The 57,671-nt window shown below is 58.7% G+C and carries 52 protein-coding genes (1 of these 52 only partly in view); 32 read left to right on the top strand and 20 right to left on the bottom strand.

Going from position 1 to position 57,671, the window contains the following annotated elements; all coding sequences use genetic code 11:
- Positions 1-8 precede the first annotated feature (8 nt).
- Both AWB64_RS06835 and AWB64_RS06830 read right to left on the bottom strand, forming a co-directional pair.
- A complete protein-coding gene (locus AWB64_RS06835; RefSeq protein ID WP_082850407.1) occupies positions 9-2,024 on the bottom strand; it encodes an AI-2E family transporter in 2,016 nt (671 codons plus the stop codon).
- A gap of 217 nt (positions 2,025-2,241) precedes the next feature.
- Complete coding sequence (locus AWB64_RS06830) at positions 2,242-4,740, bottom strand: PAS domain S-box protein (protein ID WP_060817886.1); 2,499 nt, start codon at positions 4,738-4,740, stop codon at positions 2,242-2,244.
- A gap of 254 nt (positions 4,741-4,994) precedes the next feature.
- Here AWB64_RS06830 and AWB64_RS06825 point away from each other — a divergent pair, with 254 nt between their 5' ends.
- Both AWB64_RS06825 and AWB64_RS06820 read left to right on the top strand, forming a co-directional pair.
- Positions 4,995-5,177, top strand: a complete 183-nt coding sequence (locus tag AWB64_RS06825) for a DUF1289 domain-containing protein (RefSeq protein WP_060818386.1) — start codon at positions 4,995-4,997, stop codon at positions 5,175-5,177.
- A 105-nt stretch (positions 5,178-5,282) separates the two neighbouring features.
- Positions 5,283-5,624: a hypothetical protein gene (locus AWB64_RS06820; RefSeq protein ID WP_374728604.1), complete on the top strand. Its 342-nt coding sequence runs from the start codon at positions 5,283-5,285 to the stop codon at positions 5,622-5,624.
- 43 nt (positions 5,625-5,667) lie between these two features.
- Here AWB64_RS06820 and AWB64_RS06815 read toward each other — a convergent pair whose 3' ends face one another.
- From AWB64_RS06815 to AWB64_RS06790, 6 genes are all read right to left on the bottom strand, one after another.
- Positions 5,668-6,027: a VOC family protein gene (locus tag AWB64_RS06815; protein ID WP_060817885.1), complete on the bottom strand. Its 360-nt coding sequence runs from the start codon at positions 6,025-6,027 to the stop codon at positions 5,668-5,670.
- A 20-nt stretch (positions 6,028-6,047) separates the two neighbouring features.
- A complete protein-coding gene (locus AWB64_RS06810; protein WP_060817884.1) occupies positions 6,048-6,542 on the bottom strand; it encodes a hypothetical protein in 495 nt (164 codons plus the stop codon).
- A gap of 73 nt (positions 6,543-6,615) precedes the next feature.
- Complete coding sequence (locus AWB64_RS06805) at positions 6,616-7,218, bottom strand: chorismate mutase (protein WP_075643253.1); 603 nt, start codon at positions 7,216-7,218, stop codon at positions 6,616-6,618.
- Positions 7,219-7,360: 142 nt separating this feature from the next.
- Positions 7,361-8,605 carry a phosphoglycerate dehydrogenase gene (gene serA, locus AWB64_RS06800; protein ID WP_060817883.1) on the bottom strand — a complete coding sequence of 415 codons (1,245 nt, stop codon included), beginning with the start codon at positions 8,603-8,605 and terminating at the stop codon, positions 7,361-7,363.
- A gap of 503 nt (positions 8,606-9,108) precedes the next feature.
- Entirely contained in the window at positions 9,109-9,588 is a 480-nt protein-coding gene (locus tag AWB64_RS06795) for a hypothetical protein (RefSeq protein ID WP_374728608.1), read from the bottom strand.
- A gap of 458 nt (positions 9,589-10,046) precedes the next feature.
- The gene (locus AWB64_RS06790; protein WP_056363795.1) at positions 10,047-10,232 is read right to left on the bottom strand and encodes a CsbD family protein; all 186 of its coding nucleotides are present in this window, start codon (positions 10,230-10,232) and stop codon (positions 10,047-10,049) included.
- Between the two features lie 256 nt (positions 10,233-10,488).
- On the opposite strand from AWB64_RS06790, the gene AWB64_RS06785 reads away from it, so the two are divergent.
- A complete protein-coding gene (locus tag AWB64_RS06785) occupies positions 10,489-10,848 on the top strand; it encodes a DUF2471 family protein (RefSeq protein WP_060817881.1) in 360 nt (119 codons plus the stop codon).
- Between the two features lie 61 nt (positions 10,849-10,909).
- Entirely contained in the window at positions 10,910-11,929 is a 1,020-nt protein-coding gene (locus AWB64_RS06780; protein WP_060817880.1) for a tyrosine-type recombinase/integrase, read from the top strand.
- Positions 11,930-11,948: 19 nt separating this feature from the next.
- On the opposite strand, the gene AWB64_RS06775 is transcribed toward AWB64_RS06780, so the two are convergent.
- Positions 11,949-13,163 carry a DNA-binding protein gene (locus AWB64_RS06775; RefSeq protein ID WP_060817879.1) on the bottom strand — a complete coding sequence of 405 codons (1,215 nt, stop codon included), beginning with the start codon at positions 13,161-13,163 and terminating at the stop codon, positions 11,949-11,951.
- 1,745 nt (positions 13,164-14,908) lie between these two features.
- On the opposite strand from AWB64_RS06775, the gene AWB64_RS06770 reads away from it, so the two are divergent.
- A complete protein-coding gene (locus AWB64_RS06770) occupies positions 14,909-16,258 on the top strand; it encodes a replication initiation protein (protein ID WP_060817878.1) in 1,350 nt (449 codons plus the stop codon).
- 64 nt (positions 16,259-16,322) lie between these two features.
- On the opposite strand, the gene AWB64_RS06765 is transcribed toward AWB64_RS06770, so the two are convergent.
- Positions 16,323-17,387, bottom strand: coding sequence for a ParB/RepB/Spo0J family partition protein (locus AWB64_RS06765; protein ID WP_060817877.1), 1,065 nt, complete (start codon positions 17,385-17,387; stop codon positions 16,323-16,325).
- A gap of 24 nt (positions 17,388-17,411) precedes the next feature.
- Positions 17,412-18,074 (bottom strand): ParA family partition ATPase, encoded by a 663-nt coding sequence (gene parA / locus AWB64_RS06760; RefSeq protein WP_060817876.1) that lies wholly within the window; start codon positions 18,072-18,074, stop codon positions 17,412-17,414.
- 663 nt (positions 18,075-18,737) lie between these two features.
- On the opposite strand from parA, the gene AWB64_RS06755 reads away from it, so the two are divergent.
- The 9 genes from AWB64_RS06755 to AWB64_RS06715 all read left to right on the top strand — a co-directional run bounded on the left by AWB64_RS06755 (position 18,738) and on the right by AWB64_RS06715 (position 29,815).
- A complete protein-coding gene (locus tag AWB64_RS06755) occupies positions 18,738-20,123 on the top strand; it encodes a GntT/GntP/DsdX family permease (protein ID WP_060817875.1) in 1,386 nt (461 codons plus the stop codon).
- Positions 20,124-20,202: 79 nt separating this feature from the next.
- On the top strand, positions 20,203-20,490 hold the full coding sequence (locus AWB64_RS06750) for a DUF1272 domain-containing protein (protein WP_060817874.1): 288 nt from the start codon (positions 20,203-20,205) through the stop codon (positions 20,488-20,490).
- 132 nt (positions 20,491-20,622) lie between these two features.
- Complete coding sequence (gene fae, locus AWB64_RS06745; protein ID WP_060817873.1) at positions 20,623-21,162, top strand: formaldehyde-activating enzyme; 540 nt, start codon at positions 20,623-20,625, stop codon at positions 21,160-21,162.
- A gap of 48 nt (positions 21,163-21,210) precedes the next feature.
- Complete coding sequence (locus AWB64_RS06740) at positions 21,211-22,248, top strand: aldo/keto reductase (protein ID WP_060817872.1); 1,038 nt, start codon at positions 21,211-21,213, stop codon at positions 22,246-22,248.
- Positions 22,245-23,690, top strand: a complete 1,446-nt coding sequence (locus AWB64_RS06735) for an NAD-dependent succinate-semialdehyde dehydrogenase (RefSeq protein ID WP_060817871.1) — start codon at positions 22,245-22,247, stop codon at positions 23,688-23,690. The genes AWB64_RS06740 and AWB64_RS06735 overlap by 4 nt, the downstream gene beginning before the upstream one ends.
- 145 nt (positions 23,691-23,835) lie before the next feature.
- Positions 23,836-25,203: an MFS transporter gene (locus AWB64_RS06730; RefSeq protein WP_374728607.1), complete on the top strand. Its 1,368-nt coding sequence runs from the start codon at positions 23,836-23,838 to the stop codon at positions 25,201-25,203.
- 358 nt (positions 25,204-25,561) lie between these two features.
- Positions 25,562-26,122, top strand: a complete 561-nt coding sequence (locus AWB64_RS06725) for a fimbrial protein (protein WP_060817869.1) — start codon at positions 25,562-25,564, stop codon at positions 26,120-26,122.
- 84 nt (positions 26,123-26,206) lie between these two features.
- Positions 26,207-26,950 carry a fimbrial biogenesis chaperone gene (locus AWB64_RS06720; protein WP_060817868.1) on the top strand — a complete coding sequence of 248 codons (744 nt, stop codon included), beginning with the start codon at positions 26,207-26,209 and terminating at the stop codon, positions 26,948-26,950.
- Positions 26,951-27,127: 177 nt separating this feature from the next.
- Entirely contained in the window at positions 27,128-29,815 is a 2,688-nt protein-coding gene (locus AWB64_RS06715) for a fimbria/pilus outer membrane usher protein (RefSeq protein WP_060817867.1), read from the top strand.
- An 85-nt stretch (positions 29,816-29,900) separates the two neighbouring features.
- Here the strand turns inward: AWB64_RS06715 and AWB64_RS06710 are convergent, their stop codons facing one another.
- Positions 29,901-30,776: a LysR family transcriptional regulator gene (locus AWB64_RS06710; RefSeq protein ID WP_060817866.1), complete on the bottom strand. Its 876-nt coding sequence runs from the start codon at positions 30,774-30,776 to the stop codon at positions 29,901-29,903.
- 284 nt (positions 30,777-31,060) lie between these two features.
- On the opposite strand from AWB64_RS06710, the gene AWB64_RS06705 reads away from it, so the two are divergent.
- The gene (locus AWB64_RS06705) at positions 31,061-33,442 is read left to right on the top strand and encodes a GNAT family N-acetyltransferase (protein ID WP_060817865.1); all 2,382 of its coding nucleotides are present in this window, start codon (positions 31,061-31,063) and stop codon (positions 33,440-33,442) included.
- A 13-nt stretch (positions 33,443-33,455) separates the two neighbouring features.
- Here AWB64_RS06705 and AWB64_RS06700 read toward each other — a convergent pair whose 3' ends face one another.
- Positions 33,456-34,001, bottom strand: coding sequence for an alkaline phosphatase family protein (locus tag AWB64_RS06700; RefSeq protein ID WP_060818383.1), 546 nt, complete (start codon positions 33,999-34,001; stop codon positions 33,456-33,458).
- A 96-nt stretch (positions 34,002-34,097) separates the two neighbouring features.
- On the bottom strand, positions 34,098-34,928 hold the full coding sequence (locus tag AWB64_RS06695) for an IclR family transcriptional regulator (protein ID WP_060818382.1): 831 nt from the start codon (positions 34,926-34,928) through the stop codon (positions 34,098-34,100).
- A gap of 177 nt (positions 34,929-35,105) precedes the next feature.
- On the opposite strand from AWB64_RS06695, the gene AWB64_RS30800 reads away from it, so the two are divergent.
- The 5 genes from AWB64_RS30800 to AWB64_RS06675 all read left to right on the top strand — a co-directional run bounded on the left by AWB64_RS30800 (position 35,106) and on the right by AWB64_RS06675 (position 39,755).
- On the top strand, positions 35,106-35,468 hold the full coding sequence (locus AWB64_RS30800) for a UxaA family hydrolase (RefSeq protein ID WP_075643252.1): 363 nt from the start codon (positions 35,106-35,108) through the stop codon (positions 35,466-35,468).
- The gene (locus tag AWB64_RS06690) at positions 35,465-36,757 is read left to right on the top strand and encodes a UxaA family hydrolase (RefSeq protein ID WP_060817864.1); all 1,293 of its coding nucleotides are present in this window, start codon (positions 35,465-35,467) and stop codon (positions 36,755-36,757) included. The genes AWB64_RS30800 and AWB64_RS06690 overlap by 4 nt, the downstream gene beginning before the upstream one ends.
- 11 nt (positions 36,758-36,768) lie before the next feature.
- Positions 36,769-37,848 carry an aldo/keto reductase gene (locus AWB64_RS06685; RefSeq protein WP_060818381.1) on the top strand — a complete coding sequence of 360 codons (1,080 nt, stop codon included), beginning with the start codon at positions 36,769-36,771 and terminating at the stop codon, positions 37,846-37,848.
- Entirely contained in the window at positions 37,845-38,687 is an 843-nt protein-coding gene (locus AWB64_RS06680) for an amidohydrolase family protein (RefSeq protein WP_060817863.1), read from the top strand. The genes AWB64_RS06685 and AWB64_RS06680 overlap by 4 nt, the downstream gene beginning before the upstream one ends.
- A 219-nt stretch (positions 38,688-38,906) precedes the next feature.
- Positions 38,907-39,755, top strand: a complete 849-nt coding sequence (locus AWB64_RS06675) for an ureidoglycolate lyase (RefSeq protein ID WP_060817862.1) — start codon at positions 38,907-38,909, stop codon at positions 39,753-39,755.
- A gap of 86 nt (positions 39,756-39,841) precedes the next feature.
- Here the strand turns inward: AWB64_RS06675 and AWB64_RS06670 are convergent, their stop codons facing one another.
- Positions 39,842-40,282 carry a PaaI family thioesterase gene (locus AWB64_RS06670; RefSeq protein WP_060817861.1) on the bottom strand — a complete coding sequence of 147 codons (441 nt, stop codon included), beginning with the start codon at positions 40,280-40,282 and terminating at the stop codon, positions 39,842-39,844.
- Between the two features lie 267 nt (positions 40,283-40,549).
- A complete protein-coding gene (locus AWB64_RS06665) occupies positions 40,550-41,674 on the bottom strand; it encodes an AGE family epimerase/isomerase (RefSeq protein ID WP_060817860.1) in 1,125 nt (374 codons plus the stop codon).
- A 190-nt stretch (positions 41,675-41,864) separates the two neighbouring features.
- On the opposite strand from AWB64_RS06665, the gene AWB64_RS06660 reads away from it, so the two are divergent.
- The 6 genes from AWB64_RS06660 (at position 41,865) to AWB64_RS06640 (ending at position 46,272) form a co-directional block, all read left to right on the top strand.
- On the top strand, positions 41,865-42,548 hold the full coding sequence (locus AWB64_RS06660; RefSeq protein ID WP_060817859.1) for an MgtC/SapB family protein: 684 nt from the start codon (positions 41,865-41,867) through the stop codon (positions 42,546-42,548).
- 298 nt (positions 42,549-42,846) lie between these two features.
- Positions 42,847-43,143 carry a hypothetical protein gene (locus tag AWB64_RS06655; protein ID WP_060817858.1) on the top strand — a complete coding sequence of 99 codons (297 nt, stop codon included), beginning with the start codon at positions 42,847-42,849 and terminating at the stop codon, positions 43,141-43,143.
- A gap of 293 nt (positions 43,144-43,436) precedes the next feature.
- The gene (locus AWB64_RS31870; RefSeq protein WP_167353905.1) at positions 43,437-43,589 is read left to right on the top strand and encodes a hypothetical protein; all 153 of its coding nucleotides are present in this window, start codon (positions 43,437-43,439) and stop codon (positions 43,587-43,589) included.
- Between the two features lie 612 nt (positions 43,590-44,201).
- Positions 44,202-44,501 (top strand): hypothetical protein, encoded by a 300-nt coding sequence (locus AWB64_RS06650; RefSeq protein ID WP_060817857.1) that lies wholly within the window; start codon positions 44,202-44,204, stop codon positions 44,499-44,501.
- A 204-nt stretch (positions 44,502-44,705) separates the two neighbouring features.
- Positions 44,706-45,647 (top strand): 3-hydroxyacyl-CoA dehydrogenase family protein, encoded by a 942-nt coding sequence (locus tag AWB64_RS06645; protein WP_060817856.1) that lies wholly within the window; start codon positions 44,706-44,708, stop codon positions 45,645-45,647.
- Complete coding sequence (locus tag AWB64_RS06640) at positions 45,640-46,272, top strand: flavin reductase family protein (protein ID WP_060817855.1); 633 nt, start codon at positions 45,640-45,642, stop codon at positions 46,270-46,272. The genes AWB64_RS06645 and AWB64_RS06640 overlap by 8 nt, the downstream gene beginning before the upstream one ends.
- A gap of 5 nt (positions 46,273-46,277) precedes the next feature.
- Here AWB64_RS06640 and AWB64_RS06635 read toward each other — a convergent pair whose 3' ends face one another.
- Positions 46,278-48,254, bottom strand: a complete 1,977-nt coding sequence (locus tag AWB64_RS06635; RefSeq protein WP_060817854.1) for a methyl-accepting chemotaxis protein — start codon at positions 48,252-48,254, stop codon at positions 46,278-46,280.
- A 320-nt stretch (positions 48,255-48,574) separates the two neighbouring features.
- Between AWB64_RS06635 and AWB64_RS06630 the strand changes: the two genes are divergently transcribed.
- From AWB64_RS06630 to AWB64_RS06615, 4 genes are all read left to right on the top strand, one after another.
- Positions 48,575-49,753, top strand: a complete 1,179-nt coding sequence (locus tag AWB64_RS06630) for a quaternary amine ABC transporter ATP-binding protein (protein ID WP_060817853.1) — start codon at positions 48,575-48,577, stop codon at positions 49,751-49,753.
- The gene (choW, locus tag AWB64_RS06625) at positions 49,746-50,648 is read left to right on the top strand and encodes a choline ABC transporter permease subunit (RefSeq protein ID WP_060817852.1); all 903 of its coding nucleotides are present in this window, start codon (positions 49,746-49,748) and stop codon (positions 50,646-50,648) included. The genes AWB64_RS06630 and choW overlap by 8 nt, the downstream gene beginning before the upstream one ends.
- A 39-nt stretch (positions 50,649-50,687) precedes the next feature.
- A complete protein-coding gene (locus AWB64_RS06620) occupies positions 50,688-51,701 on the top strand; it encodes a GlxA family transcriptional regulator (RefSeq protein ID WP_060817851.1) in 1,014 nt (337 codons plus the stop codon).
- A gap of 76 nt (positions 51,702-51,777) precedes the next feature.
- Positions 51,778-52,731, top strand: coding sequence for a choline ABC transporter substrate-binding protein (locus tag AWB64_RS06615; protein WP_060817850.1), 954 nt, complete (start codon positions 51,778-51,780; stop codon positions 52,729-52,731).
- A gap of 24 nt (positions 52,732-52,755) precedes the next feature.
- On the opposite strand, the gene AWB64_RS06610 is transcribed toward AWB64_RS06615, so the two are convergent.
- The 3 genes from AWB64_RS06610 to AWB64_RS32500 form a co-directional block, all read right to left on the bottom strand.
- Positions 52,756-53,862 carry a GlxA family transcriptional regulator gene (locus AWB64_RS06610; RefSeq protein WP_060817849.1) on the bottom strand — a complete coding sequence of 369 codons (1,107 nt, stop codon included), beginning with the start codon at positions 53,860-53,862 and terminating at the stop codon, positions 52,756-52,758.
- A 216-nt stretch (positions 53,863-54,078) separates the two neighbouring features.
- Positions 54,079-54,213 (bottom strand): hypothetical protein, encoded by a 135-nt coding sequence (locus AWB64_RS32505; RefSeq protein ID WP_255580681.1) that lies wholly within the window; start codon positions 54,211-54,213, stop codon positions 54,079-54,081.
- Between the two features lie 256 nt (positions 54,214-54,469).
- Positions 54,470-54,598 (bottom strand): hypothetical protein, encoded by a 129-nt coding sequence (locus AWB64_RS32500; RefSeq protein WP_279616249.1) that lies wholly within the window; start codon positions 54,596-54,598, stop codon positions 54,470-54,472.
- A 523-nt stretch (positions 54,599-55,121) separates the two neighbouring features.
- Here AWB64_RS32500 and AWB64_RS06600 point away from each other — a divergent pair.
- A complete protein-coding gene (locus tag AWB64_RS06600) occupies positions 55,122-56,516 on the top strand; it encodes an L-serine ammonia-lyase (protein ID WP_060817847.1) in 1,395 nt (464 codons plus the stop codon).
- 39 nt (positions 56,517-56,555) lie between these two features.
- A protein-coding gene (locus tag AWB64_RS06595; RefSeq protein WP_060817846.1) for a sarcosine oxidase subunit beta family protein crosses the window boundary here: on the top strand, positions 56,556-57,671 show its 5' portion. 129 nt of this gene lie beyond the right edge of the window; only the first 1,116 of its 1,245 coding nucleotides appear in the window; its start codon is at positions 56,556-56,558; its stop codon lies off the right edge, out of view.

Here is a 57,671-nt window from a genome sequence, read left to right as displayed (position 1 = left end):
GTGTTTTTTCAAGCGCCCCGCAAGACCGGAACGACTGGTGGCGCTTTTGCGTTCGCCGCGCCGGCGGCCGGCTCGGGGTCTTCCGGATTCAAGCCTTCCCACGACACGCCATCGGTTGACTGACGCCGCGCCGCGGCCACGCACGCCTCGACCAGTTCCTTGAACGATGTCGCCGCCGATGTCTTCCTGATCACCGCCTCGCCCTCCAGCGCGCTATCCGGCACGACCAGCCCGACGATCAAATCCGCCGTTCCCGCACGCTGATGCAAACGGCGCAACAAATTCCGCAAATATGGCGGCGATTCAGCGGCATCGAAGGAAATCACGCAGATCAGCGATACACCCGTCAAGTCAACGTCATCGAAACGCGTGCGCGAGAAACGCTCGTACGGCGCGAGATCCGCGCCCAATCCGTGCTTGCGAAACAGTTGCACAGCAATGGTCGCGGCCAGATCGTCCAGCACGCCGCGCCCCGCAATGCACAGCACGGATGACGTATGGCCTTCCTTGACGGCATCGAAGTGAGCCGGCGGCGTTTCATGCACAATGCCCGCCTCGCTATCAGACATCTCGAGGCTCGCCGGCGGTTCTTCCTCGGGCCGCGCAGCCATCACCACGTCTTCGACCTCTTCGAGTCCTTCGACAATATCCATCGCGGATTCGTTGATGCGTTTGAGCTGGTCCGCCGTCACCACGCCGCGCAGCACGTCCTGATGCGCGATCCGCAAGCCTTCCAGCGCGACTTCGTCGTAGTACGCACTCAGCGAGCGTTCCTTTAAAAGCGTTTCGGCCTGCACGAGCGCTTCGTCGGGATCGTTGGCGAGCAGCCGCTGATAAAAATTTTCCGCTGGCGTCAACGCCGGACGGTCGCCGAAAAGCACATCGAGGAATTCGAGCCGGTCCACGTGGCGCCCTAGAATCACCAGGCACAGCGTCAGCGGCGTGGATAAAACCAGCCCGATCGGCCCCCAGATCCAGCTCCAGAAAATCGCCGCGACAATCACCGCAAACGGCGAAAGTCCTGTGCTATGCCCATAAAGCATTGGCTCGACGACCTGGCCGGCGACCACATCCGTGACGCCGAACAGTGCGATGGTCCAGATCATCATCGCCCAGCCGGGGCCAACGGCAGCAGCAAATACCACGGCGAGCAACGCCGCGATCCAGGTTCCGACATATGGTACGAAACGCAGCAATCCCGTCAGCACGCCGAACAGCAACGCACCCGGCACGCCAATGATCGCAAGCCCGATCGAGATCACGATACCGACGCCCATGTTGATGCCCAACTGAGCCAGAAAATAGCGCGATAGCCGGCGCGCGGCTTCGTCCATGGCGGTGGTCGCGCGGTGCAGATCGCGCGATCCGAATAGCCGGATCAGCCGGTCGCGGAGATCTTCTCGCTGCAGCAAGATAAAAATGGCTACAACGAGGACAATGCCCGTGGTTTCCAAAGGACTGATCACGGGCGACAAGAACCGCTGCGCAAGTTCCACCGGCGAGGGCGACGGCTCGTGGACCTCGACGGGCATGGGCGCATCGATGGGAGACGCCGTCTGGTTCTCCTGGCTCTTGCGGATTTCTTCCTGCCGGCTTGGCGAAATCCGCTTGAGCGCCGTCGCCGCCTTGCCAAGAAACGCGTCGGCGCGGCCAACGGTCTTTTCCTGCACAGCGCTGATTTTCCGTTCCACGGCAACCTGATAGCGCGGAAGATCGCCGGCAAGCTGCGCCACTTGTGCGCCAATCAACGCGCCGACCGCCGTCAGCACGGACAACGCGACCAGCACCGCCAGGATGACGGACGGCACCTGTCCCAGTTTCAGCCGACGCAACAAATCGACGAAAGGCGCGACCAGAAAACTGAGCAACACCGCGAGAATGATCGGAATCAGCACCGCGCGCCCGAAATACAGCGCGCAGATCACCACCACGCCTGTCACAAGCGACAGCAGCGCCCGTATGCCGGGCGCTTCGGGCGGCAAAACCTTCGACGCGGGCCGGCGCGGAACGGGATTGGGTGTCATGACGTCGTTCTCGTATGGAGCTTTAGCGGGGTTCATGATGCGGTCGCGCCGGCGATCCATCAAGGAAGGCCAGCCCTGGCGCTGCGTCGGTTTATAGAGTAATTGGCCACGAGCCGGTGTCCATCGGTCTCGGGAATATGCGCGCCCGATCTGTATGAGCAAAGGCCATGCCAATCGAAAGGATTTGTGCCGATTTATATCGATACGGCAGGCGTGGTCATCTCGCCATGGTGACCATGCGCCGGATGCGGCTTGCCATCGATTCCAGCGTGAAGGGCTTCGTAATCATCTCCATGCCCGTGTCGAGGAACCCGTTTGCGCGCGTGGCCGACTCGGCATAACCCGTCATGAACAAGACCCGGAGCGCGGGCCGGGTTGCGCGGGCTGCGTCGGCTAGCTGGCGGCCATTCAGGCCCGGCAGGCCGACATCGGTCACCAGCAGATCGATACGCGCCCGCGAATTCAGTATCGCCAGTCCGGACGGCCCGTCGATGGCTTCGAGGACCTCGTAGTCCAGGTCGCGCAGTATCTCGCACACAAGTTCGCGCACCGACGTGTCGTCTTCGACCACCAGGATCACGTGTCCGTCGGCCGCCCGATGCGCTTCCGTGAGCGCCGTCGCCGATTCCTGCTTGCCCGCGCCGCCTGTAAAGCGCGGCAGATACAGCCGGATGGTCGTGCCGGCATCGGGCGCGCTTTCAATGGTCGCAATCCCGCCCGATTGCTTGGCGAACCCGTAGGCCATCGATAAACCCAGCCCCGTGCCCTGCCCCAGCGGCTTGGTCGTATAGAACGGATCGAAGGCGCGCGCCTTGACGTCGTCCGGCATGCCGACGCCCGTATCCGACGCCGATACCACCACGTATTGTCCCGGCGTCACATCGGGATGCGACGCGGCGAATTCGCGGCCCAGTTCCACGTTGTCGGTTTCGAGCGTCAGGCGGCCGCCCTCCGGCATGGCGTCGCGCGCGTTGATCGCGAAATTCAGCAGCGCGTTTTCGAGCTGATTCGCGTCGCAACGCGTGAGCCAGAGATGCGGATTGTGGATCACGCGCGTGTCGATCGCCTCGCCCATCGTGCGCTTGAGAAGATCGTCGATGGAATGCAGCAGCTCGTCCGCGTTCACCGGCTTGGGGTCGAGCGGCTGACGCCGCGAAAACGCCAGCAGCCGGTGCGTCAGCGACGCCGCGCGATTCGCGGCGCCCGTTGCCATCGTGATGAAACGGTCGATGTCGTCCGTGCGGCCTAGCTGGGTGTATCGGCGAATCAGTTCCAGCGGACCGGTGATGCCTTGCAGCAGATTGTTGAAATCATGCGCAATGCCGCCCGTCAACTGGCCAAGCGCCTCCATTTTCTGCGCCTGGCGCAACGCTTCCTCGGTCTGCTGGAGCGCGCGCCGGGTTTCCTTTTCGCTCGTGACATCGCGTCCGTTGCCATACAGCGTGTCACCTTCGAACGCCGCGACCCACGATACCCAACGATACGACCCATCCTTATGGCGATTGCGGTTCTCGAAGCGCACGCGTCCCGTGTGCGCGACGGACTGCAGCGCGGCGTCCGTGGCTTGCACATCATCGGGATGAACGATTTCCGCAAATGATCTGCCGATCAACTCGTCCTCGCGGAACCCGAGAATATCGGTCCACGCGGGATTCACCGCGCGCAGCACGCCCGCGCTGCTCGCAACAATAAAAAGGTCGCGCGAATTGCGCCAGATGCTGTTGCGCTCGCGCGTGCGCGCATCGACTTCGGCGGCGAGCGAATCGTTCAGGCGGCGCAGTTGTGTCTCGCTTACTCGCAGGCGCTCCTCGAAGCGCTTGTGGTCTGTGATGTCGTAGGTCACACCAATAAAGCGCAGGCCGGCGTTATTGTGGGCGACTGCTTCTTCGCGACGCGCCATCCAGCGCTCTTCGCCGCTGTCCGCGCGATGAATCCGGTATTCGAGATAGTCCAGCGCGCCCGTCGGCATGGTGCGATGCGCCGCAAGCACCCGCGCGCGGTCATCGGGATGCACGAGTTCCAGCAGCACGTCGAGATGGGTTTCATGGCGAGGCGTCAAACCCCACTGCCGGCAAAGTTCCTCCGATACCGCCATACGCCCGGTATCCGGAAACAGCTCGAAGGTACCAATGCCGCCTGCACGCTGGGCAATGCGCAAACGCTCTTCGCTTTCCCGCAGCGCCCGGTCGCTCGCGTGCCGCTCGATTGCAAGCGCCGTCACGCTGGCCACTTGCGCAATATCGTCCAGTTCTTCGGCCGACGGTTTTTTGGGCACCGAATAATAGTTGGCGAAGGTGCCGAGCACGCGGCCGTCCGCGGCGCAAATGGGCATGGACCAGCACGCACGCAATTCGAACTTCCGGGCGATATCGCGAAAAGCGGCCCAGACAGGATCTGTTTCGATGTCCTCCACGATCACCGGCTCGCCCCGGAATGCCGCAGCGCCGCACGAACCCATCAAAGGGCCGGTCTCTAGGCCATCGACAATGCGGTTGTATTCCTCAGGCAGACTCGGCGCCGCGCCGTGAATCAAGCGTTTTCCCGTAGCGTCGACCAGCAGCACGGAGGCCCGCATGGGCTGCTCCGAGCGATTTTCCACCCGATGAATAACGTGCTCGAGCACTTCATGCAGCGGCATGCCTGCCACGACGCGTCCCAGGACGGCGCGCTCGAACTCAAGCTGGCTCAGCGTCGAGAACAGGGGAGGTTTTTGCATGGTCCAGAGCAAAAAGCCGGTTGGTCGCAGACGGCGTATAAACGTTTCCGCACAATGCGACGAAATGTTCCAAATCTTAGCATCTGAGTCTGATACGCCCCAGATGGCGTATGCGGATAGACAATTTGTCTACAGTCACGCTGCGCCGGCTATTGGCCTTATCGGGATTATGTTTTTGGCATTCGGGCATGCATCGTGCGAGATTGCATGCATTGATCTTCACGCATTTTCTCCACGGAATCCAATGGATTGTTATGGCAGTTGATTCTCCCTGCATCAATATTTGCAAGTTCGACAGCAAAACGGGCCTATGTACGGGCTGCTTGCGGACCAAGGACGAGTGCAAGCAGTGGAAGAAGCTGAAGAACAAGGCCCGGACAAGAATTATCGATGAACGGCCCAAGCGCGAAGCCACGCTCAAGAAGGCGCGCAAGTAACGTACAGAACTGTTCCAGGCTCGTTTGCCCACAATAACGCGTGCCGGCTTAACGCGAACCCCAATCAATCACGGACACGAAACCCAACTTCAGGGAGTTCCAGTCATGGTTATCCACGTTCAGTTGAAACGCGTCATGGCGGTGAGTACGGCGGCCTTGATTACTCTTTTTGCAGCGCAAGCGGCGGTAGCACAGACCGCGAGCATGAGCCACGGATTGAGTCCGAACGACGACATGCGCGCACCTGCAAATGACACGCGCCTGATGCCCAATGCGCCGCTTGGTAGCGAATATCCTACGCACGGTAATGCGCAGGCCGGTGAGATGAACCTGAACCCGACCGACCCGCGTGCGCAGCTTGTGAATGGCTTGCCGAACAACACACAAAGCGGCGGCTATGGTTCGCCGCTGGCGGGTAACAAGGCGAACGTGCCGCAAGGCTATTAGGAAAGGCGTGCCGGACACGTATGAGGGCGTTGCTGCCTGAAAATCAGGGCTGTACCCGATGTTCGAGCACGTTGACGAGTTTCCCGAACGGGTCTCTCACATAGAAGCGCCGAACGCCCCAAGGTTCATCGGCGGGTCCGTATTCAATCGAAAAGCCCGCCGATTTCATGCGCTCAAGCGCGGTGTCGACATCATCGACTTCTATCGATAAGTCGGGCATCGCCGTGCCCGATCCGCCCTCCTCCGCCACGCTGATCTGCACTCCCGTCGTGGCCGAGGAACCATAAGTCCGGATCCAGCCGTGATCCATCAACAGATCCAACCCGAGTGCGTCCTGATAGAACGGCTTCGCCCGCGCAACGTCCTGCGTGGAGATATTCGCAACGATTCGTCTGACCTGCATGTGTTTCCTTTGCTTATGCGTTAGTCGGCCGGTGTTTTGTACGGCAGCGGACGCTTGCCGGGCGAGGCCGTGGTGTTATCGATCACTTGTTCCACGTCCGCTGTTTCACCCAGCATGGTCAAGAACTTCGCTGTGTCGAACTCCTTCGATACACAGCCCTGCACGTATATAAACCGTCGCTGCAGCGTAAGCCATAACGTCGAGTTTTCACGCCAGTGCGTGGCGGGATTGATTGCGTTCAGGCGCCGCTGCACAGCATCAACAATTTCGGCATCGTAGCGATACGCATTGGACAAGCGGCAGCGGCCTTCCACCCAGCAGCTATTGCCGCGTTCGATGCGGTAATGCGCATCGCCGAGCCATTCCTGATCGGTTTGCACCGGGCCCAAAGGCGTCGGGCAATGCGCGACGGCCGTCGAAATCTGAAAGAACGGATCGTTGCCGTGGTTCGTGCGCGGAGCCGCCGCGAATGCAAGCGCGATGCAGCACACAGCAGATCGGGTTGGCAGGTCCATCGGTGTCGGGATCCAAGGCGCAATATTGCAAGAATACGCGCGCCCGCAAACTTCGCCACGTTGGCGCGTTCCCTCATTTCTCGCACACGCGAGCAAGCGCGCGATCCAGCGCCACGGAATACAGCGCATCGAGTTTGTGCGCTGAAGAATACGACTGTGTAGCGCGCGCCAAACGCGCATAGCAATCAGGTGCTGCACGCAATGCATCGGTTGCCGCCAGCTCCCGAATAAACTCACCTTGAAGACGATCGAGCTCGGGACGAATATCGTCGGTCAAGCTGGCGCGGTGATCCGAAGGCGCTTTTCCCGCCCGATGCCACCGTGCAAGAAGCCCATATTGCACGAGCTTGTTAGCCTCTATCTGGTCGGCGAAAAAGTGAGTGGCGAGTTGACGCGGCACGCCGGCCGGTTCGGCTTGCGTCGCGGCTGCGGAGATCACCACGCCTTCGCGCTCGCTGTCTTCAATCGGCTTGCGCGTATCCCATTTCGTTAGCGCAACTTCGCGTGCCACGTGCAAGCGGGTTGCCGTCAAATCGATCAGGCGGGAAAAATCTCCGTTCCATGAGTTCGATGCGTTCGATACAGCAGCGCTTTGCGAAGTGGATGTTACGGCCAACAATGCAGTCGCGACGAGGCCTTGGCAGAGCCGCGAAATACGGGGAATCCGATTGAACATCAATGAGCCTTCTTGACTAGTGAAAGTAGACCTTGCGCGCGACGTTAGCTGATACGCCGCTTGAAACAAGCCAAGACAAAGCCCGGTCAATCTCTTGGCCGGGCTTTTTAAAAGAATGGAACATGCAATATTAGCGTCGCGTCTATTTGACCAGCAGGCGCGTTCGAATGAAGCCGGGTTCTTTCGCGAGCGTCTCGATCAATTCATTCGATGGCGCACGGTCCAGATCAGTCACCACATATCCCGTTTCGCCCTGCGTTTGCAGATGCTGCGCAACGATATTGGCGCCCTCTGCCGCAAGTCGGGTGTTGAGCGTGGCGAGCGCTCCCGGCGCATTGCCGTGGACGTTGAGCAAACGCGCGGGTGCATCGAGCGGTCCCGGATTCACGTGCGGAAAGTTGACCGCGCCCACTGTGTCGCCCGTGGTCAGGAACGAAATCAGTTTGGTCGCGACCTCCGTGCCTATGTTCTCCTGCGCTTCCTCTGTGCTGCCGCCCACGTGCGGCGTCAGGATGACATTCGGCAAACCTTGAAGCACGCTTTTGAATTCATCGGCATTCGTCTTCGGCTCTTCCGGGAATACATCGATAGCCGCACCGCCCAGCCGTTTCGCGCTCAACGCCTGCGCGAGCGCTTCGATATCCACGACCGAACCCCGCGACGCATTGATCAGGATTGCGCCCGGCTTGAAGCAGGCGAGCATCTCTGCGTCGATCATGCAATTGGTCTGCGCGGTGGCCGGAACGTGAAGCGTCACGACATCGGCTTGCGATACAGCGTCGGCGAGCGATTGCGATGCACGGGCCGACCCCAGCGACAAACGCGCTTGCACGTCGTAATAAACCACGCGCATTCCCATGCCTTCAGCAAGCACGCCGACCTGTGAACCAATGTTCCCGTAACCCACGATCGCGATAGTCTTGCCGCGCGTCTCGAATGATCCGCTTGCGCCCTTGGCCCACTGTCCCGCATGCGCCTGCACGCTTTTCTCGGGCACGCGCCGCAACAGCAGGATCGCTTCCGCAATAACCAGTTCCGCCACGGAGCGCGTGTTGGAAAATGGCGCGTTGAACACCGGAATGCCTGCGTGAGCAGCGGCGTTCAAATCGACTTGTGATGTCCCGATGCAAAAGCACCCGATCGCGAGCAGATGGCGCGCGGCGTCGATTTCACCTTTCTTGAGATGCGTTGCCGATCGAATCCCGACAAGGTTGTGAGCCCGCAGCGCGCTCAGCAGTTCCACTCCGGCCAGCGCACCCGCGCGGCGCTCGACTTCGAGCTTGGCCTCGCTGAAGCGGGCGACGGCGGTATCGTGGATATTTTCAAGTAGAAGAACAGAGGTCATAGAACGCTTATATATCGTGACGTGGGTTGGCGTGGGTGTCATACGCCCCGCAAATGGCAAGAGTAAGTCCGTGCAACGCACGCCGGACAAGTCGACGCCACGCAGTCGGCATCGCATTGATGTTACCGCTTGCAGAGCCTAAGCATTTGCCACCCTACTCGCGATATGGCCTTTTGCTTGGATGTTTATTAATGGTTTGTTTAGAGTTGGCTTACCCGATTGTTCTTTCTAGCGAACAATCAACGCGTCGGCAAAGCTGCGGTTATGTTAATACCATTACTTCCAGATCAATCCGGGCGGCGAAATCGGCAGCGCACCGAGATCACGCTGCAGATGGGGTAACGTACGAAGCGTTGATACTCGAGGCGCATGGCCGGTTGACACAAGCGGATCCAACACCCCGAGTCCTACCAGCGCGAAGTCGTTCGAGCCTCCCGCAAAAGCTCACCTTTACGACCGGGCAGACGTCATCAAGCCTGTCGTGAATTTTTACTTCGATATACTAAATTCAAAGGCGCCGCTCGCATCACGTGTCATGCAGCGCGTCACCAAAAGCGGACACGTAGCTGAAAACCCAGTGTGAAAGGCAAGTCGCTCGACGGTATGGGTGGAATCAAAATGATGTTCGCACCAATCCGTCCGTACTCGGCCATGATCAAAGGTGCAGCAACGGGTCCTACCTTATGGTCGTGACCGAATCCCCATTTGCCATAGTCATACCCTGAGATGACGCCGCCCATGACCGCAAGCCGGACATAACCCCAATGAACAAACTCCGGCGACCAGACGCCACCGCCATAAAACGACGGGGCCGAAAGCGAATTTCGAAAATAGCCGCCGGTTACAGCCCATTGGGGCGACACCCAGCATTCCGCGCCAATACCGGGATTGAACTGATCGAAGTGTTTTTTGGGATGAACATGGTACGAGCCGATCATTGCGTCGGCCCAAAGGCCGTTGCCACAAATTTCGGCTGCGGCGCTATGAGCGGATGTGGCGAACGCGGCTAGTGCGAAGAGGGCCATTGGTGCGGAGAATATTTTTGAGACTGTCGCTGTCTTTTTCATTCGCCCTAAACCTGTACGTTTCGCCACCACTCGATTTAAGCGGCAACGCTTTTTCGATATTAAGTTCGAGCGAAACTGTACATGAACGCCATGTCTATTTGTGTGAATGCACGCGGTCCTCAAGCGGTTTGCGGCTGATCGAATCAATTATCTTGTTCACTATCGGTGACGCGTGGTCAGCCGGGGAACTTGATGCGCATAAAGTTTTCAAGGGGACGGATATCGCGCTCGTGAGCGTGAGAAGGAGCCGCAGCAAAAGCCAGATTGGTCGTCACGGAGCGCGGTGTCCAATGCCCGAAACAGAAAGGCCGCACCGACTTGTGTCGGAGGCGGCCTTGGTCTGCTTTTATCCTGCCGAATCCAGAGCGCTAGAGCCGTTCCGGACAATTCTCGTCCGGAACGGTCGATTCGCACTCTTAATGCTTCTTCAACGCATCTTTCATGTCTTCCCGAGCGTCGCCAGCACCTTTTTGCACCTTGCCTGCAGCCTGTTGCACGTCACCCTTGGCTTCCTGCGCCCTATCGCCGGTTACTTTGCCGACAACCTCATTGACCTTACCCTTGGCCTGTTTAACTACGCCGTCTTTCTGATCCTTGTTCATCTTCATCTCCTTTCGTATCAAAGCGCGAATCCGATGTAATGAATTTCGCGGCGCTATGTCAAGGAAGCTCCCTGACCGTGTAATCAGGATCGCAAATCGGCCGTGCATCCAATAGCCGACCGCGTCTGATTACCGCGTAGGCGGAATCGCACATACGCCATTTCGCCTCGGCGCGACGCTAGAAGAAAGATTGCGATAAATACTGTATGTTTGTACAGTACCAACCTGTCGTATGGTTCGAGAGATGGAGACAAAAATGGATTTTGAGGAAGATCGTATCGATACCCCTGAGTTCGCGCGCGTGGTAAGAGATCTGGAGCGCATTACTCGGGAGGTTGCGCAACGCTACATCGTGCAAGGGGTGCAGCTGACCTGGCGCCTGCTGCTTGCTATCGAGGCTGAGGCCTTAGCCGACCTGGGATTCGCTGGCCGTCACGAGTCAGCGCTTCGCGCGCTCTTTGCACGTCCCGACGACCTGATGTTTCCCGAAACGGACGATCTTGTCGATTTCGGAACGTCCAATGTGCTGCCGCCAGTGTTCGCATTTGCCGTGGATGCCTACGATCAAGCCGCGCACGCGGGACATCCGGAACTGGCAATTGCGGCTGCGCATTAAAATGAGCGCATCAATAAAGCAGGTCCGAAGCGTTAGCGTCACATAGACGGACAATTTCCCGATGCCCTCACACGCTGGCAGCAACGATATTTTCGACCGCGAACGCGCCAGTTGGCACGTGGATCCAGCAAGCGCGTTCGACGCATGGATGGCCAATCAGGCATTCAAAGCGTCTTCAGCGAATGTCTACCGCGCTCAATGGGGTTTATTTCTCGAGTGGCTCAATATCAAATGCGTCACGATACAGACCGTGGACAGGCCCGCCATCGAACAGTTTGTGACCCAACTGGACGCTCGGAAGCCGCAACGCATGCGTTATTTGCGCCTTATTGAACGGGTACTCGATCACATTCGCGAGATAGAACTCGCATCCACGAACCCCGCACGCTTTATTGCGCAGGACGGCGAAGCTCGGTGGCGGGACGCGCGCGAAAATGAGCCAACGGGTTTCCTCGCGCACGGCGAACGTGCAACGCTGATCACTTACCTTTTATCGCCGATTGGAGATTTATCGACCGGTCATCGTTGGCGTGAATGCCGGGACCGTGCGCTGGTCGGTGTATTTCTTGGCGGGGGAGTAAAAACCGGGGAAGCAGCCACGCTGAGCGTTAGTCACTTTGACTGGAACCAACCCTGGCTAACGGTCGAAGCCGCAAACCCGGCATTTAATCGACAAACCTGGCTGGCACCCTTTGCCATCGCGCTGCTCAATCGATGGATCAGCGAACGCAAAACCGCCCGGTTGCTAGGCAACCTGCTGTTTCCATCGGCACCTTCAGGGCGAATCATGCACAAGGCCACGATGTTACGCGCGGTCGATGCAATAACTCTGGCGGCTGGGATCGCGGAATCCAGGAGAGCCCGCGCGAGTCCCCAGACGTTGCGTAATACGTTCGCGGCGGACCTTTTCGAAAGCGGAACAGCACAGGAGCAGGTTGGACAATGGCTGGGGTTTCAGCAAGAAATTTCAGCACAAAGGTTGTATCGCGCCTGGGAGCGCTGGATAGGTGAGGAAATACGGGAGCACGATTTGGCGCGTGTAAAACAAGGCGTCACGCTTGCCAACGATCCACCACTCTAGTTTTCACTCCCGAATAAGCTCACCTTTCGGTTGGTTGGCTTGCCTCGAGCATATCTGCGGTCTTAAAACAGGCTACGGCCATCAGCCGCGATGAGGCGTTGCCCGATGACCGCTCGCAATCAGGACATGAAAGCTCGAATTCAGCTCCATGCTGGACAAGATCAGGTTCGCCAATTGAGCACGCCGGACAATGTGACGGCAGCATAACGAACGCATCGATTTCGGTCCCCAATGCCGCAATTTCCGCATTCGATAGCCGGCCTTCATCGACCATCGCGCAAATTAGCCGCGCTGCATTTTTGCCCATTACGCCTTGTGCGCGTAGCGCGTCGCGTTCTGAAGCTAATTCGTCTATTTCATCAGACTTTTCGCGAAGTTGCTGCTCCAAGCGATCGGAGCGTGCCTTTGCGGTACTAAGTTGTTGAATAAAATCGAATTCTTTTTGACTGGCTTGGCGTACACCGCTTTGATATGTCGCTGCCACGCCGCGAAGTGAGTCAAGTTCCACCAACATCGGCTTGACGCGTCGCTCAGCTTCACTGACCGCGTCCTTGATCTGCTGCGCATAGTGCTCGGTGTTCTGCCGCAACTCGTAGTTCAGGGAGTCAAGCCGGTCGCGAAGCGCAGCGTTCGCTGTTTGGTCAGCATCGAGACGTTTGATCAGCGCAGCATTTTCATTTTCCAAACGATGAATCAACGCATGCAGGCCACCTTGCGCATCCGAATCCTGCTCTTTCAGCGCGCGAATTTCGGTTTCCAAAGCAGAATTTCGTATGAGCGCGGCTTCAGTACGTGCTTCACTGCGCTGAAGCGCCTCTTCGACAGTAGTAAAACGCACCTCAAAATCGTGCAGACGATTCAAGGCAGCGCTCGCTTCGTCTCTTGCAGCATTCCTTTCCGTTTCAAGCGCCTGGTTGGCCAAATGCCTCGCTTCCTGAAACAATTGCCCCAGTAACTCCCCGGCACGCTCCTGCAACGTGTCGGGAATCGCGCCGCCCTCAATACGAATTTTGGATGCGGATCTGATTCGCATCCAGAACGCATCGATGTCTTTCGGTATATCGCTCGCACTGCCCGTCTGAGTCAGATCTCTGACTGTCGCCATTGAGGGGCGAATGCCAAAATCGAAGAAAAGACGCTTGCACGCGTGTTGCGAAAGCTCTTGTCGCCGGGCTCCACGTACCCGTAATTCAACAAGTTCGGTTCGCAAAGCAGCCCGTTCTTCGTCATTCATGTTTACTCCTCAGCGCATTTTTGTTCGATACATAATACATTACGTATCGAACACTACATTTTTTCTTGAAATACACTCCGGCTCCGTTTAACACCGTTGCAGTATTCAAAATCGACACGGTCAACTAGCTGCGCGGGTATTTTTCGTGAAACATGTAGAGCTTAATGTTTCAAGTCATTGATTACTAGGGGTTTGTTGCTGATTTGATAAGTTTCGAGATGTTTCACGTGGTCGGGCTGTATTTTTCTTTGTGGAGACGCTCACGTGGCCTTGAGAGTAATAGAAGTAAACACCTTTGAACCCTAGTTAAAGACGTTAACGCCACGGCAAACCCTTATGGAACAAGGCGTTCGGGGTACATAGGTGAGGGTTTGCAGGATAGAAGGTGAGCGCAAACAGGGGACCACGGTGATGGGGTTCAGGGATGAGCGTGAGCTACTACGGGAGCTTACGTGAGCGAGTTCGGGAGTTGCCTCCGTTTGTAAGGTGAGAATATTCGGGATGCTGCATACCTGTCGCGCCCGACCAGCGGACGAAGGATACTTACACGCCGAATGCGCCAAGTGAGTGTTTGCAGGATCCGAATAAATCAAAGAACTGCAGATTAAATCGGTCATTTATACCGATTGGTGAGTGTTTTCGGGAGCCAAACGCTCCGTGAGGTGAGATTTTTCAAGTCTCGCGTGGGCGAGCTGAACAGAAAGCCTTGGGCGTGGTGCACTGAGGTGAGGAGTTACGGGAGCATTCGTTGCGCTGAGATTCATTATGGCGGACCAATAATCCCTTGGTTTTAATGGGTATTTGCGCCAGCGCCCGTTTAAGGTGAGCTTTTCCGGGAAGCTTGAATCCTGTCGACAAAAAGGGCGATTGACACGTGACTTCGTTTTCCGGTGAGTCTATACAGGAGCTGTTTGGGTGTTGAAGATAACGCCAATGATTTTCCCCCACCCTCGCATCTATAAGGGAAGCGTCATAACATACTGAAAATAATAAGGTATTTTTCTCAATGCTGCTGATGAACCGCGGTCAAGGTGAGCTTTTTCGGGAGGTGCAAGAAGTAGATCGAAAGCAACAGAAATGAGTCGGATATTTGATCGAGGTGAGCTTTTACGGGATCAGAGTTTCAGCATTTCAAGTACTAAAAGCACTCTAGGGGTACGCCTGACCATCAAAGAGCTGCTTTTTCCCCCTAAAGGTGAGACTTTCCGGGTGCTCTTGGTCGGTCTACCGGAGCCGGATCGTGTAGTTCGGAGCAACGGTGAGGGAATTCGGGACTTGTTGAAGGCACGTGGAAGCGCTCGCTGCAGCGTGTCTGCCGTGATAAAAGACTCTCCGCTCAAGCAGGGGTGAGCTTTTTCGGGACCCGATTCGCGATGGTTTCGCCCTGAAAACTCGTGCGGTGTGAATTAAGAGGTAAATGGGTCGCTTTTGACGCGTCGGAGTCCCATATTGAATCGGCGAGTGGCCCAGTGATGAAGAGATACGGTCGTAAATTTTTTTGGGTGAGGGAATACGGGACCGCCAATAGGGCCTTGGAAACAGCTTAGAAGGCGACTCAAACCGTTTACCCGCATGGTGCGGGGACAAACGGGATGGCACACGACGGTGAGGGTGAGAACTTTCGGGAGTGCACCTCAGTGAGTTCAGTACGTAAAGTGCTCATCACCGCTTCAGGGTGAGTCCACGCCTGTAGACGAGCTTCACCGTCATCGGTATGCTTTCCCAAAATCCTCCCTGACTCAAGCATGGCAACCAAACGCGCGAAGAAGACCGATGTGGTGAGTCCGAGCTCGGCAGAACTGCGAAAAGCCGTCGAAGCAATCGCAATTCAGCCCAAGAGCGGAAAGATCACGCTTTTGACCCGCAAGTTATTCAACGTGTTGCTGGCCGTCGCGCAACAGGCCGACGAATCCGGCGATACCTATCGGGCGTTGCTCTCGGACATTGTCGCCAATTCAGCCTTTGATTCCAACGACACAGCTTTGGTAAAAGAGCATTTGCGCCGGATGGTATCGGTTCAGGTCGAATGGAGTACAGGGACGTCGAGCCAGAAGCCTGGGCGCAAGTGGGGAATATCGACGTTAATCGCAGATGCCGAAATTCTCGAAGATCCTGCTACGCGCCGCGTATGGGTTGAGTTTTCCTTCGCGCCCAAGATCAAGAAAAAACTGCTCGACCCGGTTCAATATGCACGCCTGAGCCTGCAGTTCCAAAGTCAGTTGCGAAGCAGCGCGGGGCTTGCTCTCTACGAGATTTGCGTCCGATATTTGACCAATCCGAGCCATCTCACCATGCGCGAAACCTGGGAGTGGTGGCGGCCGATCCTCTCTGGCACACCCGATACTGAAGCTGGTGACGAGGCCAAACGCGAGTATAAATATTTCAAACGTGATTATCTTCGGCCGGCGATTGCTGAAGTGAATGCCGTAACCAACATTTTCGTCGAGCTAATCGAGCATCGGGAAGGTAGACGAGTCGCCGAGATTCAGTTCCGTGTGACGGAGCGCAAGCAACCCATGCTCGCGCTCGATGAACATCCGAACGTCTTCGACAGCACGCTTGTCGATCGAATGGTCAAGATCGGAATACCGCTGAAAGACGCACAGACGCTTTACGCAGATAGCGAGGAAAATCGGATCCGGGCCGCCTTGCAGATGACCGAACAAAGAATGCGAAGCACTTCTCTGCCCCCGGTACGAAGTGCGGCGGCGCTGTTCAAGGATGCTTTGAAGAAGGGCTATGCGCCGCAACTGGAGGCGTTGCCCGCGGCCGTAGCGCCTGCCAAAAGCAATGGCGCGCCAGCAGATGACCTCAAAGCACGCTTGTTGAGTGAATTTTCGGTTTATCGCCGAAAGGAAGCCCGCGCGCTGTATGAGGAACAGGGTGAGTCGGAACGGAATCTGGCGCGGCAAACCTTTGAAGAGGATGTTCTTCCGGATCTCGGCGCTCACATGCGCGACGATTGGCGTAAGCGTGGACTCGACTCGAAAATGGGTGAAACCTCATTCTTCGACTGGCTCGCGCGCAAGACGTGGGGTGAACCGACTGACGGCGACCTGCTGGCCTTCACCTTGAACCAAAACCGCGCGGCATAAGCTTGGCGTCGTGCTAACGCCGGCTTGTGTGATATCGCCGCGCATCGCGTGAACGGCTTTGGAACTACCGTTTGGCTGATTCGGTCTGCAGCATTTTCTCGATCTGTTGAAGAAGCGCATCGCGTTTGTCTTTCGACAGGCCTCGCAATCGCAACTCCAGCCGGTCGTCGCCGTAGGTTTTGAGGTCGCCCACTGAGATTCCCTCTAGTTTGATTTCCAGCCGTTGCGCATAGCGTTGTCGACCTGCAGGCTTTGGCGTTTCTTGTGCGCTCGCACGTCCCTTTACGATGTCCGCGACTTGGCGCGTACTAAGATCATCGGAGGCGATCTTGTTGATCAGCCGGAGCGTCGCGTCGGCGCCACGCGCTCCATGAAAGCGCGAGACCTGATAGGCCATGTTCGATCCAAACCTGTCAGGGCGTGCAACCATCTCGTGCATGACGTTCTCTGGCAGCTTGGCGATTGCCAGCGCAACCGCGATGGTCGATTCGTCGAGACCGAGGTGATCGGCAAGTTCCCGCTGACTCTGAAAATGCTTCTCGTCGAGAAACCGCTTCCAGACGACTGCGTTATCGAACACCGTTTGCGAGTCGCGCTGCACATTCAGGTCGTAGCCGAGCTTATAGCTTTCGATACCAATCGGAAGGTCGATGACAATTGCCTTCACCGTTTCTTTATTCGCTTCTCTAAGAGCACGAACCCGCCGGCCTCCGTCGCTCACAAAAAAGGTGCCCGGATTGTCGTGATCGGGTATCACGTGAATGGCTTGCTGCTGGCCTTGTTTGGCCAGGTTCACGGCCAGTTCGGCGATGGATGCTTTCAGATAGAAGTGGCGAGGATTGAAAGGACTTGGCTTGATAGCCTTCAACGGCAATTCGATTACTTGGCCCTGAACATATCTGTTTGTACGGCGCCAAGCTTTAAATGCTTCCGACTCCGGTGCATCAGCGTCGCCCTGAAATTCATCGTCCGAATAGCCGCTGGAGCGGCCGGTCACTTGCTTGTCGTTACCAGCCTCTTGGTTGACGATTTCGTCGATGGCATTGATGCGATCGAGGGCCGTACGTTTTTCACTGCTTGTTGTGTCGGGTCTAGCCTTAAAGCCTTTAGCGAATTGGTTCGGTTTCATTCAGGGTCCTTTATGCGCATAAAGTCAGGGAAGCATGGCGAGAACTTCGTCTGCGCACGCACGTATTTCGGTTGCCGCGAGGCGCGAGCCTCGATCGGTCATCTGGAGCACGGTCTGGCCCAAGGCCATTGCCTGCTTGTAGCATTCGCGCGTCGGAATTTGTGTCTTGAGCAACGGAAAACCCAACTCCTCCAGGGCTCGTTTTAATTCGCGGGTCAACATTCGTTTCTCTTCAGTTTTATTCAGAAGAAATACGGCGCGTAGATCTTCATTCATAACCTGAGCTTGCTGGATGAGTTTGACCAGGCCAACACTCGACCAGTAGTCCGCGGGCGATGACGACGTCGGCACGATAGCGACGGACGCAGCGAGCAGGACAACGCCCGAGACTTTCTCAGTGATGGAAGGCGGGCAATCGACCACGATGACGTCGTAGTCGCTTACGAACTTCCTGATTTCGCGATGAATCTGGGCGCCCGCTTCGGACAGGTTCACGATCGGAAATGGAATGCCGCTGGCTTCATCAGATGCGGCGCTGGCCCAGTGGACGAGCGTGTTTTGCCCGTCTGCATCGACGACGAGGACCCGCTTCCCCTTTTCATGAAACGCAGCGCCCAAGTGCATTGCGATCGTGCTTTTTCCTACTCCGCCCTTCTGTTGCGTGATCGCAATGATTTCGGCTGCCACGTTGTGCTCCCAAGTTTAGCTTTTCGAATTTTACATTGAAAACTGAAAAATTCTAGAGATAACGATTGAGATTAGCCATTCGACCGAGGATGGCCGGAGTTTATGCGCATAAAGTCGGCGGACTCTCGGGTGATCACGAAGATAGTGAGAAGCGAGACGCGAGATGTTTGGTCATAATTTAGAGCCAGGATGCATGCATGAGGCGCATTCGCCGATGTACGCCGTTGTTCGTTCTGGGATTGTCCATAATTGAAAAGGGCTTTTGCGTGCTCGTTGTCGGCTTCGGGAGCAGTTGCCGACAATGGAGCGCATTGCTTTATGCGCATAAAGTTGCCTGATTAACAAAGCGCCCAATGTTCGACTTCGCCGCTGGACAGAAGAACGGTTATACAAGCAAAGAGTATTTGACTTCGGCGGCTGGGCTAAATGCCAATAGGTATCAAAAATACAGTTAATAAAAACTTTATATCGATGCCTTAAAATCTGTGCTTTTCTTACGCGACCCTATTCGCGATCCCAAATCCCGTAACCCGTAACAATCCGCACGATCAAATCGAGCACAAGCATCCCGTAAGCAAGCACTCGTAAAATCGCCGCCACCGCGCGGCGGCATACGGCCGCAGGTACGCTACTCACTTCCATCAACCAGCCAAGGGCATTTCAGTGCATCTGACTTCGACTTTCGCCGCGTGGTCCGACCACGACACGCGCCTTCTTATCGCATGCGCGCTCGGTCTGGCGTCGATCATTGTTCTTATCAGCGCGCTGAAGTTGGCGCCGTTTCTATCGATACTCGTCGGCACTTTTGTGGCCGGCTTCACTGCGGGTCTGCCTCTCGAAGCCGTCGCGAGCGCATTCAGCAAAGGCGCGGGCGGGTTGCTGGGCGATGTGGGCATCATCATCGCGCTCGGTGCGATGCTCGGCGCCCTGATGGCCGAGTCCGGCGCGGCCGACAGGCTGGTTTCCACCATCCTCGATCATTCCACGCCACGCACGTTGCCCTGGCTGATGGCGCTGGTCGCGCTCGTCATCGGCTTGCCGCTTTTTTTCGAAGTCGGACTTGTGATGATGGTGCCCATCATTTTCGTGATGGCGCGCCGCTCGAAGCAGCCGATCCTGCGTATCGCGATTCCCGCGCTTGCCGGCATGACAACCCTGCATGCGCTGCTGCCGCCGCACCCGGGCCCGTTGATCGCGGTCAGCGCGCTGCATGCGGACCTCGGGATCACGATGGGCTTGGGCATCATCGTGGCGATTCCCGCTGTGATCCTGGCCGGTCCGCTATATGGAATGTGGCTGTCGCGCCGGATGCACGTCGAGGAGCCGGAGGAGATGGGCAAGCTGTTTGCGTCGAAAGTCGATGCAACCGGTGCGCTCGACGCGCCCAGCTTCCGTATCTCGCTGCTGACGATTCTCCTGCCCGTGCTTCTGATGCTTGGCCGCACGATAGCGAAACTGGGCGTCCAGCCTGAAACGCTGCTGTTCAATACGCTCAATTTTCTCGGTGAGCCATTGATTGCCCTTGGACTCACCGTTCTTTTCGCAATCGTCGCATTGGGCTGGACGCGTGGCATGCCGCGCGACAAGGTCAGCGGTATCCTGCGCAAAAGCCTGCCTCCAATCTGCGCGCTGCTGTTGACCATCGGCGCTGGCGGCGGCCTCAAGCAAACGCTGGTACTGGGCGGAATCAGCACCACGATCGGCAAGATTGCGGTTGGCGCACACATGCCGCTGATCCTGCTTGCATGGCTGATCGCGGTGGCGTTGCGCCAGGCAACCGGCTCGGCCACGGTCGCGACCACGACGACCGCAGGAATCATCGCGCCGGTGGTGGCAGGCCTGAGCGCGACCCACAACTCGCTGTTGGCGCTTGCGATCGGTGCAGGTTCGGTGTTCTTTTGCCACGTCAACGACGCCGGTTTCTGGATGATCCGCGAGTACTTCGGATTGCAGTTGAAACAGACGGTGTATGTCTGGTCGGTGCTGCAGACCATCGTCTCGGTGGTTGGCCTTGCGCTCACGCTGGTGATGTGGGGCGTACTGACGTGAACAACTGACGTAAATTGTGGCCAGATTGGCGAGGGCGGGCGGACCACCGATCCTAAAATGCAGGAAAGGAGATATGCCCATGCTTGCCTTGCGCCCAACCTGTGAATGCTGCGGAAAGCCGCTCCCGCCCGCAGCCCGCGACGCCATGATCTGCAGCTTCGAATGCACGTTCTGCGAGTCGTGCGTGTCACGGCTTCATAACGTCTGCCCGAATTGCGGCGGCGGCTTTCAGTTCCGCCCGATCCGTCCGAAGGCGCGGCTCGCGAGCCGCCCGGCATCAACGGAAATCCATCCCGTGGGCGTGGACGAGCAACAACATCGGGAGTTCCTTGCGCGCTACGGCGCCATCGCGCCATCCGAACGATAAGTACGCGCACGCCTCAGGGAATCTACCGATCTGAGCGGCGCTCATACCGGTGCTCACGAATCATCGATTCCTCCTCGTCGATGCTGGCTCGCACAATCTGTTCATCGATCCACTCCTTGAACGGAAGTCAACATGCCAGCATCGCAATCCGAGCGCAACCTTCACATCGGCGAGGGTTTTGAAGGACCGGGCGTCAATCTCGCCCATATCAACGTGCTCGTCGGCCCGCGCAACGGCCCCGCCGGACAAGCCTTCGCCACGGCGCTTGCTACGCCATCAGCGGGCCACGCTCCGTTTGTCGTCATTGCCCAGCCAGGCATTCCCACCAAGCCGCTTACGCTGTATGTGAACAAGGCGCAGATCGCCAGCGAGTTCCACGGAAACGCAACGTGGGGCGCGTCACAGGCTGGAATCGCGAAGGCGGTTGCCGAGTCGCTCGAAGACGGGACACTGCCGCCCGAAGCGGAAAACGACTGGGTGGTCGTATCGGCTAATTGGGTGAACCCGGCAGCCGACGATCTGGACGCCGTGTTTCGCAACAACTACCGCGCGACCAGGAATGCGATCAAGGCCGCCATGGCCGGCCTGCCGTCGAAAAGCGATGTGTTCGCCGCCGCGCGCGAAGTATCGAATCCCTTCTATACGCCGCGTTTATCGCGCGATGCCCTCTAAAAACACCTATGGGCGCCGCGTGCCGGCGCTCGCCATGGAGACTTAGTAATGGAATACGTTCGCTTGGGCCAGTACGGCCTGAAAGTGTCACGCCTGTGCCTTGGCACCATGAATATGGGCACGCCGCAATGGAAACCGTGGATCTTCGACGAGCAGAAGAGCGAGCCGATCGTTCGCCACGCGCTGGAAGCCGGCGTGAACTTCGTTGATCTTGCCGATTTCTATTCGGCGGGCGTCGGCGAAGAAGTGGTTGGCAGGATTCTTGGGCGCCTCGCCCGACGCGAGGAGATCGTGGTGACCACCAAGGTCGGCTACGACATGGGCGCGTATCAAAACGCGGGTGGTCATTCGCGCAAGCACGTGCTTGACGGTATCGATGCCTCGCTGCGGCGCCTCGGCATGGATTACGTGGACATTTACATGCTGCACTACTTCGATACTGCCACGCCCGTTGAAGAAACCATGGCTGCGCTGGACGATATTGTCCGCTCGGGCAAGGCGCGTTACATCGGTGTGTCGACCATGTACACGTGGCAGCTCGCGAAAATCATTCAAGTGTGCGAGCGCAACGGCTGGCATAAGCCCATCAACATGCAACTTCAGTTGAATCTTGCATATCGCGAGGAAGAGCGCGAAATGATGCCGTACTGCGCGGACCAGGGACTGGGCGTGTCCGTGTTCAGCCCGCTGGCGCGCGGACTCTTGACCTGCGACGCCGCCTCCACGCGTAATCAGACCGACTTTTTTACTTCGCAAATGTATGGCGACGCGGCGTCGCGCGCCATCGCGGCTTCCGTGGAACGCGTCGCACGGTTGCGCGGTGTAAGCGCCGCGCAAATTGCGCAAGCTTGGGTGCTGCAGCGCGCAGGCGTCGCGAGCATGCTGGTCGGCGCCGATTCACCCGCCCAGTTCGACAGCGCACTCAACGCGCTCGGTACGCATCTCGAAGCAGACGAACTTTTCGAGCTCGAGCGCAACTACACACCGTGCGACGTTATCAATGACTACACGGCCGGCCGGCGAATTGCACGCGAACCACGTGCGCCGCAGGGTGATTTTGTTCAGTCAATGAAGGATGCAGCATGAACCTGCTTCGCAAAGAGCATTACATCAATGGTCTCTGGCAAGACAGCGCCGAAACCTACCCGGTTCGCAATCCGGCCACGGGAGACGTGATCGCGGAAGTCGCGAAAGCGGGCGCACGCGAGACACAGCAGGCCATTCTTGCCGCGGAAAGCGCCTTTCCGGCATGGCGCGCGTTAAGCGCAAAGGAACGGGGCGCACGGGTGCGGCGTTGGGGCGAACTGATGCTCGAGCATCGTGATGCGCTGGCAAAATTGCTCACCCAGGAGCAGGGGAAGCCGCTTGCGGAAGCAGCAGGCGAAGTAGCCTATGCCGCGAGTTTCCTGGAATGGTTTGCTGAAGAGGCGAAACGCAGCTACGGCGACGTGATTCCGAGCTCCAAGGCTGGCTCGAAGATCATTGTCACGCGCGAGCCTGTCGGGGTCGTGGCGGCGATCACGCCATGGAATTTCCCGCTTGCGATGATCACGCGAAAGGCCGGACCTGCCCTGGCAGCAGGCTGCACAATGGTTCTCAAGCCATCCGAGGAAACGCCGCTGAGCGCGCTGGCGCTCGCCACGCTCGCTGAGGAAGCCGGCATCCCGGCGGGCGTGTTCAATGTTTTATCAGGCGACGCGGTGGCGATCGGGGCAGAGTTGACTGCATCGCCGGTCGTACGCAAGTTGTCGTTCACCGGGTCGACGCGGGTCGGCAAGCTTCTGGCCGCGCAATCGGCCGATACGCTAAAGAAGCTTTCGCTGGAACTCGGTGGCAATGCGCCGTTCATCGTATTCGACGACGCCGATCTGGACGCTGCGGTACAAGGCGCCATGGCATCGAAATTTCGCAATACGGGCCAGACGTGCGTGTGCGTCAATCGTTTCTTCGTGCAGGCAGGGGTCTATGCCGAATTCACGCGGCGTCTGACTCATGCCGTTGGCAAGCTCCGCGTAGGCAATGCGCTCGAGCAGGATGTCGACCAAGGTCCGCTTATCAACGATGCAGCGTTCAGGAAGGTCGGCGACCACGTGCAGGACGCCGTGAGCAAAGGTGCAACCATCATGACTGGCGGTCGTCCGCATTCATTGGGCGGCACGTTCTATGAACCAACCGTATTGGCGCACGCGAATCGAAGCATGTTCATCGCGCAGGAAGAAACGTTCGGACCGGTCGCCGCGTGCTTTCAATTCGAGACCGAGGCTGAAGCCATCAAGCTGGCCAACGACACTCCCTTTGGACTTGCCGCTTACTTCTATACGCGGGATCTGGGGCGCGCATGGCGGGTCGCGGACGCGCTCGAAACGGGCATGGTCGGAATCAATGAAGGAATCATATCCACGGAGGTAGCGCCATTTGGCGGCGTCAAGCAATCGGGTCTGGGCCGGGAAGGATCGAAGTACGGCCTCGACGAATATATGGAACTTAAATACATGATGATCAGCGGCCTGATGGCAACCGAACGCTGATTTGCCGCTGTTTCGCCACTGATTGCTCGCGAATGCACTGTTGCCGTCGTATGTAGCCGGCAGTAGTGCGGGTAATCGAAGAACACATAAGTAAGGAGACGCAGTGAGTCATCAGGACACTTCAAGCAGTGCATTGCCCATCGGTGTGGAGTTACACCCGAACGTCGCCCCTCTCCGCACGCACGATGCGCCCGCGTCGAAGCCCGTACTACTCGACGACATTCCGCTGAACCGCTTTCACATCAAGATCGCAGGCCTGACGTTTGGCGCGCATTTCACCGAAGGGTATGCGTTGGGCACGGTCGGGTACGCGCTGGCATCGATGAACCGGCAGATGCCGCTCGATTCCTTCTGGATGGGCGCGATCGGAAGCTCGGCGTTGATCGGCATTTTCTTGGGCAGCCTGATCTTTGGACGTCTGTCTGATCGACTTGGCCGTCAGCGTATCTTTCTCACCAGTTTTGTCATTATCACCGTCGCCGCATTCCTTCAGTTCTTTGCTACATCGCCGCTGGAACTGTTTGCACTTCGGGTTTTGATCGGTTTTGGCATGGGCGGTGACTTCACGGTTGGACATGCCATCCTGGCGGAATTTTCTCCACGCAAGCATCGCGGCGCGCTTCTCGGATCGTTCAGCGTGGTCTGGACAATCGGCTATGTGGTAGCGAATGTCCTTGGCATGGCATATGGAGAAGCAAGTCCTGACGCCTGGCGCTGGCTGCTTGCATCGGCGAGTCTTCCTGCATTTATCGTGCTCCTGCTGCGCATCGGCACGCCGGAATCTCCGCGTTGGCTGCTCGGGAAGGGCCGCGTGAAGGAAGCGCACGATGTGGTTCTCAAGCATTTCGGGCCCGACGTCATCCTTGACACTGAGGCGGCAACTCGGGCTACGAGTGGAAGGCACGGCTATGCGCGATTGTTTCAACCTGACCTGATTCGCAGGACATTGTTCAATTGTGGGTTCTTCGTGTGTCTGGTCATTCCATATTTCGCGATCTACACATTCTTGCCGGGAATCTTGAAGGTCATCGGATTGAACGGCGGGTTTGGTGCAGACCTGTTGCTCAACGCGGTGCTGGTCATAGGCGCCGTGCTCGGGATCTGGCTTACCATCAAGTTACCCCGTCGGCACTTCCTTATCGGATCATTCGCTGTCACCTGCGCAATGCTTGTGGCCATGAGCCTTTTGCCGGCTTCGGCAACGCTTGCAATGATCATTGCATTCGCTGTCTTTACGTTGACCATGTCGGCGTTCAGCAATCTGGTCGGGGTATTTCCGCCCGAATGTTTTCCAACCGAGGTGCGCGCGTCAGGCGTGGGCCTTTCCATTGCGTGCAGCCGGCTTGGTTCAGCGATCGGCACGTTCTTGCTGCCGGTCGGCATAGCGGAAATCGGGTTTCACTACACAATGATGATCCTTGCCGGGGTTTTGCTCGTGGGAATGATCGTCTCGATTGCGTGGGCTCCCGAGACACGCAACCTGACGTTGAGAGCCGCGAGCGGATCGTCATAATCTTCGAACGCGCTATCTGACATCAGGGTATCGCGCCCCCTCCCGAAAACTCTCACCTTATAAAGGCGTCCGCATGCGGACGCCTTTTTCGTTTGAAGATGCCGCCGTATCACCTGGAAATTGCGCTGTTTCAATATTAGGAATTCTTATTTTTGTCTCAATTCTTTCGGAGATTTCCGAGGGTAACCCAAAGCGCCGAGCCTTAAGATTCATTCACTCGCAGACAAACCGGTTTATCGCCTCTCACGAAATCAGACGATAAAAAAGCGGCTCGCACTGCGCGGTCGGCATCAACCGGACTCGCAGTCCAAGCGCCGCAAGTGTTCAAAACTCGTTAATTTCTCTATTAGGAAACTTCATGAAATCATTCATCTCCACCGTCGCCGTTGCCGCAACGCTCGCAACCATCGCTTTGGCATCGACCGGCGCAAACGCCGCCGATGGCACGATTACGTTTACCGGTGCAGTGACTGACACGACTTGCTCAATCGATGGAAAAACAGCCGGTGCCGCTGACAAGAACGTCACGCTGCCGACCGTAACGGGTAGCACGTTGAGTGCGGCGGGCGCAACTGCCGGCACAACTTCCCCAACGGATTTGACCTTCGTATTGAGTGGTTGCTTGTCAGAAACGAAGGCGGTCGCTCGTTTCGAAAATGGCCCGACGATCGACCAAACGACCGGTTACCTGACCAACCAAGCGCCTGCCGGTGCCCAAAACGTGCAAGTCCGCTTGCTGAACGCGTCGCGCCTGCCTATTAACGTTGTCACAGGTGCAAACAACGATATGGCCGGCAATGGCACGGCCATCGTATCGGGCAACGCTGAACTCAAGTACTTCGCTGAGTACTACGCAACGGGTAAGGCAACGGCCGGTCCGGTCAACACGTCGGTCCAATACACCGTCGATTATCAGTAAGCCGAATTGACAGGCATCTGCGGGTGCGGATGCCTGTTTTTTTCCTAATTTTCGAGATACGTTTTTTACGGAGATGCATCAATCATGAAGTCCATCAGGCAAATCGCATGTGGTTTGGGCGTGGTCGCGGCCTTGCTTGCCGGGAGCGCGGGCGCGAGCGTGACAGTCGGCGGAACACGCGTGGTGTATCCCCTTGAGAATCGTGAGGTGACGGTCAAGTTGACCAATGACCGCACCGATCCATCGTTGGTGCAGGTATGGATGGACCAAGGCAACGCGGCCGCAAAGCCTGGCGAGGCAAGTGCCCCCTTTGTGCTGACGCCGCCGATCTTTCGCATGGACGGGGGCAAGTCCCAAACGCTGCGCATGATGTACACGGGTGATGCACTGCCCCAGGACCGCGAATCCGTGTTTTGGCTAAACGTGCTCGATGTACCGCCCAAGGTCGCCAAGGACTCCGATGTCAACACGCTGCAGTTCGCGTTCCGGACTCGAATCAAGGTGTTTGCGCGTCCGAAGGGCTTGCCCGGAACCGCAGACGACGCTCCTGCAAAAGTGACATGGAAACTCGTACCCGCGGCCGACAACAAAGGCTACGAGGTGAAGGCGACCAACCCGACTGCCTATTACGTGTCGTTCAGCAGAATCGAAGTGATGGGCGCCGGTCAGACCTACACCAATGACGTAGGCGGAATGGTCGAGCCACGTGGAAGCGCGCAGTTTCCAATCAAGAATTTGAAGACAGCGCCAGCTAATGCGCACGTCAAGTTTTCCAGCATTAGCGACTTCGGCGGCGCCGTGCCGCTCGACGCACCGCTCGCTCCATAAGGCGTCGCCCTCAGCGGGGCGTCCCGATCAAGGTTAATCGAAGGCGTTGCGGGCATTACCTGGCCGACGCCTTCTTCAATAAAACAATCACGCGTTTTACCGAACGGTCTGTCCGCACAGCCCGCTGGTCAAGTCGCGTCCATGCAGACCGATAGATCGAATCACGCAGGCCGAATCATGAAACAAGCTGCTCACTATCTTGCCCCTGGTCAAAATCAGGACTCGTTCCGCTTGCGCCTGAAGCCTCTCGCTGCTATTGCCTTTTCGATGATGGCATGTGCTGCGATCCCCCATGCTGCAGCGGATGAAACGGGATCGGGTCAAGGCAAAACGAGCGTCGCGGCCGAAGTGAGCTTCGATAACACCTACCTGCGCGAGGAAGGGGGCACCGCGATCGATACCAGCCGCTTCACGCGTGGCAACGCGGTTTCGCCGGGAACGTATTCGGTCGACTTGTTCGTGAATGGCGCGCGCCTGAGCCGGGAAGATATTCGTTTTGTTTCCAAAGGCGGCGCATCTGGCGCCAAGCCGTGTTTCAGTCGGGCGTTGTTGCAGCGCGCGGGTGTCGATTTGGCTAAAGCCGATGCTGCCAGCGGGCGCACCGCATCGACATCGGCATCGACGTCTGCATCGGCATCCGATGCCAGCACGTGCGAAGAGATCGGCACGCTCGTGCCCGGCGCGACAGTCGACTTCGATTTTGCCCAGCAGACACTCGAACTGAGCTTGCCGCAAGCATTCATGCGCAACGCGGCGCGAGGTTACGTGCCGCCCGAACAATGGGACAAGGGTGTCAACGGCGGGTTCGTGAGCTATAACGCGAACACCTTCAGAACGGACGGCTCGGGCCCCGGTTCGACACAAAGCTATCTTGGCCTCAATGCCGGCCTGAATCTGGGCTCATGGCATATCCGTCATCAATCGTCGGTATCGTCGGGAACGGGCCAGCGCACGCAATTCGACAATATCGCGACCTACGCGCAGCACGACGTCGAAAAGCTGGGCGCTCAACTGACGCTCGGTGATTCGAGCACGACTGGCGAAATCTTCGACAGCGTGTCATTTCGCGGTGCGCAACTTGCCACTGACGACCGCATGCTGCCCGATTCCATGCGCGGCTATGCGCCTGTCGTGCGCGGCGTCGCAGAAACGAATGCACGCGTCACGATTCGGCAAAACGGCCAGGTACTGGAAGAAACCAACGTTGCTCCCGGGCCGTTCGAGATCAACGACCTGTATTCAACTGGCTACGGCGGCGATCTGGTTGTGACCGTAACCGAAGCCGACGGTCGCAGCAAAGAGTTCACGGTGCCGTTCGCGTCGGTCGCGCAATTGCTGCGCCCCGGCGTTACGCGTTTTAGCGCCACGGCTGGCCAGTTGCGTAACGATTCCCTCGATTCAAAACCCGCTTTCGCCCAGTTCACGCTTCAACGCGGCCTGACGAACACAGTCACCGCCTACGGCGGCGCGGTGGCATCGAGCGGCTACGGCGCCGTGAATTTCGGCGGCGCGTTGAATACCGGCTTTGGCGCCTTTTCGATGGACATTACCGGCGCCGCCACCAGCGTGCCGAACGCTCAGTCAATGCGCGGTACGAGCTTGCGCATTGGCTACAGCAAGTTCGTTGCAGCCACCGATACAAACGTTTCCGTAGCGGCCTACCGGTTCTCGTCGGCGGGATATCTGAACCTGAGCGACGCTGCGTCCATTCGCGATATCTCGGAGCATGGTGGCGACATCGATTCGATTTACCGGCAGCGCAATCGCATGCAGGTCTCGGTGAACCAGAAGCTCGGCGAACACGGCACCATGTTCATCACGGGCTCTTCGCAGAACTACTGGAATCGCGGCGGCACCGACACACTGTTTCAGGCCGGATATACCAACGCATTCAAATATGGGACCTACAGCCTGACGGCCGGCCGCACGCGGACCATGGACGGCCAGTTATCGAATGAATTCCTGCTGAGCACGACCATCCCGCTCGGGCACGCGGCACACGCGCCTCTGTTGACCACAAACGCTTCGCACAACTCCGATGGCGCGACAAACATGCAGGCAAACGTGAGCGGTTCGCTGGGCGATACGAACCAGTTTTCCTACAACGGTTATGGCACGTATAACGCCGGCGGCAGTTCTGCAAACAATGGCAATGCCGGCGTGAGCGCGACTTACCGCGCGCCATACGCTACGTTTAACGCATCCGCGAGCGGTGGCGGCGGAACACGCCAGGTATCGGCGGGCGTTCAGGGTTCGGTTGTCGCGCACCCGGGCGGCGTGACGTTCTCGCAAACAGTCGGCGACACATTTGGCGTTGTGGATGCGCCCGCCGCCGCTGGCGCAAACGTCACGAATGCGCCGGGAACCAAGGTCGACTCGCATGGATATGCGGTGATTCCGTACCTGTCGCCGTACAGTATGAACACAGTCGATCTCGATCCCAAAGGTACATCTACCGATGTCGAATTTAAATCGACATCGGCACAGGTCGCGCCGCGCGCAGGCTCTATAGTGATGATGAAATATGAGACGGTGAGCGGCCGGGCAGCGCTGATTCAGGCGCCGAAACTGGGTGGTGGAACGTTACCATTTGGAGCGAGTGTGGAAGACGAACAAGGAAAGATGGTGGGCGTAGTTGGTCAGGACAGCAGAGTTTTTGCACGAGGTCTTGAAGAACAGGGCGCGCTTACAGTGAAGTGGGGCAGCGGCCCTGTCGAGCAATGCCGGATCAGCTATACATTGCCGAAAAAAGACCCAAAGGCATATAACCCCGGGTATTTATCGGTGCAGTCGCACTGTGTACCCGGGGTTGAAATGCAAGCGAACGGCGTTCCTGCAAAGGCGCGAACAACTGCCGTGCGCTGAAAAAAAAGCGGCAGTTGAAGTATGCAACGTTCCGGCCCGATGCATCGCCATCTGGCTAGGCGATGGCTTGTTTCATTCGCTTGCTTCATTCATTTGCTTCATTACGCAACCACGCTGCAAACGCACTCACTGTTTCAGCTTCGCGATGCGCTTCCGGCACATCAAGCCAATATCCAAACGGTCCGACAATCTCTACCTCGGACATTCTCACGAGCGCGCCTTCGGCCAGTTCGTCGTCAATCATGTTCAGGTCCACGACCGCGAGTCCCACACCACGCCGTGCAGCATGAATGGCTTGCTGCAAATTCGAGAATTCGATGCCGTTGTCCGCATAGCGCGCCGGCATCCCTGCTTTGGCCAGCCAGTTCGGCCACAGCTTCAACCGGACGTCTTCGTGCAGCACGTGTAGTGCGGGCAATTCATCCAACAGGCGCTCGACGGGCATGCCGGCAAACTCAGGCGCGCCAACCAGCGCGTGCTTTTCCATCAGCAAAAGCTCAGAGCCGCCTTCAGCGGCCGACTCCCGTGACGGCTCGCGCCCGAACCGGACGCAGCAATGACAATCGCCACTATCTTGCGTGCGTATCGATAAATCCACGTCCGGAAGCTGCTCTGCCAGTGCGCCCAGCCGCGAAGAAAACCATTGTGTTGCAAACGTGGGCGGCAGCGATACAACCAGGCGCCTGCGCTCGACAGCGCCTGTCAAATGCCGCGTCCCCCGTTCGATGACGTCGAATGCCTCTGTTACCGACGGCATCAACAGCACGCCAGCCGGCGTCAGTCTGATTCCCTTGTGGTCGCGCTCAAAAAGCTTCACGCCCAGCGATTCCTCCAGCAACCGGATTTGCCGGCTTACGGCTCCCTGCGTGACGCACAGCGCTCGCGCTGCACGGTTAAAACTTAAATGACGCGCCGTCTCTTCAAAGAAACGTAACGCAATCAATGATGGAAGGTGTCGCATAGTGATTCCTTACTGCCAGTCTCCCTGATTGTTCTTATTGGCCGGATGCTCGCGTCTTCCTGATTGGGAACCGAAGTCATCGTCCCGCGTTCGATAAAATTACCCTGATTCCGGGTGTGAAACAATAGACCTTTTGGCTAACGTCAGGTCAGCACGAATTGTCATAAACGGTCGTCACCAAAGCTAAGAACCCGTGATGAAAAAGGCGGGGACTAGGCCATTTGGTCAGTAGTTGCCGCCGCCTGAATCGCCTATGCTGGATAGATCGTATTCCAGGAGGCCGCATGACCGTCCGCAATCTTGACGCGCTATTCGATCCGAAGTCGATCGCCGTGATCGGCGCATCGCTGCGCGCGGGGAGTATCGGCGAAATGGTGTGGTCGCGTCTCAACAGCACGAGATATGCGGGCGCGATCTGGCCGGTGAACCCGAAGCATCGCCAGCTCGGTGAAACCGCGGTTTATGCCCGCATTCAGGATTTGCCCGCTGACCCTACGGTGGCGGTGCTGTGCACGCCGCCAGCCACGTGGCCGGAAATTGTCCAACAACTTGGCGACCGCGGCACCCGGGCAGTTGTGATTGTTGGTGAGTCGGATGAAAGACGGGACCGGCCGGTCGATAACTGGACCAGCCGGACACTTGCCGCTGCGCGGCCTTTCTTGTTGCGTGTTGTCGGCCCCGCGAGCCTGGGCGTGATGACCCCCGCGTCGGGCGCCGTGCTGGGCGCACCGTCATGTGTTGTTGCGGCAGGCGGCGTGGCGTGGGTATCGGCGTCGAACGCATTGACCAATGGTGTATTGGGATGGGCAAATGCACGCGGTCTTGGTTTCTCGCGGGTGGTGGCGCTGGGTGACGAAGCGGACGTCGACGTTGGAGATACCCTCGATTTCCTTGCAAGCGACGCGCGTACGCGCGCGGTTCTGCTTGCTGTCGAATCGGTGCGCATGGCGCGCAAGTTCATGTCCGCGGCGCGGGCTGCGGCGCGCAACAAGCCCGTGCTGGTTCTGCGAACTGGACATGACGATCCGTTCGATGCGCTCTACAGCGCCGCGTTCCGGCGCGCGGGTCTGGTACGCGTCGACTCTCTCGACGACCTGCTGGATGAAATCGAAACGCTCGGCGTTGGCCGCGTGGCGGCGAGCGATCGTGCAACCGTGATCACGAGTGACCGAGGCGTAGCCGCGCTCGCGGCCGATGCATTCGCCGCCGCCGGTGACGCACTCGCGCTGTGGCCGGACGCGGCGCGCAAATCCGTCGCCATGGCATTGCCACGTGCGCAACTTGGCAATCCGCTGCAGCTGGGCGACGCGGCCACTGCCGCCGACTTTGGCGCAGCGCTCGAAGCGCTTGCGCCGCATCGCGAAACGGAGACTGCGTTCGTGGTCCACGCGCCAACGCACGCAGCGCCTGTTGCCGAGGTCGCGCGTACCATGATCGCGCAGAAAAACCATGCGTATCGCGGACTGCTCGCATGCTTTTTTGGTTGTGTCGACGAAACCACGCGCGATGCGTTGCATGCTCAAGGCATCCCGGTTCATACCACGCCCCAGCGGCTCGCGCGGGGTTTCGCCCGGCTGGTCGACTATCGTCAGGGCCGTGAGCTGCTGATGCAGACGCCCGACGGACCCCTACCCCAGGCGGCGGGGGCGCTCGACAGCGCACAGGCTCAGGTCGCGGCCGCGTTGAGCGCGGGTATTGCCGAACTGCAGGGCGAGCGCGCGTCGCGGATCCTCGGGCAGTTCGGGATTATTGTGAAGGCAGGGCCGCCGGGACCGCGCAGCGACGAAGCCATCGAAATCGAAGTCCGGTTGCTTAATCACCGTATATTCGGTCCGGTGTTCGAGTTCAGGGCGGCGGGCGCGCTTGGTTTGCCGGACTCGCTTCACGAGTTCGCTTTTCCGCCGCTGAACCCCGTGCTGGCACGTGACCTCGTGATGCGTTCTCCCCGGGCGCGCGAACTGCCAGCCGAGAGCTTGCTGACCGCATTGACGGCTTTGTCGAATGCGGTGTGCGAGATCGAGCAGATCGTTGCATTGCGTCTGACGGTGCAGGTCACGCGCCAGGCTGTAGTCGTGTACGAGCCGCATCTGACGCTGGCCGCGCACCGTACGCCGCTGGCCATCCAGCCGTATCCGCGCAGGCTCGAAGAAATGCTCGACTGGAATGGCTTGCAGGTGACCCTACGTCCGATCCGTCCCGACGACGAAGCCGCTCACAGCGCTTTTGTGGCGGCAATGACACCGGAGGATTTGCGCCTGCGTTTTTTCAGTTCGGTGCGCAGTTTCGATCACACGCAACTGGCGCGAATGACGCAAATCGATTACGACCGGGAGATGGCGTTCATCGCGGTCACGGGTGAGAGCGACGCAATGGAGACATTGGGTGTGGCCCGCGCGATAGCCGACCCGGACAACGAGACGGCCGAGTTCGCGGTAGCGGTGCGCTCCGATCAGAAAGGCCGTCGTCTGGGCATGTTGCTGCTGTCGCGGATCATTGCGTATTGCAAGTCGCGCGGGACACGGTGGCTTACCGGCGAGGCGCTGCGCGAGAACACCGGAATGATCACGCTCGCGCGCCGCTGTGGTTTCCAGGTTTCGTCGACGGACGATCCGGGCGTGGTGGCTTTTCGCATGCGGCTCGCTGAGCCCGAAGCAACGCCACCATGAATGCTTTTAATATTCAGGCCGCGAGCTTGGCGAGGGCTTCATCGACTTGCGCACGCGACACAGCCAGTTCCTCAAGCCATGCATCCGCATAAACGCTGCCGGTCTCGCGTTCCAGGCGCGCAATGGTCGCGGCGCACCGGGTTGTGTCCTTGGGCGTTGCAATGAACGGCTTGACCGATGCCCCCGACGTGAACGCTTCGAACAACGGCACGCGAATGTCGTCGGGCAGTGCGCGGCTTGTCCATTGGTACGGCTTGCCGTTGAACGACAGTTGCGGCGGCATGACGCGTTCTTTCTTTGCTGCGGGAATCAGGCCGAAGTTACGGGCGGCATCGGCGATCTGATCGGCGGTAAAGAGTTCGTCCGCGCCAATATCGAATTGCTGGATGAAGGTTTCGATGCTTTGCATTGCGGCCGCGCGGTCATCACGCTTTTTCTGCGCGCGGGCAACGATGTCGCGCAGTTCATCGGCTTCTTCGCTCGTGATCGTGAAGCTGGACTGCTTTTGCTGAAGTTCGGAGAAGCGCTGGAATTCGGGATCGGAGAGAAGTTTCGCCATGGCCTTCGCGTAAATAAAGACGCGGAAAGTCGCATTGAGCGACCTGCCGCTTTTTGAGAGGGCCGCCATTCTATCAAGCCCTGGATCCGCTGCGGATCAAGCCGCGCTGGAATCCCGCGCGTCCTGCAAGACGTCGATCCCGGCTTCGGGTTCACGATACATCGAGAGCGCCGCGGCCGCTTCGCCTAGCAGGGCGCTCACCTGATCTATCGGCGGCGCGACGTATTCGTCGATACGCCTGAGATACGGGCAGGTCAGCGTCGCGACGGCCTGACCCGACGGTCCGAGCACTGGGAAACTCACGTCCATCACGCCGAACGTCTGCTGGCTTTCCTTATGCAGGAAGCCGTCCGCGCGGATCTTCGCGTACGCGCCCTCCAGTGCGACCGGATCCAGCGGGGTTTCGCCTTTGACTTGTGTGTGTTCGGCGAGCATGTGCACGCGCTGTTCGGCGCTTTGGAACGCCAGCGTCACGCGGCCCGAACCAGTATCGATCAAGCCGATACGCGCACCGAGCCGCACAGAAATTCCCCACGTGCCCGGTCCATCGACCTGCGCGATCACCAGCAGATTGCCCCGGTCATAAGTGGCGAGATGACACGACTGCTCCGCCCGATCTGCGAAGCGCTGCATGACCGGCAGGGCTTCGGTGATCAGGCGGTTCATCGGCGGATGGCGGTGTGCGAGCGCGTACAGCTTGAGGCTCAGCGAATACCGGTCGCCCGCGGGCGAGCGCACTACATATTGCCGCGCGACCAGCCGCTCGAGCATCCGATACATCTCGCTCGCATTGCGCCCGAGTGACTTCGTGATCTCGGCGCGCGTCAATCCATCCTTCTGCTCGGCAAGCAACTCGAGGATGTCGAGCCCTTTATCCAGGGCGGGCGCGCGGTACCGGTCGGCGTCGGTGGGATCTTCTGCCTGCATGTCGGCCTTGATAACACTGAAAGACAAGATGCTAAGGGAAAACACGGACTGTTCCGGCGCGCAGTTAGCTTGACTTCGACTTGTCCGCATATGAATAATACGTTCACTGATGAATGATTGTACTGATATAAACCCGCGCTGCGAATACAGTTCGCGAAACGAATCAAGGATGTTCTCGTGCCGCAAACCCCGCATGACCGAGTCGACGCACGGCGTACCGACGCCCGCCTGATACTTCAGAGCCCGCAAGACAACTGCCTGATTGCGGGAGCGTGTCTTCTCGCGGGGGAGCGCGTCGAAATCGAAGGGCAGTTTGTCACGCTCGCGAAGACCATCGACCTTGGACACAAGGTTGCGCGATACGCGCTGCAAACTGATCAGAAGGTGCTGCGCTACGGCGCGATCATTGGTCACGTCAGCTCGGACGTTCAGCCCGGCGACCATTTGCATACCCACAATCTCGAGAGCGACTACCTCCCGACCTATACCCACGACGCCGGCCACGCGTTCGTGGATCATCGGGAAAGCCAGGCTAAATGACAGCACTCAACGCTCCCCAACTCCAGGGCTTCTTGCGTGCCGACGGCCGCAAGGGCATTCGCAACGTGATCGCGGTTGCTTATCTCGTGGAGTGCGCGCATCACGTGGCGCGCGAGATCGTGACGCAGTTTCGCCCCGCATTCAATTCGCTCGATGCCTTCGATGACCCCGGCACGGAGCCGCCCGTTCATTTGATTGGTTTTCCAGGCTGTTACCCAAATGGTTATGCCGAAAAGATGATGGAACGGCTGACCACGCATCCGAACGTGGGCGCGGTGCTGTTCGTATCGCTCGGATGCGAGAGCATGAACAAGCACTATCTTGTCGATGCCGTGCGCGCGAGCGGCCGTCCCGCCGAAGTCCTGACGATCCAGGAAAAGGGCGGTACGCGCAGCACGATCCAGAACGGCATCGACTGGATTCGCGAGACGCGCGCCGCGCTCGCTGCCCAGCCAAAAGTGCCGATGGCGCTCGACGAACTCATCGTCGGCACGATTTGCGGCGGTTCAGACGGCACCAGCGGAATCACGGCGAATCCCGCTGTCGGCCGCGCGTTCGATGCGCTTATCGATGCCGGCGCTGCCTGCATCTTCGAGGAGACCGGCGAACTTGTCGGTTGCGAATTCCATATGAAGAGCCGCGCGGCGCGTCCGGAGCTCGGGCAGGAGATCGTCGCGTGCGTGGACAAGGCGGCGCGCTATTACTCGATTCTGGGCCACGGCTCGTTCGCGGTCGGCAACGCGGATGGCGGCCTCACGACGCAAGAAGAAAAATCGCTGGGTGCGTACGCAAAAAGCGGCGCGTCGCCTATTGTCGGCATCATCAAACCGGGCGACATTCCGCCGGTCGGCGGTTTGTACCTGCTCGACGTCGTGCCGGACGGCGAACCGCGCTTTGGTTTCCCGAATATCAGCGACAACGCGGAAATCGGCGAATTGATCGCGTGTGGCGCGCATGTGATTCTATTTACGACCGGGCGCGGTTCGGTCGTCGGTTCCGCCATCTCGCCGGTAATCAAGGTCTGCGCGAATCCGGCAACGTATCGCAATCTGTCCGGTGATATGGATGTCGATGCCGGCCGCATTCTGGAAGGCCGCGCAACACTCGACGAGGTAGGCCGCGAAGTATTCGATGTCACCGTGAAAGTCGCGGCGGGCGCCGCGTCCAAGTCCGAATCGCTTGGTCATCAGGAGTTCATCCTGACGTACAAGACGTTCGATCCCGTCGGTCCTGCGTGTCTGCCGGCGAACGCGACGCCGCGGCATGCGGTATCGATTGCTTCGGTTTGAGCGATCACGCGATGAACCCCATCACCGGAAATCCCGTCGTGAAAAAGCGCAAGGTTGGAAAAACGTTGCTGGAAGTCACGGCGTTGTCGTTGGGCAGTGCGCCACTTGGCGGCTTGTATCACGATCTGCCGGAAGAAGACGCGCAAGCTACGGTCGACGCCGCATGGCAAGCCGGCATCCGTTACTTCGATACCGCTCCGCACTACGGCCACACCAAAGCCGAACATCGGATTGGCGATGCGTTGCGGCGCTATCCGCGTGAAGACTACGTGCTGTCGACCAAGGTCGGACGCCGCTTCGTACCGCGCACGACGCCCTACGACGGCAGCGAAGGCTGGTCCGACCCGTTGCCGTTCCAGGCCATCTACGATTACACCTACGACGGCATCCTTCGTTCATTCGAAGATAGTCAGCAGCGTTTGGGTATTGTTGATATCGACATTGTGCTGATTCACGACATTGGCCGCGTCACGCATGGCGAGAAGAACGCTTTTTACTGGCGGCAACTCACGAACGAAGGCGGGTTTCGCGCACTCGATGAACTGCGCGCATCGCGCGGAGTGAAAGCGGTTGGACTCGGTGTGAACGAGGGTGCAGCGGTGCAGGAAGCGATGGCGGAATTCGACATCGATTGCGCGCTTCTCGCCGGCCGATACACGTTGCTGGAGCAAGCGGTTCTCGACGATCTGCTGCCGGAGTGCGAGAAACGCGGCGTCAGCATTTTGCTTGGCGGCGCATTCAACTCGGGCATTCTTGCGCGCGCTTTGACGCATGACGTACCGCCAAAAGCGATCAACCAGAAGTTCAACTACGGCGACGCGCCACAGTCGATTATCGAGCGTGTCGACGCGCTTGAACGCATATGCCGCGAGCATGGGGTTGCCTTGTCGAGCGCGGCCCTTCAGTTTCCTTATGCGCATAAAGTTGTCGCCACCGTGCTGATGGGGGCGCGTAATCCCGACGAAGTGCGGTTGAACGCCGCGTCGTTTGCCGATCCATTGCCGGCCGAATTATGGGACGCGTTGCGAGCGGCCGGATTGCTGCACGCATCGGCGCCGGTGCCCGCGCGTACCCAAGAAAACGCGCCATGACCGTTGAATCTGTCGATTCGCATCAGCATTTCTGGGACCCTTCTCGCGGAGACTACGGCTGGTTGACGCCGGAGCTAGGCGCGCTGTATCGCGTGTTTGGTCCGGATGATCTGAAGCCGCTTCGCGATGCGGTGAATGTCGGGCGCACGGTGGTTGTGCAGGCCGCGCCCACCGTCGATGAAACCCGTTATCTGCTCGATCTCGCGCGCAACAATCCTGATATTGCCGGCGTAGTTGGCTGGATCCCGCTGGACGCGCCGAACGCCGCTGGCTTGATCGATGACCTGGCACGCGAGCCGAAATTCAAGGCTGTGCGTCCAATGCTGCAGGACCTGCCCGATGATCGATGGATCGAGAATCCCGTGCTGACGCCGGCCATTCATGCGCTGATCAAAAACGACCTTGCCTTCGATGCTTTGATTTTCCCGCGCCATGTTGCATCGCTAAAGATATTTGCGGAGCGTTTTCCTGATTTGCGGATCGTCGTCGATCACGGCGCGAAGCCACAAATCAAGGATGGCGAGGCCGCGTGGCAAATTTGGGCGGACGGTATTGCGGAACTGGCGGCGCTGCCGCAAGGATTGCGTTGCAAGTTGTCGGGTCTCGCAACCGAAGCCGCGCCGGGTTGGACAGCGGAGAAACTCAAGCCTTACGTCGATCATCTTTTGCAGCACTTCGGCCCCGATCGCTTGATGTGGGGCAGCGACTGGCCGGTGCTGAACCTGAATGGCGACTATGCGCAATGGCACGCCGCGGCGCGGCTGTTGACATCGCATCTGGAGGCAGCACAACAGCAGGCTATTTTCGGCGATACCGCGCGGACTTTTTATCGCTTGTAAATATGAGTGAATTGCATGAACAAATCCGCGCGGTATACACGGAATTTCGCATCGGCAATCGCAACGAAAGCCTTGAATGGTAAAAATACGTGTCATGCGGATGTTATGGTTCTACCGCACATTCGCTGAAATGCCGCTTCCAGCGAACCAGGCAGCGCCTGACGGCACAGAACACCTCACCAACCGAATCAAAACCTGAAAACTGAAGGATCACTCACGATGAAACTGCTGCGCTTTGGGCCGAACGGTCAGGAAAAACCGGGTTTGCTGGATCAGAACGGCAAGATTCGCGATCTGTCGAATGTCGTTGACGATATCGCCGGCGAAACACTCTCGGACGCCACGCTCGCAAAGCTCCGCGCAATCGATCCAGCCACGCTGCCTGAAGTAACGGGCGAACCGCGCATTGGCCCGTGCGTGGGGCGCGTGGGCAAGTTTGTGTGTATCGGATTGAATTACGCGGATCACGCCGCCGAATCAAACCTGCCGGTGCCGACCGAACCGGTGCTGTTCGGCAAATGGACGAGCGCTATCTGCGGTCCGAACGACGACGTGGAAATCCCGCGTGCATCGAAAAAGACCGACTGGGAAGTCGAACTTGGCGTGGTGATCGGCAAGCATGCAAAGTACGTCAGCGAAGCGGACGCGCTGGATTACGTGGCCGGATATTGCGTGATCAACGACGTTTCCGAACGCGAATGGCAAATCGAGCACGGCACGCAATGGGACAAGGGCAAGGGATTCGACACCTTCGGCCCGCTCGGTCCGTGGCTTGTCACGAAAGACGAAATCCCCGATCCGCAGCAACTGGATCTGTGGCTGGAAGTGGACGGACACCGCTACCAGAACGGCAACACCAGGACCATGGTTTTCGGCGTCGCGGAACTGGTCGCGTATCTGTCGAAAGTAATGAGCCTGCAACCCGGCGATGTCATTTCCACCGGCACGCCGCCAGGCGTGGGCATGGGCGTGAAGCCTTCGCCCGTTTATCTGAAGGCCGGCCAGACGGTTCGCCTCGGCATCCAGGGCCTGGGCGAACAGCGGCAACGTATGGTCGACGCAAAATAAGCGACTAGCCTTAAAAAGCTAACGAAAGAGGCCGTTCCTGCATCAGCTGGAACGGCCTCTTTTCTTTTTAGCATGCCGAAAACCGCTCAAGCGCTCACCGGCTCCAGTTCTGCCGCCATTTCGCTGATCCTGTGAATTGTTCCTTGCGCCACCGCGACAAGCCGCTCAGTGCCGCCATCGGTGACATATACGTCGCATTGACAGGTCGCTTGCGTCATTCCCGCGTAGATCACGCGTGCGCGCGCGAGCAAGGTGCCGGAGACGGCGGGCCGCAGATAATTGATCTTGTATTCTCCGGTGACGACTTTTGGACCCAGGCGCAGCGCGCCAGCGAAGGTCAGGGCGTTATCGACTAGATAACTCACCACGCCACCGTGCACAAAACCGTGCTGCTGCCTGAATTCATCGCGGATGGTCAGACATAGCGTGAGACTCGTGGAGTCGACCTGCATGAGTTTCGTTCCCAGCAAGGCGCTAAACGGCTGCGCGTTCAACGCGCCCCGTGCGATATCGACAATTTCGGCCATTCGGACACTCCTACATTTGGTTTCGGTCCAGTCAGCTTGAGTCCCATCCATCCGCGCCGGGGCGAAGGTCATCGGCGCGGTCCTGCAGAGACTGTAGGTAGCGCGTCTCAACTGCGCAAGGACGATCTCTACTTCGCGGACAAAATACTGGTTTAAATGATCTTTCGAAGCGATTCGAACGAAAGGCGGCCGATGTTTTCAGGCGTGAATGCGAAACGCCTCGCGGGGGGCGAGGCGTTTAGAAAGTGCCGGATACGCGTGAATGCGTCAGGGCAATGCGTCGTAGGCGGTTGCGAGATGGTAGGGCGTGGTCGAGGGCATTTCCGCGCGCACGATACCGCCATGGGCCGTCTGGCTTTCGATCCACCCGTGCGGGCGCAGGAAACGCTTCGTGAAGCGCTCGATCTGCGCGGGCAGTTGCGCGCGCACCGCGCCACCGGCGTGGGTGGCAAGCGCGCGCAGATATTCGGTCTGCGCCCAGATACGCTGCGTCGAATCAATGACATCGCCATGCTCATTGACCGATGCCGCCACGCCACCCGTCAACGGGTCCACGCCGTACTGCTGCACGAAGTCGAAAGCGCGCATGAGCGCGCGGTTCAGCCCAGCCGCTTCAAACGCCGCGTGCCCGCTGCCTTCCACAAGAAACAGCCATTCGAACTGATGGCCCGGTTCGAGCCAGTTGTTGGCGCTTCCCATCGGCAATTCGGCGATACACCCCGTTTCCCGATGCACGAAGGCGCGCGCCAAGGCCGCCGCGAGCTTGTTCAGCCGGCGATCGAACACCGCGTCACCAGTGGTCTCACGGGCTGCGAGCCACGCCTCGGTCAGGTGCATCAGCGGGTTTTGCAACGCAGAACCTGATGCGGTGGAAAAATCCTCGGTCATCGCGGATTGGAACAGGTCGCCTTCGGCGCTCATCCGGCTTTCGATGGTCGCCGATGTCTCCTCCAGCACCGCCAGCGCGTTCTTTGCAGCCGCCGGCAATGCGCGCCTGGCATATTCCGCGCACGCGAAGATCACGAATGCGTGCGTATAAAGATCCTTCTGCCGCTCATGCGGTGCGCCGCTTGCGTCCACGCTATAGAACCAACCGCCGTTTTGCCTGTCCTGAAAATAGGTCTGAAGCGAATCGAACAGCTTATCGGCGTGCCCGATGTCTCCGGCGTGCGCGAACACGAACAGTTGCCGGGCGCATGCCATGGCGCGGTATCGATGCGCGGGGACCGGCGTCACGCCGTCGCTGGCGACAGCTTCGTACGCAAGACGCATGGCCGGATTGAAGCCTGGCCCGCGCCATATGGGCAGCACGACACGCTCATAATGCGCCCTGAGGGTCGCGCAGGTCGCGCTGGTCGGGGATGTTCCAGCGGTGAAATCAGGGTCGTGCATACGGCTTTATCGATGATGGTTGAGCCCGGCGGCATTCGCCACCGGACGCGGGGACCAAGGATAAATCAAAACGGCCGCGCGTCGGGATATCAGGCGGTTTCCTGCCTGCATTCGAGCGAAACACGCGTCCGCTCGGCTGCCCGTTCCGCCATGACCAATATAAAACGCGTTCATAAGGAGAAACTCACTCATGTTAGGAAATCTGGAACTCATCGCCCGGCTCGTACTGGCCGCCGCGCTTGGCAGCGTGATCGGCTTCGAGCGCGAACGGCTGTCGTGGGCGGCCGGACTGCGTACGCACATGCTCGTGTGCGTGGGATCGACGCTCATCATGATCGTGTCCGCGTTCGGTTTCGCCGATGTCCTCGGCAGCGACCACATCGTGCTCGATCCATCGCGGATCGCGGCCCAGGTCGTGTCGGGAATCGGCTTTCTTGGCGCGGGCTCCATCTTGCTGCGCGGCGAGATTGTCCGCGGCCTCACGACAGCGGCAAGCCTCTGGTCGGTCGCGGCAATCGGACTTGCGGTGGGCGGCGGACTCTACACCGCGTCGATAGCGGCAACCATCATCATCCTGATCATTCTCGCGGGGATCAAACCGCTGGAACGGCGTTTCATATCTGTGAAGCAGCGCCGGCAATTGACCTTGCTCGTCGATCGCGGCACGTTGAATTTTCATGCGCTGCACGAAGCGCTCGGCGCCGGCAGCGTGCGGGTGAAGCAGTTCGTCGTGCAACAAAGCGATGATTCCGCCGACCTGGATGAAGTGCAGATTTCGCTGTCACGGGTGTCGTCGACCGAATATGAGGCGATTTGCACCCGGCTGCGCGCGCTGGAAACCGTGCGCGAGTTCAAGGAAGAAGGCGCGATGTAGCAGGGCGAATGCTTAAATTGTCAGCGTCCGGCATGCGACAATGCGCCCCGAAAATTCCTCCGTGCCAGACGGTCTGCCATCGGCTTGTTTTGTGAAAGGCTGCTGCGCACCTGCGCGTCTTGCTTGCCGCGCCGTTGTTGTTCATCGACTTATGCCCGATTCCGCTGTAAATCCTGCTTGTCCCGGCGTTTCCCCTGCTTTGGCCGATGGCCCTGCGGCCAATCCGCCCGCCGCGATGGACTCTGGCGCCAGGTTCGTTCGCGCAGGGCGATCAGCGCAGCGGCCCACCCCGCCCCCCGTGCCGTACGGCGCGCCGACGCTCGACCTGTTCGCCGAAGATGCCGAGCGCGCAATGCTCCAGGCATTGAACACCGATATCCGACAGTGCATGCTGCCGGGCTTCGAACTGCCCGAAGTCTTTATGGCGTCTGTGGAGGCTGTAATGGCGGCGGCAAATGCGGACGATCATACGGCATCGACACGCCAGCCGCGGCGCGGGTATGACTCACGGAACGATGACGCCGCTACAACGGCTTCCGTCGCGACGGACGGCGCACTCAATGGTGAGTTACCGTTCGCGCTGCCAATCGCCTGATTGTTGACGGGAATTTCCTTCTAAACGAATTTACTTCGTGGTGGCCCGTTCTCAGGCCATTCCCATGGCAACTGGAGCCGCTGCGGTGCTCAAATCATGCGCGTACAAAACGTACAGGGGTTAAATCCGGTAACAGCTACTGATTTGCAGTCTGCAGCGTCGCTCGCCTGTTGCAGAAATGCAGTGATGTAGAAAAACTACGGGAAAAATGTTGCGTTGCGCTAGGAATCGGTCAGTGAAAACCCTATAATGATGACTAAGGGATAACCCTGAACCACTTAACGGAGTCTGACATGAGCTACCTCTTCGCACTGCTGCAAAAATTCGCATCGCTGTTTGAATCACCGCATCTCCCCATGGACTCGGATTATTCTTATCAAGCCCGCCAGCGCGAGGCCGAGCGTGTTCGCAAAGCACGTGGCACCGTTTTTGGTATCCGTCTGTGAGCTGTCTTGAAAGCAGTGCGGACTGCGACGAAAAATGAGCCTGTCTTTGTTTTTTCTTGACATCTGATTTTCGTAGTGCAGTCTGCCTGTTTTCGTAGTTCGAAGAATTTGTAGTTTTTCTAGCTTGAAATTGTTTTACCGATAGCCCGTTTGTTCTTCGGCCGTCGTTTCTGCCATCCTGCATGTTCTCCGCGCTGCTTCCTGCGCTCGCTGTTGTGCTTTTTCCGCTTCAATCTTGCCGTCTCATGCTATCCCAGAGCGAACCGAACAACGCACATCCAATATTACGAATGCATAAAAGACGGTTGAATGAAATCGTTTCGTAATTAAGCGAATGGCACGGCACCATTTCATATTTTCATCGCTTACATATCGCGTGCGGAATACCGCTGAAACATCAGCGCGTATGGGACTCAAAAGCCTGTTCAATCAGTGGCTTATATGTCTCGCAAACAGACGCCGACTGTTCTTCTTATTGATACGAACACTTACAAGCGCTCACGTCGTGCAATCTGCGTGATGGCTAAAGTGATTCCAACGACGCGGCACTGACACAGCACATCGATCAATTCGCTGCGCGTCTTTTTGAGAAGCTAAAACGGGAGAATAGTCATGAAAACCTCACGCACAATCATTGCCGCCATGCTCGCTGGCGGCGCGTTGTTCAGCGCTACGGCGGCATTTGCGCAAGTAGATAACGGCATGATCCACGGGCCGGCAATGCAGCAAAGCTACGGCGAACCGCACATGATGAAAACGGCCGTGGTCATCAACCTGGGCTGGCACGGCGACCGTTATTGGGATGGGCACCGTTATTGGCAGCGCGACGAATGGATGCGCAATCATCCGCATGACTCAGGTCCGCATCACCCGCCGCACGCAGAGCGCCACGACGACCATCGTCACGGCTGATCGGGCGAGTTGAAGTCCGGTTGAGTTGCACGGCGAACGCCGGCTGCTTTAAAAGGCAGCCGGTTTTTTTTCGCCCCGAATCTGGCGACGGGATTCAAGTCATAGCCCATTTGGCTGAGCCGCGTGTTTGAGGTTGCTGCGCTATCCTTGTTGCCACGGGAGGCGAACCTTACCCGCAACCGGTCTTGAAGCAACGGAGAGAACTTGAATCAAATCACTATTGGCGTAGTGGGCAGCGGCCTGATGGGCGTCGGCATTGCAACACAGGCGGCGCTGCACGGCTACGCGACCATCGTTCATGACATTGACGCTGCGCGGCTCGTGTCGGTGCACGCAAAAGCGGCGGCGATCCTCGACGAATTGATCGACGCCAACGTGTTCCATGCGGACGATAAAGCGAGCGTGCTCGGCCGTATTGAAACCACGGACAGGCTGGAACGGGTGGCCACGGCGGGCTTTATCGTGGAAGCCATTCCCGAAGTGCTCGAACTGAAAAATCGAACCTATAAAGCGCTCGAACCGTTATTGCGTGACGACGCCATCTTTGCCAGCAATACCAGCGGGTTTCCGCCCGATCTTCTCGCGCAGGTGCTGCGCAACAAGTCCCGGTTCGTGATCGCACACTTCTGGAATCCGCCGCATACCATTCCACTAGTGGAAGTCGTTCCGGGCACCGAAACCGATCCTGAAGTCACGCGGCGCACGGCGGATTTGATGACGGCAATCGGTATGGAGCCGGTGGTGCTGACAAAGGCGATTCCGGGTTTTGTCGGCAATCGGCTGCAGTTCGCGGTGCTGCGCGAGGCGCTGGCTATTGTGAGGTCGGGCGCGGCAACGCCCGAGGTTGTCGACGCAGTCATGAAAGCGTCGCTTGGACGGCGTTACGGCATGGTCGGGCCGCTGGAAAGCGCGGACCTGGGTGGCCTCGACACGCTGCTCGATATTGGTTTGCACCTGATGCCGGAACTCGCAAAAGATGAAGACGTATTGCAACTGATGCGCGAGCGCGTGGAAAAAGGTCATGTGGGCGTGCGCAGCGGCCAGGGCTTTTACGACTGGAGCGACGCGCACCACGCGCGCGTGAAGGCGGGGCGCAAGCGCCTGATTCACCACACCGCAAAAAAGACCAGGAAAACCCATGAGTGACAGCAGCAGCAACTCCGGCACGCACTTCTATCATCCCGACGAGGGTCATCAGCTTCGCCACGATCCGTTCAAGGCGATCGTCGCGCCGCGGGTGATCGGCTGGATATCGAGCCAGGACATCAACGGCCACGTGAACCTCGCGCCCTACAGTTTCTTTGGCGCGTTCGCGACGTTTCCGCAGATCATCGGATTCTCGAGTGAAGGGTACAAGGACAGCATCAGGAACATCGAGCAGACCGGCGAGTTCGTGTGGAACCTGTCGAGCAGGCCGCTTGCCGAGCAGATGAACCAGACATCGGCGCCGGTGCCGCATGAGGTCGATGAGTTCGAGCTTGCCGGGCTGACCAAGGCGCCAGGCGTGAACGTGGCCGTGCCGCATGTCGCGCAGTCTCCCGCCGCGCTCGAATGCAAGCTGCTGCAGATCATCCGGCTCAAGACGCTCGACGGCACGCCCATGAACAACTGGCTTGCACTCGGCCAGGTGGTCGGCGTGCATATCCGCCGCGAGTTCCTGAAGGACGGGATCTTCGATACCGCTGCTGCTCAGCCGATCATGCGCGCAGGTTATCGCGGCGATTATGCGGGCATTGGCGAAATGTTCGAAATGATCCGGCCGGCGTCATAACCGGCTCATAGCCGGAACACGCTGACAACGCGGGAAAGCCGTTCTGCTTGTTCGTGCAAGCCGGCCGTGGATTGTTCCGCTTCGCCAACGAGCGCCGCATTTTGCTGCGTCGCTTCGCCAATCTGCGCGACCGCAAGATTCACTTGTTCAATACCGCTCGATTGCTCGCGCGACGCCACGCTGATTTCGCCGATGATCGCGTTCACCCGCGCGACGCGTTCAACGATTCCGCTCATGGTGCCGCGGGCTTCTTCGGCGATCCGGTAGCCGGTGGCGACACGCCCGACCGACTCCGCGATCAGCGCCTCGATCTCCTTGACCGCGGCGGCGCTGCGTTGCGCGAGGCCGCGCACTTCAGACGCCACTACGGCAAACCCTCTGCCATGTTCGCCGGCGCGCGCGGCTTCGACCGCCGCGTTCAACGCGAGGATGTTTGTCTGAAACGCGATTCCTTCGATCACCGACGTAATGTCCGAGATCTTGCGCGCGGACGCATCGATTTCGCTCATGGTGTTGACCACGCGGCTTACCGCTTCGCCGCCGGCGCGGGCCGCATCGGACGCCGATGCCACCAGTTGGTCCGCTTGCGCGGTATTGGCGGCGTTCTGCTGCACCGTCGATGTGATCTGTTCCATGCTCGCGGCCGTCTCTTCCAGGCTGCTGGCCTGCGTCGCGATGCGCAGCGAAATGTCGCTGCTGCCCGCCGCGATCCGGCCGGTGCCATCCGACATATCCGCCGAGGCGCTGCGCACTTGCGTCACGATGCGCGCCAGGCCGGTCGCAATGCCATCGATGGCGCTCATCAACCGCCCGACATCGTCCTCACGCGTGGTGGCGAGACGCACGCTGAGGTCACCCGCCGCGATCTGTTCGGATGCGTGCGTAAGCTGTTCCAGCGGCTGAGTCACCAATTTGCGGACAGCGAAAAGCAGCACCGCGACCAAGCCGGCGATCACGAGCAAACCCAGCACCAGAAAACGTTGCCGCATGGCGCGCATGTCGGCGAGCAACTCGTCGCGATAAGCAATCCCGCCGATCACCCATTGCCATTCGGGCACCGAACGAAACACGATTTCCTTCGCGCCGCCATGCACCTGGCGGTTTGCGAGTTCAGGCGTGTCGGGGGCATCGAAGGAAAGACGGCCTTGCCTGGCGTCCAGCATCTGCTTGAATGGCGCGATGCGTTCATCGGCTACTCGAGGAGCTGAACCGTTCGCGCTTTCCATGCCCGGATGCACCAGAAGCTTGCCGCGATTCGGCCCATTCGATGCATCGATGACAAAAAAGTAGCCGTTCTCGCCCACTTTCAGATCGCGAATGTTCTGTTGCAGCGTGGCGATCTCCGCGGTGATGTCCACGCCAACGAAGAGCGCGCCGATCACGCGGCCCGATGCATCCGCGACCGGCTTGTACTCGGTGATGTACTGCTTGCCAAACAGCGAAGCCATGCCGATAAACCGCTTGCCGCCCAGGACCAGCGCGTACGCCGGACCCTTGCGGTCGAGCAGCGTGCCGACCGCACGCGCGCCATCCTGCTTTTTCAGCGATGTCGTCACGCGCACGAAATCGTCGCCGCTGCGCGCGAACACAGTCGCAATCGCGCCGCTGCGCTCAAGGAACTGATCGGGAATCGAGAAATCGAGGTTCATAGGCTTGTCGCCGGCCTTGAACGTTGGCGTCGCAATACCGCCAATATCGACTTTTTGGGTTTCATCGAGCGCGAAATCCGTTGGCAGGAAGCTCGCGAACAACGTCATCGCGCGCTCCACTTCGGCGCTTACGGACTTGTCGTAGAGATGGATCATCGTGCCGATCGCGCGGTTGTCGTCGTCCATGCGTTCGAGCGCCTGGACATCGATTTCCTGCCCTGCGGAATGCGTGACGGCGAGGGTGAAACCGGCCACGACCACGGCCGCCAAGGCGCACGCCAAGACAGCGAACTTCGCGCCGACACTTGCGCGGCGAAGGTTGAATTTCGACATAGTTGATTTCTGAACGACATGTAGGGAATATGAATGGTTATCGGCAGCGCTGCACCATTCTTGACCCTGAACGATCGTTCGAATCCTGTACGTGGCAGCCACTTGCTCTGGCGCGACATGCCAAAAAATGCAACACGTCGCCGACGACTGCTCGCAAACCCTTGTCCTGCAAGGCTCCTTCTTTCCAGCCGCCAGAAAAAGCAAATCAGGGTGTCGTATTTCCACATGTGGGCGTCGGAAATAGTCGGCAACCCGCACTTTTTTCTGGCAACTATGTATAGAGAGCGCGGACGCACGTCCGCCAACCAGGAGAGCGTTCGATGAAATCCGAAAAGGTCGTGGTCGAGAACCTGTGCAAGGTGTTCGGCACGAGCCCGAAGCAGGCAATCGACATGCTTGCCGGCGGGGCAACGAAGGAAGAAGTTTTCGCCAGGACAGGACAGATCGTCGGCGTGCACAACGTGTCCTTCGACGTGCGCGAGGGCGAGATTTTCGTGCTGATGGGCTTGTCGGGTTCGGGCAAATCGACACTGATCCGGTTGATCAACCGGCTGGTCGAGCCGACTGTGGGCAAGGTCCTGATCGATGGCCGCGATGTGGCTTCCGTGCCGCGCTCGGAACTGACCTCGCTCAGGCGCAAGGACATGAGCATGGTGTTCCAGTCGTTCGCGCTGATGCCGCAACGCACGGTTTTATCGAACGCCGCGTTCGGGCTGGAAGTGGCCGGAGTCGGACGCAAGGAACGCGAGAAGCGCGCAATGGTCGTGCTCGAGCAAGTCGGTCTCGCGCCGTTCGCGCAGAAACTTCCGGCGCAGTTGTCGGGCGGGATGCAGCAGCGCGTGGGTCTTGCGCGGGCGCTGGCGGTGAATCCGTCGCTGATGATCATGGACGAGGCGTTTTCCGCCCTCGATCCGCTCAAGCGCAAGGAAATGCAGAACGTGCTGCTCGACCTGCAGCGCGAACAGCAGCGCACGATCATGTTCGTGTCGCACGATCTGGAGGAGGCGCTGCGCATCGGCACGCGCATCGCGATCATGGAAGGCGGACGCGTGGTGCAGATCGGCACGCCGCAGGAAATCATCTCGAATCCCGCCGATGACTACGTGCGCGCGTTCTTCGAAGGTATCGATACCAGCCGTTATCTCACCGCCGGCGACCTCATGCAAACCGATGCCGTGCCGCTGATGAACCACGCTTCGCACATCGATGCGTCGAGTGTCTCGCAGGCGCTCAACGGCAGCGCCGACTATGCGTTCGTGATGGACCAGGAGCGCAAGATCCGCGGCTTCGTGTGCCGCGATGCGGTCGGGCAGGCATCGCCGGAAATCAACGTCATCGAATGCATTCAACGCACCACGCCGCTCGATGTGGTTGTCAGCCGCGTGGTCGCGAGCCGCGCGCCGCTGCCGGTGGTCGACGCGGACGGATCGTATTGCGGTTCGGTCAACAAGACGAACGTCCTCAAGGCTCTGACTCGACATAGAGGCTCACATGTCTGAAATTATCCCGCTCGGCAGTTGGGTCGATCACGGCGTCAAATATCTGCTGGACCACGACGCGAAAACGTTCGACGCGATCGGAAAGGTCATCGAGAGCTTCGCGGCGGTCGTCGAACACGGCCTGCAGGCCATTCCCATGTGGCTGATGATGGCGATCTTCGTTGGCATCGGCCTGTGGCGGGTTGGCTGGCGTTTTGCGCTGTTCGTGCTGCTATCGCTCTTGCTGATCTACGCGACCGGCTTCTGGGACCAGATGGTGATCACACTCGGTCTGACGCTGTCGTCCACGTTGATCAGCCTGCTGCTCGGCATTCCGCTTGGCATCTGGACCGCGAAGAGCAAGACCATCGAGACGATCGTGCGCCCGGTGCTCGACCTCATGCAGACCATGCCGGCGTTCGTGTACCTGATTCCGGCGGCCATGTTGTTCGGCCTGGGACGGGTGCCTGGCATCTTGTCGACGGTGATTTTCGCGATGCCGCCCGCTGTGCGCCTGACATCGCTCGGGATCAAGCATGTGAATCGCGAGATCGTGGAAGCGGGTCAGGCGTTCGGGTGCACGCCGTGGCAACTGCTCTACAAGGTTCAGTTTCCGAACGCGCTGCCGTCCATCATGACCGGCGTGAACCAGACCATCATGATGGCGTTGTCGATGGTGATCATTGCGTCCATGGTCGGCGCCGGCGGTCTGGGCAACGACGTGCTGGCAAGTATTCAGCGCCTGGATATTGGGCTCGGATTCGAAAGCGGCTTGTCGGTGGTGTTGCTCGCGATCATCCTGGACCGGATCACGGAAAGCTTCGGCCGTTCGCCGGGCATGGCGCGCGCGCCGCTGCTGTCGGGGATTCGCAGCGTGATGCGGGTGCGGCGCGCGCCGGCCGCGCAACAAGGCTAACGGTAGTAATGTGCGCACGCAGCCAAGGATAAAAACCCGATGAAACGCGACGCGATGGTGCCGGACCGGATTCATCCAGCGGGCAAGACGCCTGACTCGCCGTTATCGAAGCTGTCGCACTTCGGGTTTTTGACGCTGCCGAATTTTTCGATGATCGCGTTCACCAGCGCCATAGAAGTATTACGGATGGCGAACTATGTGGGGCGCGCGGAACACTACACATGGTCTGTGATTACGCCCGATGGTGAGCCGGCGCGCGCGAGTAATGGCATCACGGTCAAGCCGACCAGGACGCTTGCCGAAGCCGGCATGCCGGATGTGTTGATCGTGTGCGCCGGCTGGCACGTACGCGATTACGTAGACGACAAAGTCATTGCGCTGCTGCAGCAGGTCGCGCAACAAGGCGTGCCGCTTGGCGGCATTTGCACCGGCGCATACGCGCTGCTGGCCGCGAACCTGCTCGACGGCTATCGATGCACCGTGCATTGGGAGGACATGTCGCCGCTGCACAAGCGTTTCCCCCACGTGCGTTTCGCCGATGAAATCTTTGTCATCGACCGTGATCGCGTGACGTGCACGGGCGGCACCGCGCCGCTCGACCTCATGTTGAATCTCGTGGGCATGCGGCTTGGCCAGGCGCATGCTGCACAGGTGTCCGAACAGTTCATTGTGGAACGCATTCGCGGCACGACGGATCATCAGCATATTCCGGTGGATGCGCGCGTTGGTTTTTCGCGCGCCGAACTGATCGAAGTCGTGCGGCTGATGGAAGCGAACATAGAGGAGCCGCTTTCACTCGAGGAACTCGCGCGGCTCGTGAAGCTGTCGCAGCGCCATTTGCAGCGCATGTTCAAGATGTTCCTGAGCGTATCTCCCACCCATTATTACCTCACGCTGCGCTTGCGGCGTGCGCGTGAATTGCTGCGTAACAGCGACGCTTCAATTTCGCGCGTCACCGCTATTTGCGGTTTCCATTCGCCGTGTCATTTCAGCAAGGCGTATCGCGCGCAATTCGGCCATGCGCCGAGTATCGAGCGCAGGCAATCAGCTTAAAACGAATTTTCAAACATGACGCGCTGTCTTTGGCGCGGCATTGTCGTGTCTACAGTTTCCACAACATGGAGAAAACATGAAACTACACGGAATCGCGTCCTCGTGTGCGCTGGCTGTCTTATCGAATATCACCTTGTCCGGCGGCGCATTTGCCGCCGATTCAGCCGCGTGCCAGAACGTGCGTTTCGCCGACGTCGGCTGGACCGATATCGCCGCGACAACGGGCCTCGCGACCACCGTGCTTCAGGGTCTCGGGTACAAGCCGACAAAGACCATCGCTTCCGTGCCCATTACATTCGCGGGTATCAAGAACAAGCAGATAGACGTGTTTCTCGGCTACTGGTCGCCGACGATGGACCCGATTGTCGAGCCCTTCCAGAAGGCGAGCCAGATAAAGGTGTTGCCTTCGCCCAACCTGACGGGCGCCAAATACACGCTGGCTGTTCCTGATTATGCGTACCAGGGCGGCCTGAAATCCTTTAACGACATCGCCAAAAATTACGACAAGCTAGACGGCAAGATCTATGGCATCGAGCCGGGCAACGATGGAAACGCGCTGATCAAGAAAATGATCGACGCGAATCAGTATGGACTGGGCAAGTTCAAGATGGTCGAGTCGAGCGAAGCCGGGATGCTGGTCGAAGTGGGCCGCGCGATTCGCGAGAAGAAGTGGATTGTGTTCCTCGGCTGGGAGCCGCATCCCATGAACGTGTCGATGAAAATCGATTATTTGAGCGGCGGCGATGATGTGTTCGGACCGAACTATGGCGAAGCAAAGGTGATGACGGTGACGCCGCCGGATTATGCCGCGCGGTGCCCGAACGTTGCTCATCTGGTCGATAACCTGAAGTTCTCGACAGATATTGAAAATCACGTGATGACGCCGATCATGAATAAAACCGACCCGAACAAGGCGGCAAAAGATTGGCTCAAGGCAAATCCCGCAGTGCTGGACAAGTGGCTTGCAGGCGTAAAAACGTTCGATGGAAAAGACGGATTGGCCGCCGTTAGAACCTACGTCGCACAATAGTTGGCTCACGCAGGGTGCGAGCGGCTACATTGCCCGCGCCCTTCCTGGAAAGGTTTCATCGAAGTCCGCAGCGAGATCGATTTTCGCGATGCTTGCTGCGTCCTCCGGCGCAGCGGTGCCACGTTGCTCGCGATACATCATGGGCGCAAGCCCGAACTGCTTCCTGAACTCGCGGCCCAGGTGCGAAGCGTCTGAAAATCCGCAGCTTGACGCAATATCGGCGACGGTTTTATCGGAGCTGGTCAGCAACCATGCCGCCGTGCGCAACCTGACCTGCTTCGCATAGGCCTGCGGTGCTTTTCCCGTCTCCGCCTTGAATAGTCTCTCTAGTTGCCGCGTCGATAAATCCAGCTTGTGCGCAAGCTCGTCGAGCGTCAGCGAACGGCCCACGTGCTGCTCCATCAACAGGATGGCACGCTTCACCTTGGGGTGCGTGGCGGGCGCAAGTCCTGGCGGATGCGGCTGCGGCGCATTGCCCTTTTGCATGTCGTCGACAAGCAGGATGCGCAGCGCCTTTTGCACCGTCGCGGCCTCGAAATGGCGCAGCAATATGGCCGCGGCAACGTCGATTGATGCACGCCCGCCGGAGCAGGTAATGCGCCGGTGATCCATGACGAACAACCGGTCTGCGACGAGCATTTCTTCATTTGCGCCGGGAAACCGCTCCACGAAATCCCAGTAATGAAACCAGCTTACGCAGATCCGGTATCCATCCAGCACGCCGGCGCGCATCAACGAAAACACGCCGGTGCAAATGCCAACGAGCGTGGCGTCGGTCGTGGCGGCGTGGCGGATGAATTGCAGCGTCGCGTCGCTTGCGCCCGCGCCGGAATGCAGCAAACCGCCCACGACCACGACGTAATCAAATGGCTCGGCTTTATCGAATGTTTCCCACGGCGTGATCTGGATGCCGCAGCTCGCCCGCACCGGAGCAAGCGTTTCGCCAATTACGCTCCACGAGCACCGTACCGGTTTGCTGAAATCGCCTTCGTCGGCGGAAAGACGCAATAAATCGACAAAGCCGGAAAACGCCGTGAGCGTGAAATTCGGCAGCAACACAATGCCAAACCGAATGCGTTGTTTGGACGCTGTGTCGGGCGATTGAGCGGGAAGAAGGTCAGCGGGATTCATGCGCTTGCCGTGGATATGCAGCTAAATCAGGAAATGCGGACTGGAAACGACGACGGAATAATAGGGCAGCATATCACCGCTTGATTGCTATTAAAGCGTGCTTTGGAATTTTGAATCAACCAAGGAAAAACGGCTTGCCCGTAAAGAGCGAGCCGTTCTTTAATAGTCTCTGGCTAGCCAACCACGCCGGCTTCAGCTATGAACCATTCAAGTGATTTAGTGAGCCGTGTGCGTCACGTGCTTGGCTTTCGGAAACTTGTGGTGATGATGCGGCTTTGCGTACGAAACGGCCGGCGCCGCAACTGCAGCAACAATGAGAACCGCGAGGAATTTCTTCAGAAGATTGTTCATGAGACGAGCCTGATGGGCGAGAGTTTGACGAAGGGTTTACATGGCGCATTGCAAAACGCCGACACAGTTTAGCGCAGCGTTTATTCAACCAGAAATGGTCGATAACGCCGGTCGCAAAAAGTGTTGTATTGCTGCCTATGTCAAGCGCTCAGCCGCGTTTGTGGCATCGCTTACAGCCGTCTGGGCGTAACAAAAAAGTCCACAGCAAATTAAATAGGGAACGCCGCAGCACGACATTCCCCGCTCACGCGCGAGCTTACGAGCCTGAACCGCTTGCCGTGACGGGCGCAGCCGGCCCACTTGGGTCTGCCGTGCCCATGCCAGGCGTATTGCTCTTGCCCATGGACGTTGAATTCTTGTGCTTCATCGTCTTGTGGTGCGTCATTCCGGTCGTTCCAGAGCCAGCCGACTGGTTCGTCGTCTGGGCGTTGTCACCGGCCTGTAAGCCAGTGTTCGAACTGGGCGGGTTGTTTTGGGCGAAAGCCGTACTGGAAACACAAAGTACGGCGCCGATCGCGCATGCCATTGAGAAGTGCTTCATGCCTGTATTCCTTTCTGTAAGACGGGCGAGACGTCCAGGGATCGTTTGACATCGAACAAGCGGACGCTCACTTGCTTGCTCAAACCCGTACTCAGCATGTGACGTGCCACGACCATCGCCAGGCGCTTTTAACTTGCCGGTTTCCGCCATGGAGTTTCGTTAATACGCCGCGAATGCGTTGTATTGACGCTTGTCATGCAAGCGATTTCACATGCTGACGCCGCCGTCCCACATGCATGCCGTTTTTGTTCTATCGGCGGAAATTGACGTGCGGTGCAATGGCTATGTGGCGATTTTCCACGCATGCGGCTCGTAACCGCTCGCAACCAACGCGCATTTTCATTTCGCATTCACACAAAGGCAGCCCATGAACGTCAGCGTTTTCGATCTGTTCAAGATCGGCATCGGACCGTCGAGTTCGCATACGGTCGGCCCGATGATCGCGGCGTGCCGCTTTGCCTCGCATATTGAAGACGCTAATTTGCTGGCGTTCGTACGCCGCGTGCAAGTGGGCTTGTTCGGTTCGCTGGGCGCGACAGGCAAAGGTCATGGCACCGACAAGGCCGTGCTTCTCGGACTCGAAGGTTATTTCCCCGACTCGATCGATCCCGATGCGATCGAACCGCGTCTGCGCGCGATCCGCGAGTGCAAGGCGCTGATGCTGCTCGGCAAGCACGAAGTGAAGTTCGATGAACGCGAACATCTCGGTTTCTTCCGCAAGCTGATGCCGGGTGCGCCCGGCTCGAGCGTCGTGCATCCTAACGGCATGCGCTTTCAGGCCTTCGACGAAAACGGCCAGCTTGTTGTTGAGAAAGAGTATTACTCGGTAGGCGGCGGCTTCGTGATCAATCGCGAAGGCACGCGTGTGAACGGCGTGCAGTCGGGCGCGGAGGTGCCCCATCCGTTTCGCACCGGCGACGACCTGATGCGCGTGTGCCGCGAGACGGGTTTATCGATTGCACAAGTGACAATGTTGAACGAATGCGCGTCGCGTTCCGAAAGCGAAGTACGCGAGGGCTTGCTCGCAATCTGGCGCGTGATGGCAGCGTGCGTGGAGCGTGGCTGCAAGGTTCGTGGCGAGTTGCCGGGTCCGATGCATGTCAAGCGTCGCGCCGCCGACCTTTCGGCACAACTGCGCAACCGCTCGGAAGAATCGCTGCGCGATCCGCTCTCCATGCTCGACTGGGTCAACCTGTACGCCATGGCCGTGAACGAAGAAAACGCGGCGGGCGGGCGCGTGGTCACGGCGCCCACGAACGGTGCTGCCGGCGTGATCCCCGCCGTGTTGCATTACTACGTGAAGTTCATGCACAACGCGACCGACGAAGGCATTGTCACGTTCCTGCTGACGGCGGCGGCTATCGGGATCATCTACAAGGAAACCGCGTCGATATCCGGCGCGGAAGTCGGTTGTCAGGGCGAAGTGGGCGTGGCGTGTTCCATGGCCGCCGCCGCACTTGCCGCCGTCATGGGCGGCACGCCGACCCAAGTCGAAAACGCTGCTGAAATCGGCATGGAACACAACCTTGGCATGACCTGCGATCCAGTGGGCGGGCTCGTGCAGATTCCGTGCATCGAACGCAATGCAATGGGCGCGATCAAGGCGCTCAACGCGGCACGCATGGCAATGAAAGGCGATGGCACGCACTACGTATCGCTCGATAACGTGATCAAGACCATGCGCGAAACCGGCGCGGACATGAAAACGAAATACAAGGAGACGTCGCGTGGCGGATTGGCCGTGAACGTCATCGAGTGTTGATTTAAAGGGTCTGGAAATTTACAAGTTCAAGGAAACACCATGAGCCGCTATTCGATATTCAGCCTGCTGCGCAATGGCATGTCGTATCACGAGAACTGGGAGCGTCAGTGGAAAAGCCCGGAGCCCAAGCAGGAATACGACGTGGTGATCGTCGGCGGCGGCGGACACGGTCTCGCTACGGCGTATTACCTTGCCAAGGAGCATGGCGTGCGCAATGTCGCGGTGCTGGAGAAAGGCTGGATCGGCGGCGGGAACACGGCGCGCAACACGACCATTGTGCGTTCGAATTATCTGTGGGACGAATCGGCGGCGCTGTATGAAAAAGCGATGCAACTTTGGGAAGGGCTTTCGCAAGACCTGAACTACAACGTGATGTTCAGCCAGCGTGGCGTGATGAATCTCGCGCATACATTGCAGGATGTTCGGGATACTGAACGTCGTGTGAATGCCAACCGCCTGAATGGTGTCGACGCCGAATTTCTTACGCCCGAACAGATCAAGCAGATCGAGCCCACGATCAACCTGAATAGCCGATACCCTGTGCTCGGTGCGTCCATCCAGCGTCGCGGCGGTGTTGCCCGTCACGACGCGGTCGCGTGGGGTTATGCGCGCGGCGCGGATCAGGCCGGCGTGGATATCGTGCAGAACTGCCAGGTAACGGGCATTCGCCGTAACGGCGCTCAGGTTGTCGGTGTCGATACAACCAGGGGTTTTATCAAGGCGAAGAAGGTTGCCGTGGTCGCGGCAGGCAACACCTCGACGCTCGCCGACATGGCCGGCATCCGCTTGCCGCTCGAAAGTCATCCGCTGCAGGCGCTTGTCTCCGAGCCGATCAAACCGGTGGTCAACACGGTGGTGATGTCGAACGCGGTGCACGCGTATATCAGCCAGTCCGACAAGGGCGATCTCGTGATTGGCGCAGGTGTCGATCAATACACGGGCTTCGGCCAGCGCGGCAGTTTCCACATCATTGAAGGAACGCTCGAGGCGATTGTCGAGATGTTCCCCGTTTTCTCGCGCGTGCGCATGAACCGGCAGTGGGGCGGCATTGTGGATGTATCGCCGGATGCGTGCCCGATCATCAGCAAGACCGACGTCAAGGGTCTCTATTTCAACTGCGGATGGGGTACGGGCGGCTTCAAGGCGACGCCGGGT

Origin of the sequence: Caballeronia sordidicola, from assembly GCF_001544455.2 — a bacterium.
Taxonomy (GTDB): domain Bacteria; phylum Pseudomonadota; class Gammaproteobacteria; order Burkholderiales; family Burkholderiaceae; genus Caballeronia; species Caballeronia sordidicola.
This window is presented reverse-complemented; position numbering and strand designations above follow the sequence as displayed.

What these genes read in the sequence shown, in the direction of transcription:
- AWB64_RS06675 (WP_060817862.1), top strand. Translation starts at nt 38,907, where the DNA reads ATGAAACTGCTGCGCTTTGGGCCGAACGGTCAGGAAAAACCGGGTTTG.
- AWB64_RS06735 (WP_060817871.1), top strand. Translation starts at nt 22,245, where the DNA reads ATGAACCTGCTTCGCAAAGAGCATTACATCAATGGTCTCTGGCAAGAC.
- AWB64_RS06670 (WP_060817861.1), bottom strand. Translation starts at nt 40,282, where the DNA reads ATGGCCGAAATTGTCGATATCGCACGGGGCGCGTTGAACGCGCAGCCG.
- AWB64_RS06765 (WP_060817877.1), bottom strand. Translation starts at nt 17,387, where the DNA reads ATGAAACCGAACCAATTCGCTAAAGGCTTTAAGGCTAGACCCGACACA.
- AWB64_RS06785 (WP_060817881.1), top strand. Translation starts at nt 10,489, where the DNA reads ATGGATTTTGAGGAAGATCGTATCGATACCCCTGAGTTCGCGCGCGTG.
- AWB64_RS06770 (WP_060817878.1), top strand. Translation starts at nt 14,909, where the DNA reads ATGGCAACCAAACGCGCGAAGAAGACCGATGTGGTGAGTCCGAGCTCG.
- AWB64_RS06750 (WP_060817874.1), top strand. Translation starts at nt 20,203, where the DNA reads ATGCTTGCCTTGCGCCCAACCTGTGAATGCTGCGGAAAGCCGCTCCCG.
- AWB64_RS06690 (WP_060817864.1), top strand. Translation starts at nt 35,465, where the DNA reads ATGACAGCACTCAACGCTCCCCAACTCCAGGGCTTCTTGCGTGCCGAC.
- AWB64_RS06820 (WP_374728604.1), top strand. Translation starts at nt 5,283, where the DNA reads ATGGTTATCCACGTTCAGTTGAAACGCGTCATGGCGGTGAGTACGGCG.
- AWB64_RS06780 (WP_060817880.1), top strand. Translation starts at nt 10,910, where the DNA reads ATGCCCTCACACGCTGGCAGCAACGATATTTTCGACCGCGAACGCGCC.
- AWB64_RS06775 (WP_060817879.1), bottom strand. Translation starts at nt 13,163, where the DNA reads ATGAATGACGAAGAACGGGCTGCTTTGCGAACCGAACTTGTTGAATTA.
- AWB64_RS06720 (WP_060817868.1), top strand. Translation starts at nt 26,207, where the DNA reads ATGAAGTCCATCAGGCAAATCGCATGTGGTTTGGGCGTGGTCGCGGCC.
- AWB64_RS06660 (WP_060817859.1), top strand. Translation starts at nt 41,865, where the DNA reads ATGTTAGGAAATCTGGAACTCATCGCCCGGCTCGTACTGGCCGCCGCG.
- AWB64_RS31870 (WP_167353905.1), top strand. Translation starts at nt 43,437, where the DNA reads ATGAGCTACCTCTTCGCACTGCTGCAAAAATTCGCATCGCTGTTTGAA.
- AWB64_RS06650 (WP_060817857.1), top strand. Translation starts at nt 44,202, where the DNA reads ATGAAAACCTCACGCACAATCATTGCCGCCATGCTCGCTGGCGGCGCG.
- AWB64_RS32500 (WP_279616249.1), bottom strand. Translation starts at nt 54,598, where the DNA reads ATGACGCACCACAAGACGATGAAGCACAAGAATTCAACGTCCATGGGC.
- AWB64_RS06620 (WP_060817851.1), top strand. Translation starts at nt 50,688, where the DNA reads ATGAAACGCGACGCGATGGTGCCGGACCGGATTCATCCAGCGGGCAAG.
- AWB64_RS06790 (WP_056363795.1), bottom strand. Translation starts at nt 10,232, where the DNA reads ATGAACAAGGATCAGAAAGACGGCGTAGTTAAACAGGCCAAGGGTAAG.
- AWB64_RS06680 (WP_060817863.1), top strand. Translation starts at nt 37,845, where the DNA reads ATGACCGTTGAATCTGTCGATTCGCATCAGCATTTCTGGGACCCTTCT.
- AWB64_RS06795 (WP_374728608.1), bottom strand. Translation starts at nt 9,588, where the DNA reads ATGGCCCTCTTCGCACTAGCCGCGTTCGCCACATCCGCTCATAGCGCC.
- AWB64_RS06685 (WP_060818381.1), top strand. Translation starts at nt 36,769, where the DNA reads ATGAACCCCATCACCGGAAATCCCGTCGTGAAAAAGCGCAAGGTTGGA.
- choW (WP_060817852.1), top strand. Translation starts at nt 49,746, where the DNA reads ATGTCTGAAATTATCCCGCTCGGCAGTTGGGTCGATCACGGCGTCAAA.
- AWB64_RS06610 (WP_060817849.1), bottom strand. Translation starts at nt 53,862, where the DNA reads ATGAATCCCGCTGACCTTCTTCCCGCTCAATCGCCCGACACAGCGTCC.
- AWB64_RS06740 (WP_060817872.1), top strand. Translation starts at nt 21,211, where the DNA reads ATGGAATACGTTCGCTTGGGCCAGTACGGCCTGAAAGTGTCACGCCTG.
- AWB64_RS06710 (WP_060817866.1), bottom strand. Translation starts at nt 30,776, where the DNA reads ATGCGACACCTTCCATCATTGATTGCGTTACGTTTCTTTGAAGAGACG.
- AWB64_RS06615 (WP_060817850.1), top strand. Translation starts at nt 51,778, where the DNA reads ATGAAACTACACGGAATCGCGTCCTCGTGTGCGCTGGCTGTCTTATCG.
- AWB64_RS32505 (WP_255580681.1), bottom strand. Translation starts at nt 54,213, where the DNA reads ATGAACAATCTTCTGAAGAAATTCCTCGCGGTTCTCATTGTTGCTGCA.
- AWB64_RS06830 (WP_060817886.1), bottom strand. Translation starts at nt 4,740, where the DNA reads ATGCAAAAACCTCCCCTGTTCTCGACGCTGAGCCAGCTTGAGTTCGAG.
- AWB64_RS06835 (WP_082850407.1), bottom strand. Translation starts at nt 2,024, where the DNA reads ATGACACCCAATCCCGTTCCGCGCCGGCCCGCGTCGAAGGTTTTGCCG.
- AWB64_RS06630 (WP_060817853.1), top strand. Translation starts at nt 48,575, where the DNA reads ATGAAATCCGAAAAGGTCGTGGTCGAGAACCTGTGCAAGGTGTTCGGC.
- AWB64_RS06640 (WP_060817855.1), top strand. Translation starts at nt 45,640, where the DNA reads ATGAGTGACAGCAGCAGCAACTCCGGCACGCACTTCTATCATCCCGAC.
- serA (WP_060817883.1), bottom strand. Translation starts at nt 8,605, where the DNA reads ATGACACCCACGCCAACCCACGTCACGATATATAAGCGTTCTATGACC.
- AWB64_RS06665 (WP_060817860.1), bottom strand. Translation starts at nt 41,674, where the DNA reads ATGCACGACCCTGATTTCACCGCTGGAACATCCCCGACCAGCGCGACC.
- AWB64_RS06805 (WP_075643253.1), bottom strand. Translation starts at nt 7,218, where the DNA reads ATGTTCAATCGGATTCCCCGTATTTCGCGGCTCTGCCAAGGCCTCGTC.
- AWB64_RS06825 (WP_060818386.1), top strand. Translation starts at nt 4,995, where the DNA reads ATGGCAGTTGATTCTCCCTGCATCAATATTTGCAAGTTCGACAGCAAA.
- AWB64_RS06635 (WP_060817854.1), bottom strand. Translation starts at nt 48,254, where the DNA reads ATGTCGAAATTCAACCTTCGCCGCGCAAGTGTCGGCGCGAAGTTCGCT.
- AWB64_RS06705 (WP_060817865.1), top strand. Translation starts at nt 31,061, where the DNA reads ATGACCGTCCGCAATCTTGACGCGCTATTCGATCCGAAGTCGATCGCC.
- AWB64_RS06810 (WP_060817884.1), bottom strand. Translation starts at nt 6,542, where the DNA reads ATGGACCTGCCAACCCGATCTGCTGTGTGCTGCATCGCGCTTGCATTC.
- AWB64_RS06600 (WP_060817847.1), top strand. Translation starts at nt 55,122, where the DNA reads ATGAACGTCAGCGTTTTCGATCTGTTCAAGATCGGCATCGGACCGTCG.
- AWB64_RS06815 (WP_060817885.1), bottom strand. Translation starts at nt 6,027, where the DNA reads ATGCAGGTCAGACGAATCGTTGCGAATATCTCCACGCAGGACGTTGCG.
- AWB64_RS06700 (WP_060818383.1), bottom strand. Translation starts at nt 34,001, where the DNA reads ATGGCGAAACTTCTCTCCGATCCCGAATTCCAGCGCTTCTCCGAACTT.
- fae (WP_060817873.1), top strand. Translation starts at nt 20,623, where the DNA reads ATGCCAGCATCGCAATCCGAGCGCAACCTTCACATCGGCGAGGGTTTT.
- AWB64_RS06715 (WP_060817867.1), top strand. Translation starts at nt 27,128, where the DNA reads ATGAAACAAGCTGCTCACTATCTTGCCCCTGGTCAAAATCAGGACTCG.
- AWB64_RS06725 (WP_060817869.1), top strand. Translation starts at nt 25,562, where the DNA reads ATGAAATCATTCATCTCCACCGTCGCCGTTGCCGCAACGCTCGCAACC.
- AWB64_RS06695 (WP_060818382.1), bottom strand. Translation starts at nt 34,928, where the DNA reads ATGCAGGCAGAAGATCCCACCGACGCCGACCGGTACCGCGCGCCCGCC.